Here is a 54621-nt window from a genome sequence, read left to right as displayed (position 1 = left end):
CAGAGGTCGATCACGTTGCCCTGCAGCTCCGAGGTCATCGCGCGTTCGAGATAGGTGGTGATCTCCGCATCCTCGCCGCGGCCGATCAGGCCGAGATCGCGCACGCCGGCGACTTCCGTGGTGAAGCGGACGCAGCGCGTGCAGTGGATGCAGCGGGTCATGATCGTCTTGACCAGCGGGCCGATGTACTTGTCCTCGACGGCGCGCTTGTTTTCCGCAAAGCGCGAGCCGGAGACGCCATAGGCCATCGCCTGGTCCTGCAGGTCGCACTCGCCGCCCTGGTCGCAGATCGGGCAGTCGAGCGGATGGTTGATCAGCAGGAATTCCATCACGCCCTCGCGGGCCTTCTTGACCATCGGGGTCTTGGTGAAGACCTCCGGCGGCTCGCCGTTCGGGCCGGGACGCAGGTCCTTGACCGCCATGGCGCAGGAGGCCGCGGGCTTGGGCGGGCCGCCCTTCACCTCGACGAGACACATGCGGCAGTTGCCGGCGACGGACAGCCGCTCATGGAAGCAGAACCGCGGCACCTCGCGCCCGCGGCCTCACAGGCCTGCAGCAGCGTCGAATCCGGCGCGACGTCCACCACGATCCCGTCGATACTGATCTTTGCCATGCCGTGTTACCCGCTTCCGAACCGTGTCGTGCCTTGCGCCCCTGCGGGCAGACTCAATGCGTATCCACCAGATCCCACCGGCGTTCGATCCGGTCGATCCGGACCTCCTGCCGGTCAAGGCGCCGGTGTATGCCGGCCGTATTCTCTTCAAGGCCGATGACGCGCACCTTGACCCTGGACATCGTCGATCAGGCGATCGACCTCCGTATCGATGCGGCGGAGCAACACGAGAAGGACATTGTCTGGATCATCAGCCATGTCCATCTCCTCATGCCGCGCCCGCCGGTGTCGCCCTACTCCGCCGCGACCGGGAACCGGCGGGCCCTGGAATCGATCCGCGCCTCGATCACGTCGCGGAAATTCTTGATCAGTCCCTGAATCGGCCAGGCCGCCGCATCGCCGAGCGCACAGATGGTGTGGCCCTCGATCTGCTTGGTGACCTGGAACAGCATGTCGATCTCGCGCTTTTCCGCCTCGCCGGTGACGAGACGTTCCATCACGCGCCACATCCAGCCCGTGCCCTCGCGGCAGGGGGTGCACTGACCGCAGCTCTCGTGCTTGTAGAAGTGCGCGAGCCGGGCGATCGCCTTGATGACGTCGGTTGACTTGTCCATGACGATCACCGCGGCGGTGCCAAGACCCGAGCCGAGGTTGCGCAGGCTGTCGAAGTCCATCGGACAGTCGATGATGCTCTCGGCCTTGATCATCGGCACCGACGAGCCACCTGGAATGACCGCAAGGAGATTGTCCCAGCCGCCGCGGATGCCACCGCAGTGCTTGTCGATCATCTCGCGGAAGGGCACGCCCATCTCTTCCTCGAAGGTCGCCGGCTTGTTCACGTGGCCGGAGACGCAGAAGAGCTTGGTGCCGGTGTTGTTCGGGCGGCCGAGGCCGGCGAACCAGCCGGCGCCGCGGCGCAGGATGGTCGGGGCGACGGCGATCGATTCGACGTTGTTGACCGTGGTCGGGCAGCCGTAGAGGCCGACGTTGGCCGGGAACGGCGGCTTGAGGCGCGGCTGGCCCTTCTTGCCCTCGAGGCTTTCCAGCAGCGCGGTCTCCTCGCCGCAGATGTAGGCGCCGGCGCGTGGTGGACGTAGAGATCGAAGTCCCAGCCCGAGCCACAGGCGTTCTTGCCGAGGAGACCGGCCTCGTAGGCCTGGTCGATCGCCGCCTGCACCCGCTCGCGTTCGCGCACGAACTCGCCGCGCACGTAGATGTAGCCGACGTGGGCGCTCATGGCGAAGCCGGCGACCAGGCACCCTTCCACGAGGGTGTGCGGGTCGTGGCGCAGGATCTCGCGGTCCTTGCAGGTGCCGGGCTCGGATTCGTCGGCGTTGACGACCAGGTAATGCGGACGGCCGTCGTTTTCCTTCGGCATGAAGGACCATTTCAGACCGGTCGGGAAGCCGGCGCCGCCGCGGCCGCGCAGGCCCGACGCCTTCATCTCGTTGATGATCCAGTCCCGGCCCTTCAGGATGATGTCCTTCGTGCCATCCCACTGGCCGCGCTGGCGCGCGCGTCGAGGCCCCAGTCGTGGAAGCCGTAGACGTTGGTGAAGATGCGGTCCTTATCGGTCAGCATGACATCGGATCCTGTGGATTTCAGAGGGGCCTGCCGCCGCTGCCGGTCGTGCCGGCCCCTTCTGACGATCATCTTCCGCGTTTCAGGTCATCATCCGGGCGGAACCGTTCCGTCCGGCCGTGTCGTTCCTCAGGCCGCTTTTCGCCGTCCTTGTCGGTCGGGCGCCAGCCGCCGGACAGCCGCCCGGCCTGCTCGATCCACTTGTCGCGCACCGCGCGGCCGCGGAAGGCACCGAGATGCTGGTCGATCCAGCGCAGGTTCATCTCGTTCCAGCCGGCGATCTGGTCGAAGTGGTAGACGCCGAGCTCGTGCAGCAGCGTTTCCAGCTTGGGGCCGACGCCCCAGATCAGCTTGAGATCGTCGCCGGTGCCCTCGCGCGGGGCGGACATGAGCGCGGGCTTGAACTCGTCCGGCACCGTCTCGTCGCCGCTGGCCAGATCGGCCCCCGCGGTGCGGGCGATCTCTTCCTCGGTCCGTTCCTCGCCGCCGGGCCGGCCGGCGTTCTGGGCGCGGGCCTCGGGCGTCGCCGGGTCGGTCGGGGTCTGGGTCGAGGCCGGGGGGGCCTCGGCCACCATCACGTCGTCATGGTGATCGTCCTGCGCGGGCGCGGGGCGGCGGCGATAGAGATCGGGGTCGGTCAGCGTCGTCGCGCCGCCCGCCGCCGCCGAGAAGTGGCGGCCGTTCTGCGGGCCCGGCGTCGGCATGTCGCCGGCAGCGATGGTGTCGAGGATCGCCTCGAAGCTCTCCGGCGTCAGGTCCTCGTAGGTGTCCTTGACGATCTGGATCATCGGCGCGTTCACGCAGGCGCCGAGGCATTCCACCTCTTCCCAGGAGAAGTCGCCGTCGGCGGACAGCTCGAAGGCATGGGGGGAGATGCGGCGCTTGCACACCGCCAGCAGGTCTTCCGACCCGCGCAGCATGCAGGGCGTGGTGCCGCAGACCTGGATATGGGCCTTGCGGCCCACCGGCGCCAGCTGGAACATCGTGTAGAAGGTCGCGACTTCCAGAACCCGGATGTAGGGCATGGCGAGATAGTCGGCGATCGCGCGGATCGCCGGCTCGCTGACCCAGCCTTCCTGAAGCTGGACCTGCCACAGCAGCGGGATCACCGCGGACGCCTGCCGGCCTTCCGGATATTTCTTCACGCAAGCCTCGGCGAAGGCCAGCGTCTCGTCGGAGAACGCGAAGCTTTCGGGCTGGACGTGGTGCAGACGACGGACGGCCATCAGCGGTCAACCTCTCCGAACACGATGTCGAGCGAGCCGAGGATCGCCGACACGTCGGCGAGCATGTGACCGCGACACATGAAGTCCATGGACTGAAGGTGGGCGAAGCCCGGAGCGCGGATCTTGCAGCGGTAGGGCTTGTTGGTGCCATCGGCGACGAGATAGACGCCGAACTCGCCCTTGGGCGCCTCGACGGCGGTGTAGACCTCGCCGGCCGGAACGTGGAAGCCCTCGGTGTAGAGCTTGAAGTGGTGGATGAGCGCTTCCATCGAGCGCTTCATCTCGCCGCGTTTCGGCGGGGCATACTTGCCGTTGACCGTGGTCACCGGGCCGCGCTCGACGCGCAGCTTCTGGATGCACTGCTTCATGATGCGGACCGACTGGCGCATCTCCTCGATGCGGATCAGGTAGCGGTCGTAGCAGTCGCCGTTCTTGCCGATCGGGATGTCGAAATCCATCTCGGCGTAGCACTCGTAGGGCTGCGACTTGCGCAGGTCCCAGAGCGCGCCGGAGCCGCGCACCATCACGCCCGAGAAGCCCCAGGCCCAGGCCTCCTCGAGGCTGACGATGCCGATGTCGACGTTGCGCTGCTTGAAGATGCGGTTGTCGGTGAGCAGGCCCTCGATGTCGTCGAGGGTGGTCAGGAACGGATCGCAGAACTCCCAGATGTCCTCGATCAGCGCGTCGGGCAGGTCCTGGTGGACGCCGCCCGGCCGGAAATAGGCCGCGTGCATGCGGCTGCCGGAGGCGCGCTCGTAGAAGACCATCAGCTCCTCGCGGGGCTCGAAGCCCCACAGCGGCGGCGTCAGCGCGCCGACGTCCATCGCCTGCGTGGTGACGTTGAGGAGATGGGAGAGGATGCGGCCGATCTCGGAGTAGAGCACACGGATCAGCTGGGCGCGGCGCGGCACCGGGATCTTCGCGAGCTTCTCGACCGCGAGGCAGAAGGCGTGTTCCTGGTTCATCGGCGCGACATAGTCGAGCCGGTCGAAATAGGGCACCGCCTGCAGGTAGGTCTTGGTCTCGATCAGCTTCTCCGTGCCGCGATGCAGCAGGCCGATATGCGGATCGACGCGGTCGACCACCTCACCGTCGAGTTCGAGCACGAGGCGCAGCACGCCGTGCGCCGCCGGGTGCTGCGGGCCGAAGTTGATGTTGAAGTTGCGGACTTCGCTTTCAGCCATCTTGAGCTTCCTGCCTCGCGGCGGAGGTTGTCTTGGTTCCGACCGGTCTCGGTTCGCTGTCCAGCGCCTTGACGAGCCTCTCGTTCGACGTCCCGCCGCGGCGCCCCTTCAGGGCGTTCGCGGCCGGATCCTGTTCAGTTCGCCTTCTCGTCGCCGGGCAGCACGTAATCGGTGCCTTCCCAAGGCGACAGGAAGTCGAAGTTGCGGAATTCCTGGTTGAGCCGGACCGGCTCGTAGACCACCCGCTTGGCCTCGTCTCGTAGCGCACTTCGACGAAACCGGTGGTCGGGAAATCCTTGCGCAGCGGATGCCCCTCGAAACCGTAGTCGGTGAGGAGGCGGCGCAGCTCCGGATGTCCGGTGAAGAGAATGCCGTAGAGGTCGTAGGCCTCGCGCTCGAACCAGTCGGCGCCCGGGAAGATCGGGGTGATCGAGGGCACCGGCGTGACCTCGTCGGTCTCGACCTTCACGCGCAGGCGCAGGTTCAGCGTCGGCGACAGGAGATGGGTGACGACGTCGAAGCGACGCTGGCGCGCCGGATAATCGACACCGCACAGGTCGACGAAGCTGAAGAAGCGGCACTGTGAATCGTCACGCAGGAAACGCAACACCGACAGCACGTCGGCCGCCGGCACCGTCAGGTTCAATTCTCCGTGCACGATCTCGACCGAAACGCGGGCCGGGCCCAACGCCTGCTCGATATAGCTGCCGAGTTCCTTCAGGCTCTCGTCCATGGAGTCTCGCGTCCTTGTCCAGTCGGTCCGGGTCCAGCCAGGCTGGGTCCTGTCGGTCGCGGCGGGCGCGGGATGCGCCGTGCCGCAGGGTCGTCAGCGTTCGATCGTGCCGGTGCGGCGGATCTTCTTCTGGAGCAGGAGCACGCCGTAGAGCAGCGCTTCCGCCGTGGGCGGGCAGCCGGGCACGTAGATGTCCACCGGCACGATGCGGTCGCAGCCGCGCACCACCGAATAGGAGAAGTGGTAGTAGCCGCCGCCGTTGGCACAGGAGCCCATCGAGATGACGTAGCGCGGCTCCGGCATCTGGTCGTAGACCTTGCGCAGGGCCGGGGCCATCTTGTTGGTCAGCGTCCCGGCGACGATCATCACGTCGGACTGGCGCGGCGAAGCGCGCGGGGCGAAGCCGAATCGTTCCGCGTCATAACGCGGCATCGACATCTGCATCATCTCGACGGCACAACATGCCAGACCGAAGGCATCCACATCAGCGAGCCGGTGCGCGCCCAGTTGATGAGATCGTCCGTCGCCGTGACGAGGAAGCCCTTGTCGGCGAGCTCGTCGTTGATCTGCAGGAAGAACGGATCGTTGGCGCCGACCGGCTTGCCGGTGGCGGGATCGATCACGCCCTTCGGAGCCGGGGCAATGAGGGTCGGCTGACCGGTCAATCCCATTCCAGTGCTCCCTTTTTCCATTCGTAGATGAAGCCGATCGTGAGCACGCCGAGGAAGACGATCATCGACCAGAAGCCGAACAGGCCGATGTCGCCGAAGGCACCGCCCACGGGAACAGGAAGGCCACCTCAAGGTCGAAGATGATGAACAGGATCGACACCAGATAGAAGCGCACGTCGAACTTCATGCGCGCATCGTCGAAGGCGTTGAAGCCGCATTCGTAGGCGGACAGCTTCTCCGGATCCGGATTCTGGAAGGCGAGCAGGAAGGGCGACACCAGGAGGGCGAGGCCGATCAGCAGTGCCACGCCCATGAAGACCACGATGGGAAGATATTCCCGAAGAAGCTCGTCCATTCTGCCCTGCCCTGGACTGGTACCGGATCGGAGGGGAGGACAGTGTGTCGCAGCCCGTCGATGCCAGACGACTATTCATCGGCTGGGCGCGACAGGTCAACATCACCGCCCCGGCGCACCCTCCCGCCTGTCGGCCGGATGCACGTCTCGTGGCCGACCACTATCTCACGCCCTGCGGTTTCGCAAGTGCGCAGACACGCTGCAATTCTTTCCCCGGCGACCATATCGGTTGAAGGCGGACAGGCCTTCTGCTACGCGCCGATCCCGCGATACGATACGGGTCGCGCAAGGTGTTTTTCCGTTCCGGGCAGACCGGCGTCCCCCCGCCGAATCCCCTGCTCCGGCCCCCTCCCCGCATGGCGCCGTCCGGGGTCCGGGATCTTACTCATGACGCCTGCCGGGAAACCGCTCATGCCCAGACTGCCGACCCTCGAAGACATTCGCGCCGCCGCCGCCGACATCGCCGGCCAGGTGATGCGCACCCCGCTGGTGGCGGCCCCGCGGCTGTCGCAGATCACCGGCTGCGAGATCTTCGTCAAATACGAGAACATGCAGGTCACCAACGCCTTCAAGGAGCGCGGGGCGCTGGTGAAGCTGCTGGCGCTGCCGGAGGCGGACCGTCGGCGCGGCGTGATCGCCATGTCGGCGGGCAACCACGCGCAGGCGGTCGCCTACCACGCGGCGGGGCTCGGCATCAGCGCCAAGATCGTGATGCCGGTGACGACGCCGCACGTGAAGGTGCAGGCAACCGAGGCCTTCGGGGCCGAGGTGGTGCTCGAGGGCGAACTCGTGTCCGACGCGCAGGTGGCCGCAGCCCGGATCGCCGTGGAGGAGGACCGGGTCTGGGTCCATCCCTATGACGACGTCGACGTGATCCGCGGCCAGGGCACGATCGCGCTGGAAATGCTGGAGGACCGGCCCGATCTCGACGCGATGGTCGTGCCGGTGGGCGGCGGCGGCATGATCGCCGGCATGGGGATCGCGGCCAAGGCGCTGCGTCCGGACATCGCCGTGATCGGCGCGGAAACGCGGCTCTATCCGGCGATGTGGGCGAGACTGCGTGATCTCGACCAGCCCTGCGGCGGCAACACGCTGGCCGAGGGCATCGCGGTTCGCAACGTCGGGGAGCTGACGCTGGAGGCGGCGCGGCAGGTGGTGGACGACATCATCCTCGTCGACGAACCGGCGATCGAGCGCGCCGTCAGCCTCTATCTCACCGCCCAGAAGACGATCGCGGAGGGGGCGGGTGCGGCCGGGCTGGCGGCCGTGCTGACGGAGCCCGAGCGCTTTGCCGGGCGCAAGGTCGGCCTCGTCCTGTGCGGCGGCAACATCGACCCGCGCCTGCTCGCCTCGGTGCTGATGCGCGAACTCGCCCGGGAGGAGCGGATCGTCGCGATCCGCATGAACCTGCCGGATCGTCCCGGCGTGCTCGGCGATCTCTCCACGCTGATCGGCGGGCGCGGCGGCAACATCCTCGAGGTCTCGCACCGGCGCACCGTGCTCGACATCCCCGCCAAGGGCGCCTCGCTGGACATCACCTTCGAGGCCCGCAACGGCCAGCACGCCGAGGAAGTCTGCGAGGCGCTGCGGGCGCGCGGCTACGAGGTGACGCGGCTGTGACGTCTGCCGCTTTCCGGCGGGAGAAGGCGTTTCTCCGCCTTGACGAAGGTTTGCCCCGCGTCAATGCCCCCGGATCCGGCATTGCGACCGTCCGATCCACGACCATATAGATCGGGAGGGGTGCCACCCGGCGGAAGTGCCGTCGGTGGCCTGCTCCGGAACATGAGGAAGGACGCATGAGCCACATCGCGCCGGATATCGACTATCAGCCGGATCCGCTGACCGACCACCGCCTCTACAGCGGCGTGCGGACCCGCCGGTTCATGGCGTTCCTGATCGATGTGACCATTGTCGCGGTCCTGACCTTCATGGCCGGGATCGTCGTTTTCTTCATCGGCCTTGCGACCCTGGGGCTGGGCTGGGCGATCTATGCGATCCTGTGGCCGCTGATGGCGCTGCTCTACTGCGCCTTCACGCTCGGCGGGCCGAAGTCCGCGACCGTGGGGATGCGCGCCTTCGGGCTGGAGATGCGCCAGGTCGATGGCGGGCGGATGTCGCCGGGGCTTGCCGCCGTGCATTCGGTGCTGTTCTACGCCTCGGTGTCGATCCTGACGCCGTTCATCGTTCTCGTCGCGCTGTTCACCGATCGCAAACGCCTGCTGCACGATCTTCTGCTGGGCACCGTGGTGATCAACCGGCGGTAAGTGAAATTGTCCCTGGCCGCGCGGCGCACAATCTTTGCTGTCGCGCGGCAGAACGGGTCATGTCAGGATCATGATCGGATGGCGCGTGCGTCCACCGCACTCGCCCTTCGTCTTGCGGGAACGGTTGCGCTCGTGGGATCGGACGACGAATGACGCATCATCCGACTGACGCTCCGCAGTTCTATCTGACGGCCCCCTCGCCGTGCCCGTATCTGCCGGGCCGATTCGAACGCAAGGTGTTCACGCATCTGGTCGGGGACAGGGCCGCCACGCTCAACGACGTGCTGACCCAGGGCGGCTTCCGGCGCAGCCAGAACATCGCCTATCGACCGGCCTGCGAGAGCTGCCGGGCCTGCGTGTCGGTGCGGATTCTCGTCGACGAGTTCCGGCCGTCCAAGCGCTTCCGGCGCAATCTGGCGCAGAATGACGATCTTGTCGGCTGCGAGGCGCCGTCCGCCCCCACATCCGAGCAATACAGCCTGTTCCGCCACTATCTCAACGCCCGCCACTCCGATGGCGGCATGGTCGACATGAGCATGCTCGACTACGCGATGATGGTGGAAGACACCCATGTGGAAACCCGGCTGATCGAGTATCGTCGCCGTGGTCCCGACACGATGATCACCGGACAGGGCGCCGGGGATCTGCTGGCGGTGTCGCTCACCGACGTGCTCTCCGACGGGCTGTCGATGGTCTACAGCTTCTATGATCCCGACATCGCCTGGCGGGGTCTCGGCACCTTCATGATTCTCGACCACATCCGCCGCGCCCGCAGCCGCGGCCTGCCCTACGTCTATCTCGGCTACTGGGTCGAAGGCTCGCCGAAGATGAACTACAAGGTCGATTACCGGCCGCAGGAGCAGTTGATGCCACGCGGATGGGAACGCCTCGACTGACGGGCCGGCCATTCTTCAGGCCGGGTGAACGCAAAAAAGGCGCCGTATCCGGCGCCTTTTTCATCATCAGGATGAAGGCTGAAGCCTCCACACTTCGGACAGGGTGTCAGTCGGGAGCGTAGTTGCTCGAAACGGCGGACGTGTGGGGCAGCGTGTGCGAAGACGTGCGCTCCATCAGGCGAACATCGCTGTCCGAGTAGCCAGGGGTGTAAACGCCCGAACTGGCGGAGGCCTGCGCCGCCGAGCCATGGGTTCCGACCGCAGTGGTCGAAACCGCGGCTTCCTTCTGCTGCAGACGGATGTCGCTGGTGGAATAGCCGGGATGATAGGGGGCGGCCAGCGCGGCGCCGGAGACGCCGAGGACGAGAGCCGAAGCGAGCGTGACAATCTTGAAGGACATGGTCCATCTCCCGAAAATATCGATCATGACGTAACAGGGGGTCTCGCTGATGCGCGGCCACTGCCCTTACGATGATCCAGAGATAGGCCAACCCGAGGCATACGATTAGCCCCATAAATGGAAACAGTGTGATAAATCAATGTTTTATCATATGTTCGTGATGAATACTCACGACAAAATCACGGCATTGTGACAGTCAGTTCACCTGATCATGTTCCTTGCCAGCATCCGATGAGAGCCGTGCCGCGGCTTCCGATTGCATCGGCTTCGCGGGTGGGACACGGCCCGATCAAGGCGGACAAGCCTGCGCTGCGCGATGCGGACAACGCACCGCAAGGTGGGCCCGTGACAGCGGTCAGCCTTGAGAGACGAACCTTGCCGCCGTGATCCGAATCGCTTGCTGTCCCTTGCGAGATGACAGGCTCTGTTCCGGCTCACGACCGTCAGGGACACTGCAGAGACCCTACAGGCGCGGGGCGGAAGCCGATTGCAGAACCCCGGGCAGACCCGGCACCTGTCAGTTGCGCTCCTTCAGAAGCCGCGACTTCTCGCGGTTCCAGTCGCGCTGCTTCTCGGTCTCGCGCTTGTCGTGGAGCTTCTTGCCCTTGCCGAGGGCGATCTCGATCTTCGCGCGGCCGCGATCGTTGAAATAGATCTTGAGCGGCACGATCGTCATGCCGTCGCGTTCGACGGCGCCGATCAGGCGGTTGATCTGCCGCTTGTTGAGCAGCAGCTTGCGCGGCCGCTTGGTCTCGTGGTTGAAGCGGTTCGCCTGCAGATATTCGGGAATGAAGGCGTTGTAGAGGAAGATCTCCTCGCCCTTGGCCGCCGCATAGGCATCACCCAGCGTGCTGCGCCCGGCACGAAGCGACTTCACCTCCGTGCCGGTCAGCATGATCCCCGCCTCGATGACCTCGCCGAGTTCGTAGTTGTAGCGGGCCCTGCGGTTGTCCGCCACGATCTTGGCAATGGTTGAAACCGGCTTCGGGTTGGCCATGGGGTCTGTCTTGTCAGTTCACGAGGCCGGCATGCACCATCGCAGCGCGGATCGTCGTCTCGGTCGGCGCCGAGACGGGCACCAGCGGCAGGCGAACCTCGTTGCGGATCTTGCCGAGCTCGGACAGGGCGAACTTCGGGCCCTGCGGATTGGGCTCGATGAACAGCGCCTGGTGCAGCGGGAACAGCTGGTCCTGGATCGCCAGCGCCGCGGCATAGTCGCCGGCAAGGCAGGCTTCCTGGAACTGCGAGCAGAGCCGCGGGGCGACGTTGCTGGTCACCGAGATGCAGCCGTGGCCGCCATGGGCCATGAAGGCGAGCGCCGTGCCGTCCTCGCCCGAAAGCTGGATGAACTCCGGGCCCATCGCTGCCCGCTGGGCGCTGACGCGGTCGAGCTTGGCCGTCGCATCCTTGACGCCGACGATGTTCTTCAGCTCGAACAATCGCGCCATCGTCTCCACCGACATGTCGATGATCGAGCGCGGCGGGATGTTGTAGATGATGATCGGAATGCCGACGCGTCGTTGATCGCCTTGTAATGGCGATAGAGACCTTCCTGACCCGGCTTGTTGTAATAAGGCGTCACGACCAGCAGCGCATTGGCCCCGGCCTTCTCGGCGAAGACGGCAAGATCGATCGCCTCGGCGGTGTTGTTCGAGCCGGCGCCGGCGATGACCGGGACCCGGCCGGCCGCGGTGCGGATGCAGCGCTCGACCACGCGCTTGTGCTCGGCGTGGGTCAGCGTCGGGCTTTCGCCGGTCGTGCCGACCGGAACGAGACCGTGGGTGCCCTCGGTGATCTGCCAGTCGACGAAGGCCTCGAAGGCGGCTTCGTCGAACGCACCGTCACGAAACGGCGTCACCAGCGCCGTGATCGAACCCTTGAACATGTCCAGCCGTCTTCCTCTTGCGGCGACGGCATCGATCGCCCCCGCCGGATATCGCCGGGACAATAATCGGATGCCTCCGGCAGAACAAGCCGGCCCCGGGGGGAATATCTCCCCCTGCCCGCGGCCCGAACTGGCGAAATCTGCGGTTGCCCCCATATGTGGAGTTTGAAGGCGAGGGTCGTGACAGGCAGTATGGAGAACAACACACGGGATCGCGTCGGTGCCCCGGCAGGCACGCCGGACCGGACGTCCCATGCCGCGGAGGAGGCCATGGTCGTGGCAACGAGGCGGTGCGGCAAGGCGGAGGGCCGGTCCTTCCGGAGCCTCTCCTTGCGCCCCGTGGTTTGCGTCCTGCTGGCCTCGACCGTCCTTGCGACGAGCCCGTCGCAGGCCACGGTGCCCCTTCCCGTGCCGGCCCCGGCACAACGGCAGGCTGTCACTGCCGAAAACGCGGAGACGGCCGCCCTGCGGGCCGCGTTCGCCGCCATCGGCCGCCGCGACAGCGCTGCCTATCGCGATCTCGCTCCGCGCCTTGCGCCGCTCGACCGCCGCATCGCCGACTGGATCGCGCTGCGGCGCGATCTGCCGGGTCTGACCGTCGACGAGATCCAGCGCTTCGGTCGCGAGGCGCCGGCCTGGCCGTCCGCCGATCTCGTGCGCAGGCGGGCCGAGGCGGTGCTGTTGCGATCCCGCCCTGGCGACGCCGCGCTGATCGACGCCTTTTCGCGCCAGCCTCCGCTCAGCGAAACGGGCCGGCTGGCGCTTGCCCGGGCCCATCTTGCGGCCGGCGACCGGGAGAAGGCGGCTGCCGCCTTCGCACCCCTGTGGCGAGGAGCGACGTTCAGTCTCGCGCAGGAGCCGGTTCTGGCGAAGGAATTTGCGGCGGTTCTCACGCGCGCCGACCATCTCGCGCGCTACCGGATGCTGGTCTACGAGGATCGCCTGCGGCAGGCGCGGATCGTCGCCACGCAGCTCGGAGCGGACTGGAGTGCCCTGACCGAGGCGCGCTCGTCCGTCGTGGGCCGCCTTCCGAATGGCCGAAGGCTGCTGGACGCCCTGCCCGTCTCGGTGCGCACCGACCCGATCGCCCAGATCAGCCGCGTCGATCTCGCCCGCAGGGCCGACGACGATGTGGCGGCCGGCCGCATCCTTGCCGCCACCGTTCTGACGCCGGAAGACGATCCCGACCGGTGGTGGATCCAGCGCCGCATCGTCTCCAGGAGCCTTCTGGAGGAGGGGAACGCGCGCCTTGCCTACGAGCTCGCCGCCGCCCAGCGGGGCGGCACGGCCTTGACGCGCACCGAGGCGGCCTTTCACGCCGGATGGTATGCCCTGCGGTTCCTCGAGGACCCGGCGCGTGCGCTCGGACATTTCCGGCAGCTTTCGGAGATCTCGACCCGGCCGATCAGCCGGTCGCGCGCGGCCTACTGGCTGGGGCGCACCCATGATGCCCTCGGCGACAAGGCGGAAGCCCGGCGCCATTACGAAAGGGCTGCGGAAGACGTCACCACCTTCTACGGGCAGATCGCCGCGACCGGCCTCGGACGCACCCGGCTTGACCTGCCCCCTGCCCCGGAGCCGACGGCGGCCGACCATGAGGCCTTTGCGGCGAATGAACTGGTGCGCGCCGCGCAGCGGCTGACGGCCCTCGGCCGCGGCAGCGACGCCGCGCTGCTCTTCACCGAGCTTGCCCGCACGCTGAAGAGCCCCGGTCAGATCGCCCTTCTCGCACGCCTTGCCGAGGAGGGTGGCGCGCATCGCATCGCCCTTCAGGTGGGCAAGCTTGCGCACGATACCCATCCCGAGGCCGTTCCCCTCGCCTTCCCGCTGGAAGCGATTCCCGAAAGCGCCCGAACGGGCGGTGCCGTCGAGCCGGCCGTGGTCTACGCCATCTCGCGTCAGGAAAGTGCGTTCGATCCGGCCGCCGTTTCGCCGGCCGGGGCGCTCGGCTTGATGCAGCTTCTTCCCGGCACTGCCCGCGCGACCGCCGGCAAGCTCGGCACGGGTTACGCCACGTCACGGCTCACCACCGATCCGGCCTACAATGCCCGGCTTGGTGCGGCCCATGTGCGCGAACTCGCCGACCGGTTCGACGGCTCCTATGTGCTGGCGTTTGCGGCCTACAACGCCGGCGCGGGCCGGGCACGGGAGTGGATTGCCCGCTTCGGCGATCCGCGTGATCCGGCCGTCGACACGGTCGACTGGATCGAGAAGATCCCCTTCGGCGAGACGCGCAACTACGTGCAGCGGGTGATGGAGAACCTGCAGGTCTATCGCGCCCGCCTCGCCGACGCCCCGCTACAGATCACCGAGGATCTCGCGCGCTGATCAGGCACGGGAGTGCGGACGTCCACCGATCACCGCATGAGTCGGTCATCATTCCCGCCCATCCGTTTGAGCCAGCCGTCCGGACCGCGATCTCACTCTTGCCAGCACCTTTCAATCCGCCGAACGGCAGGACACCACGGATGCGATCCCCGCATCATGCGGTGCTCGCGAATCAGAGGTGTCGCCTGCGGACGCAAAAAGAAAAGGCCCGGGAAATCCCGGGCCTTTCCGTTCCATCTCGTGAGAGACAGATATTACCAGGTGCGGATCAGGCCGAGGATGGCGTTGAAGTTGCCATCGTCTTCGCCTTCGTCGATGTACTTGACTTCACCGGCGAGGGTCAGGCCCTCGGAGATGGTGTAGCCGACGCCACCGTTAGCTTCCCAGAGATCTTCACCGTCGGAGAAGCCGTAGAAGCCACCAGCGAACACGTTGACGTCAGACGTAACGTCGTACGACAGAGCCGCGCCGACGTAGACGACGTCCTCGTTGTCGCTGTCGTTGCCGTCGATGCCGTAGTAGGCGGCGCTCAGACGGGCATCGAAGCCCTCGGAGATGACGAAGTTGCCGGTCGCTTGACCAGGAACTCTTCGGTGGTGTCGTCGTAGGCAGCCGACAGGTCAGCACCGCCCCAGGGCTGGTCACCGATGCCGATGATACCAGCGACAGCAACGCTGTTGCCGTCAGCGTTGAGGTCGGTGACGAAGCCACCGTCGCTTTCGGAACCGTCCATGACCTGCACGCCGGCATACATGCCACCGCCGAGGTCATCAGCGAAGACGTTCAGCTGAAGGCCGCCACCGAGGATGTTGATGCCGTCGTCGTAGAAGTTGCCGTAGAGGACGTCGTCGTTGAACAGCGTGTCGCCGTCTTCGTTGTAGCCGACCAGGAGGTAGCCAACCTGAACGAAGGCCATCGACACGACGGCGTTGCCCTCGATGCCGGTGCCGCTCGAAATCTCGTCTTCAGACACGATGCCGCTGACGCTGCCGTCGTAGCTGTCCTTGCCGTACTTCACGCGGAAGAACGAGCGGACCGGGCCGAAGTCCGAAGCGGTGCGGGCGTCGAAGTCGACGCGGCCGTTGGCGAACCAGTGTAGGCGTCTTCGCCGTCTTCGCCTTCGTCTTCGAGATACTCGATACCGGTACGAACACGACCGCCGATCTTGAGGCAGGTCTCCATGCCCGGCATGACGAAGAAGCCTTCGCCGTAGGCGTCGCAAACCTTGACGTAGTAACGCAACCGGAACAACGGCTTCGCCCATCGCGTCGGCGGCAAGAGCGCCCGACGTCATGACGAGGCTGGCGGCAGTGCCGAGCAGAATGCTCTTGAGTTTCATGTCCTGACCTCCAAAGTCAATCATCTAACCTGCCGACCACCCGATGTCAGTCCGATCATCTGAGGATCGGCCGGCTATGAAGTCTTGTCGCCTCGCCTGTTGCGAGCTGCCACCCCTGACAGCCAGCGTTGCGACAGGTGAGCCCGGTTGCCCGAACTCGTGTTTTCACCATACGCATCGGCCCGGCCCGTTCAACGAGGAAGATGGCCGAGGAACCGCCGGAAAGGCCTTTTGAAACCCGTTGTTGCAGATATGTCACGAGCATTCCGGGGCGGATCGGCAAGAAGTAAAAGCGAGGTTAACGATGATGGGATCAGGACGAATTTATTCTTGTCCATCAATCATTTGTTAACCGGCTTGGCGGGGCGCCGGCGGATCTGCGCGCTGTCCTGCGTCGGGCCGATTACCGCGCATCCGCGAGCGCGGGCACGGCCTTCAGGTAGGCCGCCACGGCGGCCCGGTCCCCGGCGCCGAGGGCCGCGAAGTTCTCCTGCACGGCCACCATCGATCCGCCGAAGGTGTCGAAGTCGGGGGTGAAGCCCGATTCGAGCGCATAGGCGATGTCCTCTTCCGCCCAGCCGCCGATTCCCTCGTCATGCGGCGTGATGTTCGGGATGCGGCCCTTGCCCTCCGGATCTGGTGCGCCGGCCAGCCAGCGGGTGCGGTCAGGCCCGCCGAAGGCATCCCGCGGCGTGTGGCACTCGCCGCAGTGGCCCGGCCCCTCGACCAGATAGCGACCACGCGCCAGCAGATCGTTGTCCGCGGCAATGGCGAGGACGGGCGACGGGTCGAGATAGCGCCGCTTCCAGAGGCCGATCCCGCGGCGCACCGAGAACGGAAAGGCAAGATCGTGACCGGGGACCGTGTTCGTCACCGGCGGAAGCGTGCGCAGATAGGCGCCGAGATCGAGGACGTCCGGCAGCGTCATCCGGGCATAGGAGGTGTAGGGAAACGCGGGATAGAGGTGCCGCCCGTCCGGGCCGACGCCGTGCAGCATCGCCGTGGCAAATTCCGCCGCCGTCCAGCGGCCGATCCCGGTGTCCGGATCGGGGGAGATGTTCGGGACCCGGAACAGGCCGAAGTCGGTCCGCAGGTCCAGTCCGCCCCCCAGCCGCGTCTTGTCGGCGCCGACGGCGCCCGGCGCCGCATGACACGAGGCGCAGCTCCCGGCATGGAACATGCGCTCGCCATTGGCGAGATCGGCGACATGGGCGGGAAGGTCGGACGCGGCAAGAACGACGGGCCGGGTCAGCAGCCAGAACCCGGCGCCTCCGGCAACCGTCAGGGCGATGGCGGCTGCGACGAGCTTCCTCCACATGGGCGCTGTTCCTCCGGCTGCGATGCGTGACGCGTCCCGGAAAGGATGCGGTCAATCCGCCTGCAGGGCCAGTCGCAGATCCGTGATCGGCGGCCCGGCCGGGATCAGCCGGCCAGAAAACGAAAAAAGCCATCCGGACCTTTCGGGTCCGGGTGGCTTTTTGCTCTGCAGCTCGTCTGTCTGGGGTCAGCCGACGTGGCGCCTCAGCTCACCTGACGCCAGGTGCCGTCCGGATTGCGGCAGGCGGTTCCGCGCGACACCTGCGGCTGGCCGTCGATGTAGATCGTGCTGGAATAGTCGCGGCACTGCGAGCTGTTCACCTGCTGCACCGGGCCGACGTTCACCGTGCCGTAGCGGCCGGAATCGGGATTCTGCCACTGCATCGGCGCGCCGGACTCCAGCGACTGGTACTGGGCATTGCCATAATACTGGCGATCCTGCGCGTCGAGCTGGGCGCCGATCTGATTGCCAAGGAAGCCGCCGATCAGCGCGCCGCCGGCGATCGCGGCCACCTTGCCGCTGCCGCTGCCGAAGGCGCTGCCGATCGCGCCGCCCGCGACCGCGCCGCCGAGCGTGCCGAGGACGGCCTTGTTGCCGCCGCCCGCATAGGGGTCGGACGCGCAGCCGGCGAGCACCGCTCCGACCAGGCCGACCATCACCAGTTTGTTCATCACCATGATTTCTCCCGCTCTCTACCGGCTGTCGCGAGCGTCTCCGGACAGCCCGCACCCATCTCTCGCAGGCGGACCGCACGGCCTCCGTGCCGGTCGCCTGAAATCCTGAATTGCTGCATGATCGAAGCGCGAGAACATGGCCGAAATACGAATGTCCTGCCCATCGACGGCCCTGCCGGCGCCGATCCTCAGCTTCTCGGCAGGATCAGCTCGACCGCGAGCCCACCTTTTGCCGATTTGTCGAGAATCAGCCGACCGCCATATACTTCGACCAATTCGTCGACGATGGAAAGTCCGAGTCCCGACCCCGGGATGCTCTCGTCGAGACGCCGGCCACGCTGGAGCACGATGCCGCGCTGTTGCGGCTCCAGCCCGGGGCCATTGTCCTCGACCCGGATCGCCACCATCGAACGCCCGCTGGCGTCGGCAGCCCCCGCACGTGCGGACACGACGACATGGCCGCGCCCGAACTTGCAGGCATTGTCCATGACGTTGCCGAGCATTTCCTCCAGGTCACGTTTCTCGACGCGCACGCGCATGTCCGGCGGGCAGGCGATGTCGATGCGGACGGGCGGCTCGGGATAGGCCCGGCGCAGCACCCGGGCCAGACCCTCGGCCGAAGGTGCCAGTTCGCTGGCGGCGCCGACGACGCGGCGCTCCGCGGCGATGCGGGCGCGGTCGAGGTCGCTCTCGATCCGGCTGCGCATCAGTCCGGCCTGTTCGCGCACCTTCGCCGCCAGCGGCCCGTTGTCGGCCCGCGTCTCGTTGAGAATCACGCTGAGCGGTGTCTTCAAGGCATGGGCAAGGTTGCCGGTGTTGGCGAGCGCCCGCTCCACCACCTTGCGATTGGCCTCGATCAGCGCGTTGAGCTCGGCCGCAAGTCCCTCGATCTCGCGGGGAAATTGCCCGACCAGCCGGTCGGCGGCGCCATTGCGGATCTCCGCCAGCGCCGCGCTCACTGCCGCCAGCGGCCGCAACCCGACCCGTACCTGGAAGATCGTGCCGATCACCAGTCCGGCGGCAAACACCGCGAGCGTGACGAAGACGCTGCGGCTGAAACTGGCGACGTCGCTGCGCAACTCGTCGGCGTTGCCGGCCACGACCACATCGTAGTTGCGGTCGCCGTCGAGATGGACGACCTGCGACACCACCCTGAGCTCGATGCCGCCCGGGCCTTCCAGATAGCCGGCCCGGCTCTCGCCGTCGGCAGGCGGCGGCTCGAGGTCGAGCACATCGCCGAACAGCGAGCGCGACATCGACAGCGTCTCGCCGCTGTCGGGATCGCGGATCAGCCAGTACCAGCCGGAAAGCGGCAGCAGGAAGCCCGGTTCGCCCATGCGGCCGTCATCCGGCGCGTCGGCGTCCGGGCTCGCAGCCAGCGATCCGGCCAGGGCCTTCTGATAGACGTTGAGGCGGGCATCGAAGCTGCGCTCCACGCTTGACCTGTAGAGCGCGGTCAGGACGATCCCGGCAACCACGAGCGAGATCACGCTCCACACCGCGGCGGCAAGCACCATGCGCGCGGACAGCGAATCGGAGGACAGCAGCGCCTTCAGTCGCCTGGCAGGCATCAAGGTCATCCCTCGCCCGCGCCGATGCGGTAGCCGAGCCCGCGCACGGTCTCGATCACGTCGACCGCCAGCTTCTTGCGCAGCCGGCCGACGAAGACCTCGATCGTGTTGGAGTCGCGGTCGAAGTCCTGATCGTAGAGATGCTCGATGAGTTCGGTACGCGAGACGATCTGGTTGCGGTGATGCATCAGATACTGCAGCAGGCGGAACTCGTGCGAGGTCAGCTTCACGAGCGCGCCGTCGACGGTGACGCGCCCGCTCCTGACGTCGAGCCGCAGAGGCCCGGCCTCGATTTCGTTGGAGGCATGGCCGGCGGCCCGGCGCACCAGCGCCCGAAGCCGCGCCAGCACCTCCTCCATGTGAAACGGCTTGGCGACATAGTCGTCGGCACCGGCGTCGATGCCCGCCACCTTGTCGCTCCAGCGGTCACGCGCGGTCAGAAGCAGCACCGGCATCAGCCGGCCGCCGCGGCGCCAGGCTTCCAGCACGCTGATGCCGTCCATCTTCGGCAGGCCGATATCGAGAATGACAGCGTCGTAAGGCTCCGTGTCGCCGAGAAAATGTCCTTCCTCGCCGTCACTCGCCAGATCGACCACGTAGCCCGCCTCCTTGCAGGCGCCCTCGAGCTGCCGCCGGAGGTCGGGGTCATCCTCGACGATCAGGATACGCATCGCCTTTCCGTCCTCTCCGACCAGATCGCCGATCACGTCAGCGGTTGAGCACTGCGCCGCTGCGGGCGTCGACCACCAGCGTCGCCACCCGTCCGCCCCGCCTCATCACCGCCAGGCGATAGACGAGCCCGCCCCGGGCCTCGCACAGCTGCGCGTTGACAATGTCGCCGCCGACCCGCCGGGCGATCGCGCTGAGGCGCATCGCCTCGCCGCTCGCCACGGCCTGTCGGGCCTCGCGCGGCGACAGGCAGGCGGCCTCGGCAGGCTGCGTTCCGGATGCAAGCACGAACGCCCCGAACAGGGCCGCCGCAAGTGCACCCGCAATCCGCCTGATCCCCCTGCCCGCTGGCTGCATCGATCCCGCGCTCCTTTGCCCCTTGCTACCGGAATGCCCCTGAACCGGCGATGAATAGGCGCCGGCTTCCCCGTCCGGCGACACGGGACGCGTCGCGAAACCTTAGAGCGCTTTGTGCCCGGGCGAAATCGCCCGACGAGCAGGAAATCGGTCGGTCCTCACGATCCTGATCCTCGTGTGCCGTCCGGATCCCTCCGAACCGACCCGAGGCTGCCCTGCCGCAGCCGCTTGGTCGCGGCGAGCCGCCCCCAAAGCGCAAGCGCGCCGCCGACCAAAGCCGCCGCCGCTTCCAGCAGACGAACCGCATCGGCCTGCATCGCCTCGTCGGCGACAAGGCCGAACAGAGCCGCCACACCCGCCAGAATGGCGATGAGGGCACCCCACACACCCCGCGAGGCGAGGACGGACTTTTCTTCGGTCATCGAACGTCTCCCATTGAAAAACATGAAACTCGCGTGCCGCGCGACATGTCGGCTGACCGGACCTCACCTCGCCGGATCGAGGCCGCAGATCGTCTCGAGGGCGCCAAGGCGCGCCTCCAGTCCGTCGGCGACCCGGCGCAGGAAGGCCGTCTCGAAGACGAGGCACTGGTCGTAGCGCAGGCCGAACCGCGTGCCGGCCGAGATCCGCTCGATCACCTCCACCTCCTCGTCCACGGTCTCGAACAATGGCACCGGGTGAAAGACGGGCTGGCCGTCGGCCGCGGTCACGGGCGCTCCGTCCTCAACGACCAGCGGCCGCATCTCGACCATCGGTTCCTCGGCGATCTCCTCGCGCATCACCCGCACCGGCACCTCGCCGCGGATCTCGACCGCCTCCACCTGCCGCGTCTCGCGCCGCATCTTCGGGCGCCGCACCGTGCGGGTCTCCGTCCGCCGCTGCTCGGTGGTGACCTCGTCGGCGCAGAACAGCCCGTACGCCCGGGGTCGAGACCGCAGGCCGCGAAGGCCTCGGCCACCTCCTGCGCGACATAGCCCGCATGCAGCCGCGCCCCGTCGTCGCCCTTGAGGGCAACCGCATCGAGCCAGCGGAACACCTGCGGCCGGACCAGGGCCCAGGCCGCGAGTTCCGCCTCCGAGAGGCGCCCGCGCACCTGCTTCTGGCGTGCGTCCGAGGTGTTGATCGTCCCGCTCGCCGCATGGACGGTGGACCAGCGCAAGGCGGCGCTGCCGAGCGTGCGGGCATTGTCGGTGGCGGGCGCCACATTGCCGGCCACCGTGAGTCTTTCGGTCGGCGTGGTGGTGCCGAGGCCGACGTGGCCGTTGTAGAGCACGCGGAACAGTTCGTTCAGCAGGTTGGACGACGTGGTGGTCGCGTTGCGGCCGAAGAACACCAGGCCGGCCTGATCGGCGTCGGGGCCCTCCACGGTCGTGATCGCCGCCCGCCGGCGGTTGGTGTTGATGCCCGCGAAGGCGATCGACCCGCCGAACTGGCCCTCGCCGGTCGTGCCGCCGCTCTCCATCGCGCTGAGGAGGATACCGCCCCGAAAGCCGTTGCCGACATCGGACGGGTCGAACTGGGCGCCGAGCCGAACCACTACATAGCCGTTGGAAAATTCCAGCGGGCCGGTCATCGTGCCGCCGGCCTTCGCTAGTCCGCCTAGGCCGGCCAGCGCGTCGGGGGCGGTGGTCGCGCCGGTCCCGCCCGAGCCGACGGGCAGCGCGACGCCGAGCGTGACCGCGCCGGTGGAGGGCGCAATGGCGAGCGCCTGCGTCCACGCGGCGCCATCGGCCGAGACCTTCACCGCGAACCCGTCGCTCCCCAGCAGACCGGCCTCGGCCCGGCCGGAATATCCGGTCTGGAAGATCAGGGAGGCGGTGTCGCCGGCGGTCTCCTTGTTGAACGTCAGCCGCAGATCGCCATCGCCGCCCTCGGCAACCGTCCGCGCGGCCAGAAGGGCGCTGTTGAGACGCGCCGAAAGCGGATTGTCCGTGTCGGCGGCGGTCCCGATGCCGATGGCCTCCAGATCGCCAAAGGCAACGATGGTGGTCACATCCGCCCAGTCCGCCGCGCGCCGGATCAGCAGCCGTGCCTCGTCGGCGACATAGGCGACGAGGCCGGGAAACGGAGAGAGGAACCGCCAGCCACCGTCGATGCGGCAGGCAATCTGCCCGTCCTCATCGGCCCAGTCGCCGGTGGCCCCGGCCGCGACCAGCCAGCATTCACCCTCCGCCGCCCCGGATGGCGGCTCGGTCAGATCCCGGTCGAGGATGCACAAGCCCGTCAAGGCATCGAGGACGACCAGCGCCTCGTTGTGGGTCACGTGTTTCTGCGCCTGCGCGGCGGCCAGCAGCGGCAGCCCGGCGCGAGGTGTCTGCGTCATGGATCGGAACCTTTCGAAGGGGGCGCACGGCCCGTTGCAGCCGTCCGGTCAGAGATCGCCAGGTCAGAACGAGAAGCTGGCGGTCGCCGGCAGGCCGCGGCCGTGAGTGGCCGAAAGCTGGTGGACGACGATCGTCAGGGAGGCCGGCGGCGCGCCGAAGTCGGTGCTCTGGGCGGCGGCCGTGTAGACGACGGAGGGACTGGCACTCGCGAGGGTCCGCACGACGTCCGCCCCGGCCATCACGTCGACCGCATAGGCCTCCGTATCCTCGCCGAGCGGCACCTCCACCTGTTCCCAGGCATCGCCGCCGACCCGCGTCTGGCGGATCCAGCCGATCGCGATGTCGCCGCCGGCAACCCGCCGCGCCGTGAGCCGCACCGGCGGCAGCGGCCGCAGCCCGCGCCCGCGCACCGTCGCCGTCACCTCGGCCATGCTCGCGTCGCCGACATCGCGGTCGAGCGGTCCCACCCGAAGCGTGAAGCCGCGTCCGATCGTGGAGAGGGCGACATCGAGCGGGGCAACGGCCGCATCGACCAGGACGAAGGTCGCCCCCTCCCCGTGTCCGCCGGCCGTGACGTCACCGGTGCCGAGCAGGCCGCGCAGGAGATGTGACAGGCGATAGGTCCGGGGACCAATCAGGTCGGCGTCCCGGAACTGGATGATCTCCCAGGCACCATCCGACGTGCCGATCGCTGCGGCGTTGCCACCGTCCAGCAGTTCGGCCTCGGTCACGCTCGCCAGCGTCCCGGACAGAAGCGCCACCTCGATGCTGCTCACGCGGTCGAAGCGCCACAGCGGACCGGGTCCCAGCGGCGCCGTCAGACGTCCCATCGTCGCCGGCCTGTCGAGGCTCTGCTGGTGAACGAAGCCGCCGCCCGCGGCCCGGTGAACGCCGAGCGTTCCGGGCCAGGGCCGCGCCGCCGCGGCAATGCGCGGCCGATGCGCAAGCCCCGGATCGCCGCCCGGCAGGTCGAGGATCGCCACCCGCGGCGGCCCGAACACACCCGCCGCCGCCGATGCTCTCGTGCGCACGGGTGCCGCCGCCGCATGGGGCGTGATCGACGGGTCGCAGGCCCGCGCCTCGATCCGGATCGCCTCGGCCTCCTCGATCCGGGCGACGACCACATGGTCCGGCAGGCCGGGAATTGCGAGCGACAGCCGGTCGCCGGGCTCGATCCCGACATGGGCCGGCGGCAGGGCGAACGTCACCCGCTCACGCGCAGCATCAAGATCCTTCAGGAGGGCCTCGGCATACCCGGCCATCGCGGCGGGTGCTGCCACCACCGGCAGCGACAGGTCGAGGGCTCTTGCCCCGTCACCGCCGGCGCGCCCGGCGGCGACGCTGGTCTGGAGATAGTCGGCACCCCCGTCGAGGAAGGCGACCGTCACCGCCGCCGGAACCTCGCCGTCGCCCGTGCGCGTCACCTCGAACAGCGGCTGGCGCTCCTCCTCGACAAGGTCGCCCTCGCCGACACCCGCGACCGCACGGCCGCCGCGGTCGCGGAACACCAGCGTTCCGCCCCGCTCGATCACGTCGAAGCGGAACAGGGTCGCCAGCGGCTCGAGGATCTCGCGGGCCGAGCTGCGTCCCGGCACGACGAGGCCATCGATGACGGCGCCAAGGCCGTCCGTCGTCGCGCCGGCAACGCCGTGGTCGGCGAGCACCGCGGCGACGAGATCGTCGAGCGGGGCGGCGCCCAGCCGTCCGTTCAGCCAGTGGCCGGTGTTCCAGTTGGCGCCGTCCGCCCAGACGTCGGCATGAACCGGAAACGCCGGATAGGGCCGCGCGTCCCAGGTCCAGACATGGGCGCCGCGCCAGTCGGCCATCCGGCGTCCGTCGAGCGGCGAGACCGGATTGGCTTCCTCCGTAAAATCCGGATGTCCGGGATCGAAATGCCCGAGCATCGCCTCCAGATAGCGGCGCTGCATCAGGTCGTCGCGCCGCCCGCGCGAAAAGCGCGGTGACCGGCCTTCAGAGGAGACGAGGTCGGGAAAGACATTCGGCTCGTTGGCGCCATTGTCCACCGCCGGGCAGCCCACCTCGGTGAAGCGGATGGGCTTCAGTCCCGGCACCCAGGCGGTCGGCACCGGGCTCTCGACGCCGCCCGGCCGGTCGTGATGGAGATTGCCCCACCAGCCGGCGAGATCCTTGACGCGGAAGGTCCATGGCTTGCCCGCCGCCCCATCGGTGATCGGCGTGCGCAACCCCGCGGCGCGGTCGGCCTCGCTGGCATAGAACCAGTCGAAATTCTCGCCGCCCGCGACGTTGCCCGCCAGATAGGCCCGGTCCGACGGCGCGTCGGCGATCGCCGCATCCGCATGGTCGCCCTCGCGCCAGTCGGCGAGCGGCAGATAGGCGTCGATGCCGACGAAATCGATGTCGGGGCTCGCCCAGAACGGGTCGAGATGGAAGGTCACGTCGCCGGAGCCATCCACCGGGCGATGGTTGGCCCACTCGGTCCAGTCGGCGGCATAGCTCACCTCGGTCGCGGGCCCGAGTACCGATTTGACGTCCCCGGCGAGAGCAACGAGATCGTCCACGAACGGGTGGCTGGCAAAGCCGTCCGACAGCGCGGTGAGCCCGCGCATCTCCGAGCCGACCAGAAAGCAGTCGACGCCGCCGGCCGCATCGCACAGCGTTGCATAGTGCAGGATCATCCGCCGGTAGGACCATTCCGAACCGCCGTAGGACACCGCCGTGCCGAAGGCAAAGAAGTCCTCCGGCACAGCGGCGCCGGTGAAGGCCGCCACCTGCGATGTGACCGCGGACGTACGGTCGGGCGAGCCGGGCCGGCCAGGTGCCGGATCGCAGGTGATGCGCCCGCGCCAGGGATAGCCGGCTGGCCATCCGCCGCGCCATAAGGGTCCGGCAGTCCGTTGCCGGCGGGAATGTCCATCATCACGAAGGGATAGAAGGTCACCTTCAGCCCGCGATCGCGGATCTCCTGGATCAGCGCAATGACGCTGGCGTCCGATGGCGTGCCGCCGAAGGCCGCACGCCCGTCGACGGTCGAGGTCGTCGCCGCGGTGGTCCGGGTCAGCCCGCTCACCCGCCAGGTGGCGCCGCGCGTCACCTTGTCATCGCTCTCCACCTTCGGCCGGATCTGGCAGGCGCCGCAGCGCAGGTCGTCGCCGAACCAGGCGACGACGATCGCCACGCTTTCGAGCGCCGGACAGAGCGCCTGCAACTCGTCGAGCGCGGCAACGACATCGCTGGGGGCCACGGAGGTGTGGACATTCTCGCGCTCGGTCACGCCGTCGTCCGGCGCCCGCGTCACCGGCGACGTGGCGTAGCCGAATTCGGTGGCGCCGGGAATCAGCGTCACCGCGCGGATCATCCGCTCCAGCCGCCCGACCGGGCGCATCACCTCGAAGGTCAGCTGCGGCAGGGCGTTGCCGAACTCCGCCAGCGGCAGGTTCTCAAACACTACATAGGCCAGACCGCGATAGGCCGGCGCCCGCTCGGGCCCCTGCATCGCCTCGATCAGGCTGTCCGGCATCTGGTCCTCGCTGCCGGCGTGCACCCGCATGGTCACGCGCGTCAGATCGAGCAGCGCGCCGTTGGCCCAGACCCGCCCGATCCTCGCGATCGGCCCGTCGCAGAGGCCGACCGCAAAGCTGGCGCTGTAATCGTAGGTCCGCACCCGCGTGCCGCCGCCGCCCTTGCCGCCGGCCGACTCCGTGGTCACCGTCTCGGTGAGCCGCGTCGCCCAGATGATCTGGCCGGCGATCCGCGCGCGGCCATAGCGCGCGGCACCGGCACCCCCTCGCTGGAGGCCTGCACGGAGAGGTCGGAGAGGCGCCCGCGCTCCACGGTCGAGGACGAGCCGAACAGGCTGCGATCAAGGGCGGCACCTGCCAGCGCGCCGAGCGCCCGGCCGGCGACAAGGCCGAAGAAGCCGAAGCTCTGGCCGAGAAAGGCGCCGGCCGCGGCCAGCACGAGGGTCGCCATCGGACATGTCTCCGGGATGGAAGAAGATCGGCGCCGCCCGGTCAGGCACCGGGAAAGGCAAAGGCCGCCACCAGCCGCCGCCGCCACCAGGGCGACAGCCAGGCCGACGCCACCGCCGCGCCATGCTGGGCATGCACGAAGCGTCCGGGGGCGACGAGGATCGCCGCATGCTTGGCCGGCAGATGCGCACGCCAGCGGAACAGCAGCAGGTCGCCCGGGGTGATGTCGTTCAGGTCCACCGGCGACAGATGGCGCAGCGCCGCCGCCTGCAGGCTGTCGGCCCCCGCCTCCGCCCAGTCGGGCGTGTAGGCCGGCGGCGTCTCCGGCTCGGGACCGATCGCCGCGCGCCAGACCCCGCGCACGAGGCCGAGGCAGTCGCAGCCGGCGCCCTTGAGCGAAGCCTGATGCCGGTAGGGCGTGCCGAGCCAGCTCAGGGTCTCGGCGACGATGGCGTCACGCAGGGTCATTCGAACAGCACGCCTCCGTCGTTGTCGCCGCCCGAACGGGCATAGGCAAAGGCAAAGTCGTTGCCAGGCATGTGCGGGAAGCCGCGGAAGTTGATCGCGTTGGCGAACCTGCCGGCGCAGGTCGCAAAGCGCTTGTCGCAACCGGCAACCAGCGACACCGCCGTGCCGTCGGCCACGGCCAGCGGCAGGCCGCGCCAGAGCGTGACCCGGGCATCTCCGTCCGTCGTCTCGTGGCGGTCGATCCCGGCAACAAGGCCGGTGAGCGGCCCGCCGAGAAAGCGCAGCTCGCCGCTCGTGAACCATCCGTCCGGATAGGTGTCGAGGGCGGACACGGAAAGCACCGCCCGCCCCGCCGTTGCCGTGACCACGCCGTCGCCGGTGTAGAGGTCGGACGCCGCGTCGATCCCGCAGCGCGCGTCGCCGAAGCGGGCATCGCAGCCGCGTCCGAACAGCCGCCCGCCGATCCGGTCGAGGGCATGGGCCGGGCCGCGCAGTTCGGCGCGGAAGGCGCCGTCGCGGCGCGTCACCTCGCCGATCGTCGCCGTGCGCAGAGGCAAGTGGTTTTCCGGCGCCGTCCAGTCGGCGAGCAGCACGTCGACACGCGCCCCATCCCAGCGCCCGGCCAGCAGATCCTCCTCGCTGAGGGCGGCCGCATCGATCACCCCGGCCACATCCTCGTCGCCCGGCGCGAAGTCGCTGCTCGCCGACGCAGCCGACCGATCGAAGCCGGTCGCCGCCGCAAAGGTCTCCTCGCCGATCACGATGTCGCGATCGTGATCGGTAAAGCCGAGCCGCGTGCCGTCACGGCGCGTCAGCCGCCACAGCGTCGCAAGGGTCGTCGCGCCCTGAGCCAGATGACTGGCCAGAGCGGGCGGAATCGCGCGCATGCCTGTTCGTCCTTCAGCTGAGATGGATCTCGACGAGCGGGATCGAGGGGATGTCGCCGGCGTCGAAGGCGGCCAGGTTCACGACAAGGCTGTCGCTGTCGAAGCGAACCGGCACATCGAAATGGAACCCGGCTGTCACTTCCGCGTTAGGGTCCGGTGCTAACGCCAGCGCGACGATGCCACCGGGGGAAATCTCGACAGCTTCCCCCTCGGCCTCGACTCCGCCGACGGCGATCCGGACGCTGCCTTCCACGGGGCATGTGATCGGCCGCGCGTAGGGCCGGAGCGTGCCGTAGGTCTTGAGGAGTTGAAAGTGCCGCGTTGCGCCGTCGCCCGTCCCGATGACCTGATCGAGAGGCGAAGCCGTCTGCCCGGGCGGGCACGACTTCCAGTCGCTGCGATCCCGAAAGCGGAAGCCGTGCAGCCGCCCGCGCCGTTCCTCGAAGAACGAGATCACCGCGTGAACATCGTCGAGCGACCGGATGCCCTGGCCGGCGTCGTAGCGGCGGCGGCCATGGGCCCAGCGGCTGTTGCGCACCTCCGCCCCCGAACCGAGCGTCACCACCTCGGTCCGTCGCTCCGGACCACCGCTGGCGCCGAAGGCAATCCGCATCGGAAACAGCACGTCATGGAATGGGCCTGATGACGACATTTTTCCCTGCCAGTTTGATTCACCTCAAGGCCGACCACGGGCCACGGAGGCATCCTTTGAAAAGAGAGGAGCGGGACATGGCTCTCTTCGCGGTGGAGACAGCAAACGACGGTTGCAATGGTCCGGCCTTTCCGGACCTCGCGCTCGTTGATGCCATCCGTCGGTTCGATGCCGATCTGGCCGAACTCTTTTCCGGCATTGTCGAGCGTATCGACAGTGTCGAACGCGAACGGGCCGGGATCTCGGAGCAGCTTCTCGCCGAACTCAAGACCCAGCGCGTCATGTTCCGGGAGGAGATCCTGGGGATGATCGACGCCCGCCGACGCGCCGCCTGACCCCCTCCTCGTCGGGCCGGTGCTATAGCCCGCGCTGTCCCCGTCCGGCGGCGCGGGCTAGCCCTTTCGGAACCCGCCGGCCCGACAAGCCAGATCGTCCCGTATTCACAGCCCCCGCCGTCCACGCTCCACCGCCCGCGCCAGCAGCGCCGTGATCTGCGCCTCCGATCGGCGAAAGCTCGCCGCATCCGGCGTCGTCACGTGGAAGGTCACGGCGACCTGGCCACCCGAGGCGCGCACGCCGAGCGTGCCGTCGGTGCCGCGCGCCAGCGGCAGGATCGCTTCGGCACCTGCCTCGCCGGCAAGGCCGGTCCGCCCGTCCGCCATCGGAAAATAGCTCGGCGACGCCACCACGCCGCCATCGGCAAAGGGCACCACGCCGCCGGACGTGCCGAGTAGGCCGCCGGCCAGGCTGGAAATCCCCGACACGATCGGCTGCAGCGCCCCGTTCAGCATCGACGCCGACAGGCTCAGTGCCAGTTGCCGCAACACGTCGTCGAGCGACCGGCCCTCCAGCGCCGCGGCGGCAAGCCCCCGGCTCAGCGAGGCCGAGAACCGGTTGGAAACCCGTTCGAGGTCGATGAGCCGCGCCTCGATCCGGTCGGCCTCCTCACCGAAGGCCGCCAGTTCATCGCCCGTCGTCGCCATCGCCCGCCCCCTGTCCGCTGTCACCACGTCGTGCCGACGCCCGGCACGCGCCCCCGTCCGCATCAGGAACCGTGTCCGGATATCGGCCCATCAGGTCGTCCAGCCGGCCGCGACGCATCGCGGCCCCCGCCGGTCCGCTAAAGGCAGCGGCCAGTTCGCGCGGCGTCGTCGCCCAGAACTCCCGCGGCGCGAGCCGCAGCCGGCCGAGGCCGGCCTGCATTGCCGCCGCCCAGGGAAAGGCCGCGCGCGCGCGCCGCTCAAGGGCGCGGGCCGCCCGCCTCGGCCACCTCCCCGCGCTCCGCTCCGCCGAAGGTGGCGACCAGAAGCTCGGCGACGATGCGGGCATAGCCCGCCGCCCCGCCCTCGGCCTGCATCGCCGCCACCTCGGCGTCTGAGATCGGCTCGCCTGCACCGCGCAATCCGGCGCCGATCACCTTCACCGCGTCGGCGGCCCGAAGCCGGCCGTGCGAGAAGCGCGCGGCGAGCGCCCCCATGTCCTCGGCCGCGAAGGCCGACTCCAGTTCGGCGAGCGCGCCGAGCGTGAGGCACAGCGTCCGCCGGCGGCCGCCGATCTCGGCGGCAATCTCGCCGCGCAGCCTGTTGACCATCTTCGCCTCCCGTTTCACGCCGCCGAAAAGCTGAGGGCCCCGGCCGATTCCAGACCCAGTTCGTAGGTCACCTCGCCGTCGTGGTTGCCGGCGTAGTCGAGCGCCGTCACCTGGAACAGTCCGGCGACGGTGCCGAAATCGGGGATCACCACCTGCCAGGGCCGGATCGATCGTCGAAGAAGATCTGCCGCACCGCCGCGTCCGAGGCCCCGTCGCGGAAGATGCCGCTGCCCGAAAGGCTCGCCCGGCGCACGCCGGCCCCCTCCAGCAGCTCCCGCCAGCGCCCCGCGCTGTCGGCGTCCGTCACGTCCACGGCGGCGGCGTGAAGGCGAGGCGCCGGGCGCGCAGCCCGGCCACCGTGGTGAAGCTGCCCGTGTTGGCCGGATCGACCTTCAGCAAGAGGTCGCGGCCGCGCTGTGCGCCCATGTCGGTCTCCTCGATCCATGAATTCGGGGGGGACGCGGCAGGCGCGTCAGCACTCGATCAGCGCCGTCAGCCGCAGACGGCAGCGCCAGGTCCGCCCGTCGCGCAGCCGCTCGGTGGTCGTCTCGCCGAACGTCAGCAGCACCAGCCGCCCGTCCTCCGGCACCAGCGCGGCAGCGCCGATCGCCTGTTCGGCGGCGGCGATGATGGAAAGCGCCTCGCCGCGTCCGCCCTGCCGCGACAAAGCCTCGAGATCGAGGCGCAGCCTCAGCCCGCCCGCCTCGTCGCTGCTCCAGTCCTCGGTGCGGGCCGCGCCGTGCACGAGGCAGGGAAAGACGGCGCCCGCCGGCGGCGGACCATCGAAGATCCGCCCGCCGAGCAGGCCGGCAAGGTCGGGATCGGCGCCGAGACGCCCGTGCAGCGCCTTCTGGAAGGCGCGCGCCACCCCGCTTCGGGAACCGGTCATCCGTTCTCCTCCTCGGCAAGGCAGGCGAGAAAACCCCAGTCGGGACCGGTGACGCCCAGCACCCGGTAACGCCGCCCGCCGCCCGCAAGGCTCCAGCCCGCCCGCAGCGTCACGTCGGCCCGCAGAAGGATGCGGTGGGTGGCGATCCCGCGGGCGCGAGCGGCCGGGTCCACCCGTTCGGCGAGCCCCACCGGCTCGATCGCCGCCCAGGTGTCGGCGGTGACCACGTCCACCGTGGTCGCCCCGCCGACATCATCGGCGATCACGACCGGCTCCTCGACGGACAGGCGGTGGCGCAGCGCGCCGATCGACGCGGTCGTCCTCATGCCGCAAGACCCGTCCGGCGAAACGGCGCGACGAGGCCGACCACGGCCTCCGGCAGCCCGGCCGCTCGCGCGTCGCCCCGGTTCTCGAACCAGTGGGCGACCAGCAGCCGCATTGCCTGGCGCAGCGGCTCGGGCACGTCGCCGGCCGTCGCTCCGAAGCCGGCCACATAGGTCACGGCGATCCCGCCGAAGCGCAGGCCGGGCGAGAGCGGCACCTTCACGTCGATCCGCGCCACTTCACCGACAAGATCCACCGCGTAGGCCGAGGGCACGATCGGCACGAGCTCGCCGTCAGGCCCCGCCACTTCGAGCGCGGCCACCTCGATCACCGGCCCGGCGGCGAGCCGCAGCGTCCGCGTGCGCGGCAGCCGGTCGAAGCGCGCCCGCAGCGTCTGGGCAATCAGCCGGCGCCGCGACAGCTGCTCCACGGCGAGCCGGGCGGCAAGGATCAGCGCCGTCACCAGCTCGTCCTCCGCATCGCCGCCAAGGCGCAGAAACGCCTTCGCCTCGGCCAGCGTCAGCGGCTCCGTCGCCGGCTGGATCATCAGTTCGACAGACATGGCGTCACCTGACTTGGGAATCGGATCCTGGGAATATTGTCCTGAGACGCACGCCTGCGGTCATCCGCAGGCGACGTCCGGAACGGCTGCGGCCCCGCCGCGGGAGATGCGACGGGGCCGCCTTCGGCAGGTCTGGCGCGGAGGGAGGCGCGCCGTGCTCAGGCCGTGCCGAACTTCAGGAGCTTGATCGCGTCATAGTCCTGGATGCCGCCGCCGACGCGCTTGGTCGTGTAGAAGAGCACGTAGGGCTTGGCGGAATAGGGATCGCGCAGCACCCGCACGCCGGTGCGGTCGACCACCAGATAGCCGCGGCGGAAGTCGCCGAAGGCGATCGCCGTCTCGTCGTCGTCGATGTCCGGCATCTCCTCGACCTCGGCGACCGGGAAGGACATCAGGCTCGCCCGCGCCCCGGCGGTCGCCGGCGGCTGCCAGAGATAGGCCCCGTCGGAGTCCTTGAGCTTGCGCACCGCCGCCTGGGTGCGGCGGTTCATCACGAAAGTCGCGTTCTGACGATAGCCGGCCTTCAGCGCATAGACGAGGTCGACCAGCGCGTCGCCCGGATCGCTCGCGGCAAAGGCGCCCTCCGCGCCGGTGGCGACATAGCCGAGCGTGCCCCAGCTCCAGCTCGCCTCGGCCGAAAGCGTCGCCGACAGGAACCCGGTCGGCTTGGAGACCCCGTTGCCGGACACGAAGGCCGCCCCCTCCTGCGCGGCGAAGGCCTGCTCCACCTCGTCGGCAAGCCAGGCGTCGACGTCCACCGCGGCGTCGTCCAGCAGCGTCTGCGTCGCCGCCGGCATGGCGTAGAGTTCCATGGTCGGATAGGTCAGCTCGGCCAGCGTTGGTGCCGCCGTCTGCGGCCGGGCGGCGGTCTCGCCCGCCCAGCCCACCGCCGGCCCGGCCACCGAGAAGGGCTTGCGGTAGGCGCCGACGACACGGTGCGAACCCCGGCGACGCCCGGATCGGCGACAGCGCGGCCAGCCGCCGGCCGATCTCGGCCTCGGTCTCCTCGGGCACCAGATAGCCGCCGTCCGGACCGGAGCCGACCGACAGCGCCCGGGTCTCGAGCCCCTTCAGCCCCGCATCCCCACCGCCGCGCACATAGGCGTGGAAGGCATCGCGGTGCTCGCCGACCTGCCGGTCGTCGCGGCCCTCGCGGCCGGCGATCGGCGGCCGCTGCGCCCGCAGCGCCAGCCGGTCGATCTCCGCCTTGCGGGCGTCGAGATCGCGGTCGATCCGCGTCAGCTTGTCGATCGTCAGCGGGTCGGGCGCCCGGCGCTCGATCTCGTCGAGCCGCGCGTCGTTGGTCTCCTTGAAGGCCTCGAAGGCGATCATGAACTCGCCGAAGGCCGCGGCGACATCGTCGCCCGCCTTGGTCTCGGGAGCAGGCTGCAGGTCCATCGTCATCGGGTGACATCCTCATGGTCAGGGAAGGAGGGTTTGTCGTCTGGCGGAGCAGGCCATGGCCCGGCCAGGCGCCGGGTCGTCGGATCGGGTGCCGACGGCAGGCTGCCCGCATCAGGCCGGGGCGATGCGGCGGGCGGCGCGGCGGATCGTTCCGGCAAGGCTGCCGGGGCGGCTCTGACCGGCACGCGGCAGAGAGGCCGACGCGCTCAGCCGCGCGCCCGGCTGCATCGGAAAGGTCACCAGCGAGATCTCCCAGAGGTCGATCTCGAGAAGCCGGCGCAGGCCGGTGCGCGGGTCCTTCTCGGCCCGCACCGCCCGGAATCCGATCGACAGTCCGTCGAGAATCCCGGCCCGGATCAGGCTGCTCACCTCGCGGCCGCGCACAATTCCCGCGTGTATTTCCCCCTCGGCACGCAGACCCGTCCCGTCCTCGAACAGGCTGAGCCAGCGGCCGATCGGCTCGCAGGGATCGTGCTGGTAGAGCAGCTTCACGCCGCCCGTCCCGCGTCGCTTCAGGCTCGCGGCGAAGGCCCCCGGCATCACCACGTCGCCTGCCAGGTCGGCCTTGCCGAACAGGCTGGCGTAGCCGCCGAAGCGGCCGGTCGCTCCCGTGCCGAGATCGCCGGCAAGGAGCGCCCGATGCTCCGGCGGCAAGGCGCGCGGGAGCATGAGGGAGAGGGAACGGCGTTTCATGCCCGGCTCCTGCCCCTCGCATCGGCAGAGCCACGGGCGCGGGGCCGGGCCTGCGAGAGGTGCGTTTTCAGCATGGCCGCAAAGGCGGCGAACACCTCGTGCGCCGCCGCCTCCACCTCGTGGCGGCCGCTCGGACGGGTCCGGCTCACGAGGTGAGTCAGGACGTTGACAAGTTGAGTCAGGCGAGTCACCTTCCCCTCCGTTTCCGCCGGCGCATCCAGCGCCTCCGGCTTGTCAATCCACCTGAAGTCGGGTGGATTTTCATTTGAATTCATCGACTTGCGGTGCATTGCCGATGCCGTGATTCAATGAAGGCGGCCAGCACCTCCAGTTGTACCCCTCGCGTGGAATCAGAGGTTGCATCCGCCCGCCGTTTCGCGAGTCTTTTCAGCACTCTGCGGCCCGTTGTTCATTCGCGGTCCCGCATGCTGAAATGCTGGTTGAGCCGGGCGATCTCCGCCACGAAGTCGTTGAACCGCCGGTGGGCCGCGGCCAGCTCGCGCAGCGTCACCGTCAAAAGCGCGCTCGCGCCCGACGCCCAGAGAAACAGCGCCAGATGCGCAAGGTCGCCGCGTTCGGCGAAGATGCCGCCGATCTCGGTCATTCGCGATCCCTCCCGTTGAGAGGCGGACCGGCCTCTGCCGTGCCGGGTCGCAGCAGATCGGCCGGCGGTGCATTGCCGCCCTCCACCGGCCCGTAGCCGAGTGCCGCCCGCCGTTCGTTGACGGTCAGGAACCCGGCGGTCGCCACCCGGTCCCACATCTCGCCGCGCTCGCCGGCCAGCGCCGAGACCTGGTCGGGGTCCGGCACAAGCTCCAGATCCTCGCCGAAGGCAGGACCAAGCCAGCCGCCGAGACGGGACGTCACCCGCCCGGCGAGCGGCAGGACGGTCTGGCGCCAGAAGGCCCGGGTCGCCTCCTGGTAGTTCGCATAGGTTGCATCGCCTGGAATGCCGAGCAGCATCGGCGGCACGCCGAAGGCGAGCGCGATGTCGCGGGCCGCCCCGTTGCGCGCCTCCATGAAGTCCATGTCCCGCGGCGACAGGCTCATCGATTTCCAGTCGAGCCCGCCCTCCAGCAGCAGCGGCCGGCCGGCGTTGACGGCGCCTGGTAGCCTTCCTCCAGCTCCTGCTTCAGCCGCTCGAACTGTCCCTCGCTGAGCCCCCCGGTGCCCTGGTAGACGAGCGCCCCGGAGGGCCGCGCCGCGTTGTCGAGCAGCGCCTTGTTCCAGCCGGCCGAGGCATTGTGGATGTCGAGGCTCACCTGCGCGGCCTCCAGCGGCGACAGGCCATAGTGGTCGTCGAGCGGATGGAACAGCTTCAGATGCAGCACCGGTTGGCGTCCGTCGCTCCGGCCATCGCCCTCGTCGCGAAAGCGCACCGTCCGTCCGCCCGCCGTGTAGTCGTAGCCCTCCGGCCAGCCGTCGCGCCCGGCCACCACCTTCATCCGGTCGGGCCGCAGCGCATGCAGTTCCGACGGCACGCCGCCGGTGCCCACCCGCTCGACATAGGCGTTGCCCGCCGTCAGCAGGTGGCCGTAGAGTGCCTCCAGAAAGTCGGCCCGCCCCTCGCCGGGGTTCGGCCGGGCCAGCAGATCCAGCAGCGGATGGGTCTCCTGCTCCCGCCCGCCGACCATCAGCAGCAGCGGCAGCGAGGCTGCCGCCTCGGCCACCATCCGCACGGCGCGATAGACCACCGGATTGCGCGCAAAGCCCTCGCGGGCCAGCGAGGCATAGTCGCGCGGCGTCCAGACCGGGCGGCCGGCGCGGGAGAAGGCAATGAGCGCCGCCGTCCGCGACGCCTTCGCCTCGCCCTCCGGCGGCGTCGGGCCCCCCGCCTGTGGAGCGGCCGCCTGTGGATCAGCCGTCTCCGGCCGCATCCGCCTGAAAAGCTGGAACACCATCGCCACCTCCGCCGTCGTCATCCGAGCTTGCGCACCCGTGGCCCCTCGCCGCCGAGCATCAGGGCGGTCAGCGCCCAGACCAGCGCGTCGAGCCGGTCCGGCGAGCGTCCGCCCGAAAGACCGCCGGGGCCGAAGTCGGCCATCTCGTCCTCGAGGTCGGGAAAGATGCCGGCATGGCGCACCCGGCCCTGCGCATAGAGCGCCGCCACCGGTTCGGCCCGCACCCACTTGCCGCGGGTCGCCCGCACCGGGCGCACCGGAATCTCGGGATCGACCTGCCGGATCACGGCCGACACCATGTCGCCGCCCTGGTTCACCTCCACCACCAGCGCATCGGCAGCCTCGGCGCGGTAGAGATCGATCGCCCGGCCCGCCCAGACCTCGGGGCGCACCCCGCGGATCGAGGCATCGGCCAGCACGAAGGCCGTCCCATCTGCGTCGAGGCCGGCGGCAATGATCCCGCAGGCGTCGGAGCGCGCGGTCGAGGTCGCGGGCGGATCCACCGCCACCACCACCCGGCAGAGCTCCGGCCGCCCGGCGATCCGCACCGCCTCGAACTGCTCGCGCCGCCACAGGGCGTCGGGCCGGTCCTCGATCAGTTCGCCGTCGAGTTCCTGGCGGCCAAGCCGGGTGCCGCGATAGCGGCCGGTGATCGCGGTCAGGAAGCCGGGCGCAGAAAGGCCGCGTTGGCGGCGGTCCGTGCCCGCGTCGTCGCCGTGTCCGGCATGGCCAGCAGCCGGCGCAGCAGCGGCACCGCCCGCGGCGTCGTCGTCACCACCTGCCGCGGCCGGTCGCCGAGGCGCAGCCCGAACTGCAGCATGTCGAAGGTCGCCTCCGCATGGCGCCATTTCGCCAGCTCGTCGGCCCAGGCCGCATCGAACTGCGGTCCGCGCAGCGCCTCGGGGTCTTCGGACGAAAATGCCTGCGCCTGCGCCCCGTTCGGCCATTCCAGAATGCGTCGGCTCGGGCTCCACAGCGGCCGCTCGGCCGCCGGATGCACGGCCAGCAGGCCGGACACGCCCTCGATCATCACGTCGCGCACATCCGAAAAGGTCTCGCCGACGAGCGCGATCCGCCCGGCGGCCCGGCCCGCAAACGGCGGCCGCCCGGCCGCCACCGCGCGCACCCATTCGGCGCCGGTGCGGGTCTTCCCGGCGCCGCGCCCGCCCAGCACCAGCCACACCGTCCAGTCGCCCTGCGGCGGCATCTGGTCGGGCCGGGCAAACAGCGGCCAGTCGGCGGAAAGTCGCTCCAGATCAGCACGGTCCAGCGTCGCCAGAAGCCGGCGGATCGCCGCCGGGTCCGAGCATCGCGACAAGGCGTGCCGCAAGCGCGTCACGGAAGCGATCGTCGTCGGCGCGGCTTGCCCCGGCGGCGGCGTCCTCGCGTCGGGCGTCGTCGTCACAGGCCCTCCGCGCGGTCGTTTCGAGATCGATCAGGTTTTCCAGCGTCTTGGTCAGGGTCGACAGCGTGCGCGCGCCCTTCTCGTCGATCACGATCGCCTCGGAAAAATGCGCCTCCACCCGCTCGATCTGCCGGGCCAGCGTGCTCCGCAACCGCTTGATCATCGCCTCGGACGACGCGCCGGCCGTGGCGGCGGTGGAGACTCTTTTGGGCTTGGCAGTCGGGATGGTTTGGCTCGTCCCGGCGGAGGGCGCGGCCTTCGCGGTCTTCACGGTCCGAGGGATCTTCGCATCCGGGGAGGCCCTGCTGGCCCGCACCGGTCTCGCGACCGCAAGGCCCTCGGCGCCCTCGACCGCCTCTCCCGCCCCCCGCCGGCCGGCTTCGTCGTCCCCGGCATCGCCCCTCCCCGCTCACGAAAAAGGGCCGTCCCTGCCCGGGCGGCCCGTCGTTCGCAACTTTCGGATCATGACGTGAACCTACCCGGACAGCGTCACGCTGTCAAGGACTATATTCCTATGCCAGGGGAGATAGGACTATTTTCCTTTACTCGCTCCACCCCGTCGCGCCGCCTGTTTCGGCACCCGCATCGGCCAGTCCACGATCCGCTGCTCCCAGTCGTCGATCTCCCACTCCTCCTCCGGCACCGTCCGGCCCTGCACGGAAATCCCTGCGGTGTGCACCGTCTCCGGGTCGCCGGACACCAATGGATGCCACCAGTAGAGATCGCGGCCCTCGGAGACGAGCCGGTAGCCGCAGGTCGGCGGCAGCCACGACAGCGAGCGCACGGTGTCGGGATCGAGCGGGATGCAGTCCGGCACCGTCGCGGCCCGGTTGGGATAGTCCTTGCAGCGGCAGGTATCGCCGTCGAGCAGCACGCAGGCGATGTCGGTCCAGGCGATCTCGCCGGTGTCCTCATCCTCCAGCTTGTTGAGACAGCAGCGCGCACAGCCGTCGCAGAGGCTCTCCCACTCCGGAAGCGTCATCTGATCCAGCGTCTTTTCCCGCCAGAACGGCCGTTCGTCCGCCGCCATTCCGCCCTTTCCGCCTGCCGTGGATCCCCCGTTAACCATCTTCGCTCCAAGCCTTTGCCACGGCATGCCGATAAGAATAATCTCGAATTGTAACTCCTGGCGACCGGCCGGGCCATATGCCCGTGCAGCAATCCCCGTGCAGCAATCACGGGGCCGCCAACGCGCAGCAACAGACGGACGGCGACCGTGACGGAACGCGAGGCTCGGAGCACCGGCGACGACGACCGCAAGCGGACCGCCCTTGCGCGCCGCCTGCTCGCGCTCGACGCGGCGATCGACACCGGCGCCTGGCGCGTCGGTCGCGCCCTCGGCCGCGTCTGGTCGTCCTATACCGATACCATGTCCCGGTTTCGCGTGCGCGGCGTGGCCCGGGCGGGCTCGGAGCTGGCCTCGGAAGCCGCCACCCTCGGCGTGGTCGGCGCGGTGGTGCTGCTTGCCTTCGCCCAGCCGGCGATGAAGGCCACCGAGGGCAACTGGCGGGCGTCCAGCGAATATGCCGTCACCTTCCTCGATCGCAACGGCCAGCCGATCGGCCGGCGCGGCCTGTTCCTCGACGACACCGTCCCGCTCGAGGCCTTCCCCGAATCCCTCGTCAAGGCGACCCTCGCCACCGAGGACCGGCGCTTCTTCGACCATTTCGGCATCGACGTCTTCGGCACGCTGCGCGCGCTGTCCGAGAACGTCCGCCGCGGCGGCGTGGTGCAGGGCGGCTCGTCGATCACCCAGCAGCTCGCCAAGAACCTGTTCCTGTCCAACGAGCGCACCATCCAGCGCAAGGTCAAGGAAGCCTACCTCGCCCTGTGGCTGGAGGCCAACCTCACCAAGCGCGAGATCCTCAAGCTCTACCTCGACCGCGCCTACATGGGCGGCGGCAGCTACGGCGCCGCAGCCGCCTCGCGCTTCTATTTCGACAAGTCGGTGCGCGAGCTGACGCTGGCCGAGTCGGCGATGCTCGCCGGCCTCTACAAGGCGCCGACCCGCTATGCGCCGCACATCGACCTTGCCGCCGCGCGGGCCCGGGCCAACCAGGTGCTGACCAACATGGTCGACGCCGGCTTCATGACCGAGGGCCAGGTCGCCCACGCCCGCCGCCATCCGGCCGGCGTCGTCGCCACCGAACAGGCCGCCGCTCCCGACTGGTTCCTCGACTGGGCCTTCGAGGAGGTCAAGCGCATCGGCCCGAAGGAGAGCCACACGCTCACGGTGCGCACCACGCTCGATCCCCGGGTCCAGAAGGCCGCCGAGGAGGCGATCGCAGTCAACCTGCGCCAGCATGGCCAGGACTACCGCGTCACCGAAGCCGCCACCGTGGTGCAGGACACCGGCGGCGCCGTCCGGGCGATGGTCGGCGGCCGCGACTACGGCACCAGCCAGTTCAACCGCGCCGTCGACGCGCTGCGCCAGCCGGGCTCGTCCTTCAAGCCCTTCGTCTATGCCGCGGCCTTCCTCAACGGCTACAAGTCCGCCAGCGTCGTCGCCGACGCGCCGATCACCATCGGCAACTGGAGCCCGCGCAACTACGGCCGCAGCTACGCCGGCAAGGTCACGCTCAAGACCGCGCTGACCAAGTCGATCAACACCGTGCCGGTGCGGCTCGCCCAAGCGCTCGGCCGCGACAAGATCGTCGACGTCGCCCATCGCCTCGGCCTGCGCTCGGAACTGAAGATCACCCGCGCCCTGCCGCTCGGCGTCGCGGAAGTCACCGTCCTCGACATGACCGGCGCCTATGCCGCGTTTGCCAGCGGCGGTTTGACCGCCACGCCGCACGCGATCGACCGCATCGCCACCTCCGACGGCCGGCTGCTCTGGCAGCATGCCGCCGACGCGCCGCCGCCGGTGCGGGTCCTGCCCGAGGAAACCGCGGCCGAGATGAACGACATCCTCGCCAACGTGGTCAACGCCGGCACCGGCCGGCGCGCGCTTCTCGACGGCGTTCCCGCCGCGGGCAAGACCGGCACCACGCAGGCCTACCGCGACGCCTGGTTCGTCGGCTACACCGGCAACTACGTCGCCGCCGTCTGGTACGGCAACGACGACTTCACCTCCACCAAGGACATGACCGGCGGCTCCCTGCCGGCGATGACCTGGCACGACATCATGGCGCCGATCCATGCCGGCATCGAGATCGCCGCCATCCCCGGCGTGGCCGCTCCCGAGACCGTCGTCGCGGCCGCCGCCCCCGGCGCGCCGGTGGAAGGTCTCGTCGGCGACCTGCGCACCGCGCGCCTCTCCGAAGGCAGCCTCACCGTGCTGGCCGACATCGGCTCGCTGATGGAAATCCGCCACAGCCATCTCGTCGCCGGACGGCTGATCGGCCCGGTCACCGCCGGCGCCGACCCGAACGGCTCCGGCACGCTCTCGGCCGGCACCGCCACACCTGGAACCCTCGCACCGGGCGCCGCTGTTGGCGGCCCCTTCGTTGCGCCGGACGCAGAACCCGCGGTTCCCTCCGCCCTCGATCCCGTCACCGTCGATCCGGACGCCAACGAGCCCTGAGCCCGGGTCGTTCCTCGATACGTTGACGCCTTGTCCGCGTTGCGCTTTCCCGCCGTCGCTTCTATTGCTGTTTCGTCCTTCCGGGCCCTCCCGCCCGGACCCGGAGAAGCCGTGCCGTTGATCCGCAACGTCCTCCTGATCGCCGTCGTCAGCGCCGTCCTCGGGCTCGGCTCCGTCCGCCACGCGCTGGACCTGACGGTGTTCGACGACGTCCGGGACTATGGCCCGTGGCGCGCCGTGCTTCCGGCCACGGCCGCGACCGCCAATCCCTATCTCGCGGCCCGTCTGGCGCGCAGCGGCGAGGTGCCGCTCGGGCCGGTGCTCGGCCTCGCGCTCACCGCCCGCAGCGACGACGACGGCGCGCCGCTCGATCCCGCCTGCCACTATGTGATCTCCGGCGATCTCGCCTTCGCCGATCTCTGGACGCTCACCGTCAGCGCCGGGGACGGCCGTCTTGCCCCGCCGCCCGCGCCGCGCTTCGCCTTCACCAGCCGCGATGTGCTGCGCTCGCCGCAGGGCTTCGACATCACCGTCGGCCCCACCGCCCGGCCCGGCAATTTCCTCTCCGACGCCGGCCTGGACGACATCGTGCTGACGCTGCGCATCTACGATCCGGCGCTTGTCGCCGCCCTTTACGAGACGCCGCCGCCCTTTCCGCGCATCCGCCTGCAAGGCTGCGCCTGATGTCGCCGCGCCGCGCCCTCACCATCGCCCTGCTGCTCGCCGGCATCGTCCACATCGTCGCCATCCTCGCGATCCCGGGGACGGCGTCGCGCAGCGCCTATGGCCGCGTCGCGTCGGTCACCGACCTCTTCGCCGTCACGCTGCTGCCGCCCGACGGGTCCCCTCTGCCCCGCCTCGACCCGTCCTTCGTCCACGCGGTCTGCCGCGCCGAGTTCGGACAGGGCGCGGCCATCCTCAGCGGCGACCTGCCGCCCGTGCCGTGGATGGTCTCGGTGGTCGACGAAACCGGCGCGCTCGGCGACAGCTTCTCCAGCGCGGGCGCGGCCCTGCCGGGTGTCGATTTCATCGCCGGCTCGGCCGCGGCGATCGACCGGATCCGCAGCGCCGTGCCGGTGCCGCCGGCGCACCGCTTCCATGCGCCGGTCGGGACGGACCATGGCTTCATCCTGCTGCGGGTGTTCGCGGGCACCGGAATCGAGCGTCCCGAGATCGAGGCGGCCGTGCGCCGCCTGCGCTGTGCGCGCTACGACGAGGCGGGCTGACGGTCAGGCCGCCCTGCATCCGGCCTCACTTCTGCGGAACCGGCCCGTCGAAGCCGTCGAGCAGCCGCCCCTTGCGCGGCCCGGCCCCGGGCACGACCGTCGCCCGCCCGGCCGCCGGACAGCCGATCACCGAATAGAGGGTATCGACGCCCGGTTGGCGGCAAACAGCTGGTTGGACGGGGTCTCGATCTCCAGCCGGTCGATCGCGTTGCGATAGGATTTCAGACGGTAGATCAGCGCCCGCCCGACCCAGGCGATCAGCGCCTCGTTCTCGGCCACGCGCGCGCCGGCATTTCGGATCCAGACTTCCTCGCCGGTCAGCTGCCGGCCGATCGCGGCGATGCGCTCGCCGTCGGCGCGGCGCACCTTCAGCACCGTCTCGCAGAAAGGCGGCACCAGGTCGGCGTCGGAATAAAGATCCGCGATCACCTTGCTCCAGCGCGCCTCGGACGAGCGGAACGGGGTTTCCTGCAGCCAGATGTAATAGCTGGCCGGATCGAAGCGGGCATCCACCGGCGGCAGGATGCGGATGCGCTGGCCCTCGACAAGCACCTTCGTCCACCACGCATCGGCGGCCGGCGGGCTGATCAGCGCCCAGGCCTGATCGGCCAGAAGCCGTTCGGTGTCGGTGCGGTTGAAGGACGAGACCGGCTCGCCGCGCTTGGCCGCGTTGAGCCGCCCCGCGGCCGGCATCAGTTCGTCATGCATCCATGAGGGATCGGCGCGCCCGAAGTCACCCTCGGGCCGCGCGCAGGCGGCGAGCCCGAAGGCAAGGACAAGACCTGCACCGGCCACAGCCATCCAGCGGGGTCCGCGCAGCAAGCGACGAAGGCGCGCACCCGTTCGGGCATGGTCTCGCAGGCCTGTCTCGCAGCGATGATCTTGAGGGCGCGTCAACCGGGGATCTCTCGACTGGCGCGTCGCGACCATCCGGAGCTCGGGGTTCACACCCCGGCGCCCTGGTCACGACTCGCGACCTCGGCACGCTAGTTGATTTCACGGCCGGACGGAATCGCTCCGCGACGTCACCCGCCGGCTCGGCCGGCCGGAACAGTGTTCCGCCGGACTGGATGACGGTGTTGCCCTCGATGGTGCATCTGAACCAGCACGCGCCGAAAAGTCGTCCTGCGCCGTCAGGAGGGCCGAAGCCGGCACGCGCGGCCGACCAGGTCGGAACCCCGTGATGGTCCAATGCTCCGGCCCATCACGACAGCAACGTCAGTCGTCCAGATCATTCCAGCGCGGGCGCTGCCAGCTGTCGGTGCGGCGCTTGCCGCCGTCGCTGCTGTCGCGCTCGCCGTGCCGTTCGACACGGACGCCGGGGAAGATCATGACCTCGCCAGGAAGCGCCGACTTGTGGCGCCGGGCGAGGCGGGGACTTGCTACGCCGAACTCGATCACGAGACCCATGATGACTCTCCATCATCTTGTCCGGCGCACCTTGCACGCCGGAACTATTTCCCGTTCAGCAGCCTCATCAAAGCACTTCTTTGGTTAACGGGACGTTTACAAATTCCGTTCAAATTCTACGGAACACCACCTATTCCGGGGAAATCCCGGTCCCGCCCCCACATCCCAGGAAGAGCCACGCGTCATGACGGGTCGCACATTCCCCAGGGACCTCTCCGATTTCGGCATCCAGTCCGAGAACGCACGGGGTCAGATTTTGCTCCAGGCCGCGACGGAGCTTTTCGTCTCCGAACCCGTCCATACCCGCGACGAGCTCCGCGTCTTCGAGGAACTCGCCCTCCAGCTCCTGCCCTCGACCCCGGTTGCCCAGAAGGCGGCGACCGCCCGGTTGCTGTCGCGCCACCCCGCGCCCCGCCCGCGGTCCTGCGCGCCCTGCTGTTTTCCGAACCGGAGATCGCCGCCATCGTTCTGGTCGGAGCGCCGGACCTGCCGGAAGCCGATCTGCTCGCCCTCGTCGCATCCGGCTCGCCGGCCCATCTCCACGTGCTCGCCGCCCGCCGCCGTCTATCGCCGCCGGTGGTCGATGCGCTCGCCGAACGGCTCGGCGCCGAAGGCGGCTGCTGCTCGCCCGCAACGAAAGCGTGCGCCTGACGCCGGAGGCGGCGCGGCGCCTTGTGGACGCCGCCCGCGGCGACCACGATCTCGCCAACGCCCTGGCCGCGCGCATCGACATCGACGACGTCGACCTCGTCGACCTGTTCCTCGATCTCGACGACAGGGGCCGGCGCCGGGTCACCCGCGCGCTCGAGGTGCTGGCGCTGCGCGATTTCGCCACCCGGCGCGCCACGCCCCGCGCCCAGATCATCGACCGCGAAGTCGGCCGCGACATCGCCCGCGCCGCGGCCGTGCGCGACGACGGCCGTCTCGCCATGCTGCTCGGCGACGCGATGCAGCTCGACGGCGGCTTCGTCCTCGACCTGCTCACCGACCGCGGCGGCGAACCGCTGGCGATCGCCCTCAAGGCCGCCGGCTTCGACGAGGCCGCCGCCACGCGGATCATCCTCTTCTCCGGCGCCCGCCATCACCGCAGCTATTTCGAGGTCCGCGCCCTTCTGGAGCTCTACCAGCAGGTCACCCTGCGCGCTGCGCGCCAGCTGGTCGCGCGCTGGCACGAGAGCGGGCTGAAGGCCACCGCCAGCGCCCGTGGCGGCGCCGGCCAGGCCCGCAGCGTCGACGCCGGCCCGATCGGCGAACGCGCCGATCCGCGCATGCCCGTGGCCCGCCCAGCGGACGCCGCACCGCTCTCCGGCACGACCACGGCGGCAACCGCCGACCGCCGGCGCGGCTGACCCGGCGCGCGGTCGCCCGCCGGCCGCGTTCGCCGTCTTCAGCAGGGCGCACCGCTGTCGTCCTGCCAAGCGTCGCCTGAATCGCGCCGCCCGAAGGCAAGGCCCAGCCGTGGCCGGGGCCGCGGTGTCACGCTGCCGCCCGCCGCCCGCTCGCGGTGCGTCGCCCCACTCCAGCGCGCAAGATTGCGCAATTCGGCGGCCAGCGCCCGGGCAAGGGCAAGATGCCGGTCCAGATCGTAGCCGCGTCGCCCGGCGCGTCCCCGCGCCCGCTCCTGACGCAGAGCCTTGCGCAGCATCGCGCAGACCCGGGCCGCCCGAGACGGGCTGTCGGGAAGCACCTCCGCGGCGAGCAGCGGCAGCAGGCAAGGCAATGTGGTTGCCCGGTCGTATCCCGACGGGCCGTCATGACCGGGCCGAGCCGACCTGGTCCCGTCGGCAAGCGCACGCGGAGGCGGCACCGGCCGCTCGGTCCGCTTCCTCGGACGGTCGTCGGCCTTGCCCTTCTTCCCCCTGTCCGTCCTTCCACACTCCACAGCCATGCCGGCCTCCCTCGTCGTGAATGAGGCTCGACTGTGCGGCAAGATTCGGTTGTGTGAATTAAATCCTATGACGTGGGACGTCGATGGCCGACAGCCATCGTCGCCAACCCCGCGAGACGGCTGCACGCCCGACCGGCGGTTGTCCGTGGCGGATCGCCGGCTGGCCCCCGTGTCGATCCGCGGCGTGAGCTCTCACGGCAGTCGCGGGGGGCGAATCAACGGACACAAGAGCTTGTCCATTGACCCCCGCAAGGATCGAGGCGCCTGATCCGCCGAACGTCCTCCATCACCCGCCGACGCGCTCCACCGCCCCCACCCGCCAGCGATCGGTCCGGTTTCCACAGCCAGCAAGATTTCGCTGGCTGATTGAGGATTATTTTCCTATTCTCTGCCATCGTAATGGCGGCACAGGGAGTCGCACGATGCTGGACCGACCGATCCTGAAACCTCCGGAGGCAGGCGTGCATCCTCCTCCACCCGGTTACCGGATCCTGCACGCCGAAGCGGAAGGTCTCGCCCGGCTCGTCGCCGCCGCGCATGGTGTCGCCCTGCATCACATGGCTGCGCCGGGCCGCGGACCGGCCGTGGTGGCCCGCGCCCGCCACATCGCGATCTATCTCGCCCACGTCCACCTCGGCCTTGCCCCGCCACAGGCCACCGCGCTCGTCCACCGGGACCGGACGCTGCTGGCCTACGCCTGCCGGCGCATCGAGGATTCCCGGGACGATCCGGTGATCGACCGCCGCCTCGACGCCCTCGCCGTCGCAGCCGACGCCCTTGCCGGGGTGCTCGCCGCGCTGGCCGCCTGCGACCTCGCCCCCCACCTCACCGTCGCTTGCTGCCCGGAGACCCCATGACCAAGCCCCGCAGGATCGTCCGCACCACCGTCGTCGGCCCCGATGGCCACAGCACCCTCGTGGAATTCGACCTTGCCGAAAGCCCGCTGGCCTGGCTGCACAGCCGGCGCGGCAAGGACGGGGCCGATCTGTTCGGCGACGACGCCTTTGCCGCCGGCGAGCGGCTGCGCCGGGATTTTACCCTCGGCGCGCTGGAGGCGCGCACCACCATGAACTGGTCCTCGTTTGCCAGCGGCAGCGAACGCCGGCGCGGGGCGGGCGGCACAGATTTCAGCGACGGCGTGATGGCCGCGCGGGCGCGCGTCAGCGCGGCGGTCCAGGCGGTGGGCCCGGAACTCGGCGGCATCCTCGTCGATGTCTGCTGTTTCCTGAAGGGCCTGCCGGAGGTGGAGCGCGAGCGCGGCTGGCCGGCGCGGTCGGGCAAGCTGCTTCTCGCCGCCGCCCTCGGTGCGCTCGCCCGCCATTATGGCTACGGGACGCCGTCCGGCGCCGCGCGGCGGGCCCTCCGCCACTGGGGCGCGCCCGACTACCGGCCTAAGCCGTGAGCTTCGCCGCATCCTCGCGGATGCGCCGGACCATCGAGGCAAGGCCGTTGGAACGCTGCGAGGACAGATGGGCCTTGAGGCCGAGCGTGTCGAACACCGCGTCGGTGTCGGTCGCGAGGATCTCCGCCGGGGTGCGCCCGTCGCTGGCCGCGAACAGGATCGCGATCAGGCCCTTGACGATATGGGCGTCGCTGTCACCGGTGAAATGCAGGCGGACGCCGTCGTCCCCCTGCTCGGTCCGAGTCACCAGCCACACCTGGCTCGCGCAGCCGCGCACCTTGTTGGCCTCGGTGCGCTCGGCATCGGGCAGCGGCGCCAGCGTCTTGCCGAGCTCGATGATGTAGCGATACCGATCCTCCCAGTCGTCGAGGAAGGCGAAGTTGTCCCTGATCTCGTCGAAGGTCATCGGCCGGTCCATGGTTGTCATGTCCGCCATATAGCGAGGATCGCGGCCGAATTGAACCTCGCATCGCGGTTTCGCTGATGCCGCCGCGAACAAAGTCCCGCTCAGGCTTCGCGCCCGTCCGCTGCCCCGCGCCAGCCGGGCAGGCGATCGGCCTCGGTCAGCGTGTCGCCGGTGGCCGCGCCGTCGCCCGTCTCCGTCTCCAGGTATTCGTAGACATAGCGCGCACCGGCCTTGGCCTTCAGCGCCATGGTCGAGGCGATCCGGCCTCCGATCTCGCACACGGAAGGATTGCGCTCGCAGAAGCCGCCGAGATCGCTGACGGCGGCCTGCGCCGCATAGACGGCCTGTCCGGCCTCGACCGGGCTGATCGCGGCGCTCGCCGCGACGTCCTGCTCGTTGACCGGGATCAGGGCGATGACGACCGTGAGCCAGAACAGCGTGCGGATCAGAAACATCACTTGAGCGTCCTTCCTGGCCTCGCCCGTCGCTGTCCCTGCAGCGGTCCGGACGGGGGTGGCGGCTGTCGCGCCGGGCGGATCCGGACGTCGACGACGCCAGAGTGCCATCGCCGACTTGAGATCGGTTTGAAGGGAGCGGGCGGATTTGATTCGAATTTTAGGCATCCCGGAAGCGGGCGGAGAATCAGTCGCTTCACCCCTTCAATCGCTCCGTCGTCCACAGTCTGACCCGTGTTAGGACCCCGTTCACCCTGTTTTCGATTGTCGCTGCGGATTACGCCAAACCCGCCATTTTCCGGGCTTTTTCAGGCTTCGCGTCCAGCGGGCGATTAGGCTTCCTTAAAGGCCGGGGTGGCATCCTGACACCAACGACGAGAGGCCGGACCGTATCCGGTCGCACTCAGTGGGGTGTGGTATTGCGTATCCACGAAATCTCGCGCTCGATCGGTGTGTCGCTTGACGGTCTCGTCCATGAGAGCGTCGCCGCGGACCCGCTCGAAGCCGCGCGTCATCGTTGCTTCATCGGTCCGCACCTCGTCGGCGGCCTCTGCGCGCTCGCCCTCATTCCGGTCACCTCGGTTCTTGCCGGCTCGCTGTCGCCCTTCGCCACCGTGGCACTGGCGGCGATCGGATTGGAGACGCTCGTCGCGGTCTTCGTCTCGCGCACCGGCCGGCTCGGTGCCGGCCATCTGCTCTCGGCCCTCTGCCTGACCACGCTGGTGGCGTGGGTTTCGCTCTGGACGGGTGGTCTTTCCTCCTTCGCTCTCGTCTGGCTCGCCTTCGCGCCGGTGGAAGCCGCGCTGTCGGGCGACCGGCGGACCGTGTCGCTCTCGGCAGTGGTAGCGGCGGCCGGTCTGGCCTGCGTGGCAATGGCCAGCCACTTCGGCCTCATGCCGCAGCCGCTGCCCCTGCCCGGACCGGAGGGGCTCCTGCCCGCGCTCGCCGCGCTGCTTGCCGTCGCCTATGCCGCCTTCGTCGCCATCCGCATCGATCGCTTCCACCGCGAGAGCGAGCAGCGCTTCCGCATCGGCGAGAGCCGCTACCAGCTCCTGGCCGACGTCATGAACGACGTCGTCACCTGCCACGCCCCGAACGGCGACGTCGCCTTCGCTTCGCCGGCCGCGGGCCGCCTGCTGGGCGTGCTGCCGTCGATGCTGATGGCCGACGGCCTGTTCCGCCGCGTCCATGTCGGCGACCGTCCCGCCTATCTCTCCGCCCTGTCCGACGCCATCCACGACGGCGCTTCCGAAGTCGAGTTCCGGCTGCGCAAGTCCGACGAGGACGGCGACGACGGCTTCCTTTGGGTGGAGGCGATCATCCGCCGCCAGGACGCCAGCGGCTCGGTCGCCGGCGCCACGGTCACCTCGGTGATCCGCGACATCGGCCGCCGCAAGGCGCAGGAAGCCGAGCTGATGCGCACCCGGGCCGAGGCCGAGGAGGCGAGCTTTGCCAAGACCCGCTTCCTGGCCAACGTCAGCCACGAGCTGCGCACGCCGCTGAACGCGATCATCGGCTTCTCCGACCTGCTGGGTCAGGAGATCTTCGGCCGCCTCGAATACGAGCGGCACCGCGAATACGTGCGCCTCATCCACGAATCCGGCGAGCACCTGCTGCAGGTCGTCAACGACATCCTCGACATGTCGAAGATCGAGGCCGGCAACTTCGACGTCACCCCGGAGCCCTTCGACGTCGCCTCCGTGATGGAGCGCTGCGTGCAGATGGTGAAGCCGCAGGCCGACGTGGCGAAACTCGATCTGATCTCCAGCGTGGAGGCCGGCCTGCCGGAGCTGGTGGCCGACCGGCGCGCCTTCCGCCAGATCATGCTCAACCTCCTCTCCAACGCCATCAAGTTCACCGACGCCAACGGCACGGTGGTCTGCGGCGCCCGGCGCACCGGCCGCTCGATCGCCATCTTCGTCAAGGACAACGGCATCGGCATCGCCGCCAAGGATCTGCCGCGGCTCGGCAACCCCTTCGTCCAGGCGGACAGCGGCTACGACCGCCGCCACGAGGGCACCGGCCTCGGCCTCTCGGTCGTCAAGGGCCTCGTCGCCCTGCACGGCGGCTCCATGAAGATCGACAGCGTGCTCGGATCGGGCACCACCGTCACGGTGACGCTGCCGATCCACCTTGAAACCGAGACGGCGCCGCGTGCCGTCTCCCGGGCCGCGGGTGCGGAGGGAGCCTCTCCCTCCTCCCCGACCCGAACCGCAATGAGGGCATGACGGATGGCTAGAGGACGGCCCGCAAGGCGCGGCATCTTCGCCCGTTCGATCGGCGGCCTGGTCGCGAACCCGACGACGACGGGGGGCGGCCTGGTCATGCTTGCTATGGCGGGCGCGATCATCACCAATGCCGTGGCGATGCAGCCCGGCCGACACCCGAGCCCGCTGTTCGACCTGCCGGTCGCCGGGACGGGCCTGACCGACACCGGCGGCGATCCCGCCGTCACCGACAGCATCCGGCCGGCGCGGCCCCTCACCGTCGAGGACCTGCGCCAGCGCGAGGTGGTCTCCGCCGTGCAGGAGGAACTGCGCGCCCGCGGCTATTACGACGGCCCGGTCGACGGCCTCAGCGGGCCGATGACCGCCGAGGCGGTGCTGAAATACGAACGCATCCACGGCATCTCGCCGAGCGGCGAGCCGACCGACGCCTTCCTCGCAAGACTGCGCGACGGACCGCCCGCCGGCACGATTCCGCTGCCGCCGTCGAAGCCCGCGGTCCCGACCCGGCAGGCGGCCTCCGCCGCCGATCTCGTGCCGACCGGGGCGTCCTCCGCCGCCCATGACGCCGCGTCCATCCTTGCCGGCTCCACGCCGATCAGCGGACCGCCGGCGGCCCCTCAGGAAAGGGACCCGGTCGCCGGGATCATCGCCGAGGCCGTGCTGCCGCCGCGCGCGCCGGCGGTCCCGACCGCCGCCGCAAAGCGCGAGCTTGACCCCGAGCCCGCGCAGGTAGCCTCCCTTGCCGCGCCGCCGCCCCCGCCGGTCGCCGTGGTGCGGACGCAGACCCCGCGGCCGGTGGTCGCCGACGCCCGCCGCCGTGCAGGTCGCCGCCGAGGCGCGTGAGGTCAAGACCGTGCGGATCGAGCCGATCCGCGTTGCCGCGCTGCCCGAAGAGACGGCGCCGACCTCGGATCCCGGGGCCGACCAGCGCATCGCCCGGATCCAGCGCTCGCTCAACCGGCTCGGCTTCGGCCCGCTTCCGGCCGACGGCGCGATGACGCCGGAGACCCGCGCCGCCATCGCCGACTTCGAGAGCTTCAGCGGCCTCAAGCGACCGGCACGATCAACGCCGACTTCCTGCGCGAACTCGTGGCCATGGGCGGCCTCGCCGAACAGTGATCCGGCCGGGGGGCGCGATCCGCCGCCCCACGGCCCGCCTTTACCGGCCCGGCCCTCGCCCTCCCGACTCGGCCCCTGCCCTCGCAGCGTCCCCCTTGCCCTCGCGGCGCGGGGCCGCTACGCCGCTCCGGACGCGATCGTCCGAAGAGGCGCGCGCCAGCGGCGAGGAGCTTCCATGCGCGTCACGTCCGATTTCTGGGTTGCCGCCTATCTGCGGCTGCGCAACGACACGGGATTCTTCACCGCCGTCGTGCGGCGCGGCTCGCCGGAAGCCGGGGCGATCTTCGTCAAGATCGCCCGGCTCGACGGCACCGCCGATCTCTATGCCCCCCTGCCCCAGTCCCTGTTCGAGGATGGCCGTACCGCCACGTCGGGCGGCCGCCTGTTCGAGCGCGTCGCCCTCAAGGCCGACGAGCGTACGATCGACGAGCGGCTGGCCCGCGAGCGCAATTTCGACCCCGACCTCTGGATCGTCGAGAGCGAGGCGCGCGGCGGCGAGCATGGCCTCGACGTCATCGATCCGGACGCAGGGTGACCGAGACAGCGGTTTCCGCAACGCGCCGCGCCTGCCGCAGGGCCCGAAGTCCGACGCCGGTTCAGACCTTCGCCCGATTGCCGCCGGCCCCGGCTCTGGATAGCGTCGATCCATGAATGCGTCCCCGTCCGCCTCGTTGCCCCGGCCCCACGATCTCTCGCGGCGGTTCGCGCTGACCGGCGGCGTCGTCATGGTCCTCGCCATGCTGGCGATCGGCTACTGGGTGTCCAGCCGCATCGAGCAGCGCGTCGTCGACAACACCGCCAGCGCAACGGCACTGTTCATGGACAGCTTCATCGCGCCGCTGGCCCAGGACCTCGACACGGCCGACACCCTGTCGATCGGCCCGATCCGGGCGATCGAGGAGATGCTGTCCGGCAGCGCGCTCGGGGAGCGGATCGTGGCCGTCAAGATCTGGACGCCGGACGGACGGGTTGCCTATTCCGACGAGCCCGCGCTGATCGGCCAGATCTTCGAACCCGGAGCCGCGCTCCGGGCCGCCCTGTCCGGCGAGGTGGTCGCGGAACTCGACGAGCTCGGCGACGAGGAGAACGCAACCGAACGGGCGCACGGGATTCCGCTTCTGGAGATCTACAGCCCGCTGCGCGAGGAATTCTCCGGCCGCATCCTCGGTGTTCTCGAATTCTACGAGAATGCCACCGCGCTCGAGGCGTCGCTGGCGCGCACCCGTCTCCAGTCCTGGCTGATCGTGGCCAGCGTCACGGCGGCCATCGGCACGGCGCTGTTCGGCATCGTTCACAGCGGCAGCCGCCTGATCGCCGCCCAGCAGGCGGCGCTGACCGAGCGCATGGCCGAAACCCGTCGCGTCTCGGACCAGAACCGGCAGTTGCGGCTCGACATCGAACGGGCGTCGCGCGGGGTCGCCGAGGTCAACGAACAACTGCTGCGCCGCGTCAGCGCCGATCTCCACGACGGCCCGGCGCAACTCGTCAGCTTCGCCGCCCTGCGGCTGGACGCCGCCGGCAAGATCGACGATCTCGCCGCCCGCCAGACGGAGCTTGCGACGGTCCGCGCCGTTCTCGACGAGGCGATGCGCGAGATCCGCAATCTCTGCGCCGACCTGTCGCTCCCCGAGATCGAGCAGATGCCGCTCGGCGACATCCTGCACCGCGTCGTCGCCGCGCACCGCTCGCGCACCGGCACCGCGGTGCGCCTCGACATCGTCGGGGGCCATGAGGTGCTGCCGCATTCGATCGGCATCTGCGCCTATCGCTTCGTTCAGGAAACGCTGACCAACGCCTGGCGTCATGCCGGAGGCGCGGACCAGTCCGTCGACTGCACCTGCGTTGACGGCCAGCTCGCCATCGTCGTCGCGAACGGTGCCGGCGCCGCGCTTCCCTTGCCCGAGACGACGGCTCCGACCGGCCTCGGCCTGCCGGGCCTTCGCCAGCGTGTCGCCAGCCTTGGCGGCACCTTCCGCTTCGAGCGCCTCGCCAGCGGCGCGGCGCGGGTCGACATGACCCTCAACCTGCAAGGTCCGGACATCGATGTCTGAGCGTATCAGCCTGGTCGTGGTCGACGACCATCCCCTCTACCGCAGCGGCGTGGTCCGCACGCTTGTGGAATCCGGGCGATTCGAGATCCTCGGCGAGGGGGCGAGCGCCGCCGAGGCCACCGAGCTCTGCGCCCGTCTTGCACCGTCCACCGTCCTGCTCGACATCTCCATGCCCGGCAACGGTGTCGCCGCGGCCCGCAAGATCCATGCGGCCAATCCGGCGACAGCGATCGTCATGCTGACCGTCTCCGAACAGGACGACGACGTGCTCGCCGCGCTCGCCGCCGGGGCGCGGGGTTATGTGCTGAAGGGCATCGGTGGCGACGAGCTGGTCGCCATGCTGGAGGGCATCGCCCGCGGCGAGACCTATGTGGCGCCCAGCCTTGCCGCCCGCCTGCTCGTGCTGCTGCAGGGCCAGCAGCAGGCCGGCCCGGCCCGCACGGCGCCGGTCGACACGCTGACCGCCCGCGAGGAGCAGATCCTCCGGCTCGTCGCCGCCGGCCTCAGCAACAAGGAAGTCGGCCGCAAGCTCGATCTGCAGGAGAAGACGGTCAAGCACTACATGACCAACATCCTGCAGAAGCTGCAGGCCCGCAACCGGGTCGAGGCGGCGCTGATCGCGCGCGATCGCTGGAAGTCCTGAAGGGCGACCGGCACCCTCGCGGCGCTCAGCGGCCGGCCTCTGCCGGTTCCGCCTCCGCGACAGCCTGGAGGCGGCGCAGATCCTTCGACCTTGCCGGCCGGTCGACGATGACCCGGCGCTTGCGGTCGGTGAGGCGATAGCGCCCGCCCGCCACGGATTCGGTCCAGCCGTCCGCATAGCGGACGGCCACTCCGTCCCTGCCGGCCCGGACATCCGCGACACCGCCGCGCTTGCGCAGCCCGTCGAGGAACCGCTCCACGTCGTCGGCGCGCCGCTCCTTGGGGTCGTCCTCCCGGTCCTTCCGGCCGTCGTCATCGTCGCGGCCACTGTCGTCGGCGCCGCCGGAGGAGCCACCGTCATCGTCGCCCTTGCCGCCGTCGCCCTTGCCGTCGTCACCCTTGCCCGAACTGCCTCTGCCCGAACTGCCGGAGGATCCGCCATCATCGGACCCGTGTCCGCCTCCGGATCGCCCTCCGGAGCCACGACCGCCTCCCCCCGAACCGCCACCACCACCATCGCCGTCCTTCGCCACGGCCGTCGTGACACCGAGCTCGAGCGTCCATCCGCGCCGGGCAGCCGATCGGGCGCGCCGAGCAGAAGGATCAACGTTGTGGTCGCGAGCAGGATGCCGCGCCGGACCGCCGGACCGAACAATGGGAAACTGGGGTGGGCGGGCATCGTGACATCCTCCGGAACGCCCAGCGGGACGCGGCTTTCCGACGACCCGGCAGCTCTGGGGGCGCGGCCGGTCCGTGAAGGCCGGTCCACGTCGGAAAACCAGGCACGCATCGTCCTGTAACGTGATCTAGATCCGAATGTCCGTCATGGCATCGGACCTTGGTCGGGCCGATCAAGCCACCGGCAGATCGCGGCCATCCGTCCGGCAGGACCCCGTCCGGACAGGTGTCCGGGCGGGGTCCTGCCCGCGGGCAGAGGTCTGCGATCCGGATCAGTCGTGATTGGCGCCGTCGTCCGTGCCGCGACCGCGGCGGGAGTGGCCGGCGCCGTCATCGGCACCCTTGCCGCCACGGACGTGGTCGGCGCCATCGTCGGCACCGCGACCGCGGCGGGTATGGCCGGCGCCGTCGTCGGCACCCTTGCCGCCGCGCACATGGCCCGGGGCGTCGTCGGCACCGCGGCCGCGGCGGGTATG

54 protein-coding genes and 11 pseudogenes (1 of these 65 only partly in view) are annotated in these 54621 nt (G+C 69.6%); 18 read left to right on the top strand and 47 right to left on the bottom strand.

The window, feature by feature from the left end; genetic code table 11:
- The 8 genes and pseudogenes from nuoG to A6302_RS00935 all read right to left on the bottom strand — a co-directional run.
- A pseudogene (nuoG, locus tag A6302_RS00970) lies at positions 1-613 on the bottom strand (NADH-quinone oxidoreductase subunit NuoG) (it extends 1473 nt beyond the left edge of the window).
- Between the two features lie 53 nt (positions 614-666).
- Positions 667-795, bottom strand: coding sequence for a hypothetical protein (locus A6302_RS25070; protein WP_280938798.1), 129 nt, complete (start codon positions 793-795; stop codon positions 667-669).
- 111 nt (positions 796-906) lie between these two features.
- Positions 907-2194: pseudogene (nuoF, locus tag A6302_RS00960) on the bottom strand (NADH-quinone oxidoreductase subunit NuoF).
- 68 nt (positions 2195-2262) lie between these two features.
- The gene (gene nuoE / locus A6302_RS00955; RefSeq protein WP_069305465.1) at positions 2263-3420 is read right to left on the bottom strand and encodes an NADH-quinone oxidoreductase subunit NuoE; all 1158 of its coding nucleotides are present in this window, start codon (positions 3418-3420) and stop codon (positions 2263-2265) included.
- Positions 3420-4604 (bottom strand): NADH-quinone oxidoreductase subunit D, encoded by a 1185-nt coding sequence (locus A6302_RS00950; RefSeq protein ID WP_069305464.1) that lies wholly within the window; start codon positions 4602-4604, stop codon positions 3420-3422. The genes nuoE and A6302_RS00950 overlap by 1 nt, the downstream gene beginning before the upstream one ends.
- 134 nt (positions 4605-4738) lie before the next feature.
- A pseudogene (locus A6302_RS00945) lies at positions 4739-5337 on the bottom strand (NADH-quinone oxidoreductase subunit C).
- 93 nt (positions 5338-5430) lie between these two features.
- Positions 5431-6008: pseudogene (locus tag A6302_RS00940) on the bottom strand (NuoB/complex I 20 kDa subunit family protein).
- Positions 5999-6363, bottom strand: a pseudogene (locus tag A6302_RS00935) (NADH-quinone oxidoreductase subunit A). Before A6302_RS00935 ends, A6302_RS00940 begins: the two co-directional pseudogenes overlap by 10 nt.
- A 411-nt stretch (positions 6364-6774) precedes the next feature.
- Between A6302_RS00935 and A6302_RS00930 the strand changes: the two are divergent.
- The 3 genes from A6302_RS00930 to A6302_RS00920 all read left to right on the top strand — a co-directional run bounded on the left by A6302_RS00930 (position 6775) and on the right by A6302_RS00920 (position 9523).
- Positions 6775-7983 carry a threonine ammonia-lyase gene (locus tag A6302_RS00930; RefSeq protein WP_141703351.1) on the top strand — a complete coding sequence of 403 codons (1209 nt, stop codon included), beginning with the start codon at positions 6775-6777 and terminating at the stop codon, positions 7981-7983.
- A gap of 176 nt (positions 7984-8159) precedes the next feature.
- Positions 8160-8627 carry an RDD family protein gene (locus A6302_RS00925; RefSeq protein ID WP_069305462.1) on the top strand — a complete coding sequence of 156 codons (468 nt, stop codon included), beginning with the start codon at positions 8160-8162 and terminating at the stop codon, positions 8625-8627.
- A gap of 149 nt (positions 8628-8776) precedes the next feature.
- Positions 8777-9523, top strand: a complete 747-nt coding sequence (locus tag A6302_RS00920) for an arginyltransferase (RefSeq protein WP_069305461.1) — start codon at positions 8777-8779, stop codon at positions 9521-9523.
- Between the two features lie 106 nt (positions 9524-9629).
- On the opposite strand, the gene A6302_RS00915 is transcribed toward A6302_RS00920, so the two are convergent.
- The 3 genes and pseudogenes from A6302_RS00915 to dapA all read right to left on the bottom strand — a co-directional run bounded on the left by A6302_RS00915 (position 9630) and on the right by dapA (position 11808).
- Positions 9630-9923, bottom strand: coding sequence for a hypothetical protein (locus A6302_RS00915; protein ID WP_069305460.1), 294 nt, complete (start codon positions 9921-9923; stop codon positions 9630-9632).
- A gap of 517 nt (positions 9924-10440) precedes the next feature.
- The gene (gene smpB / locus A6302_RS00910) at positions 10441-10920 is read right to left on the bottom strand and encodes an SsrA-binding protein SmpB (protein WP_069305459.1); all 480 of its coding nucleotides are present in this window, start codon (positions 10918-10920) and stop codon (positions 10441-10443) included.
- Positions 10921-10933: 13 nt separating this feature from the next.
- Positions 10934-11808, bottom strand: a pseudogene (gene dapA, locus A6302_RS00905) (4-hydroxy-tetrahydrodipicolinate synthase).
- Positions 11809-12147: 339 nt separating this feature from the next.
- Between dapA and A6302_RS00900 the strand changes: the two are divergent.
- Entirely contained in the window at positions 12148-14136 is a 1989-nt protein-coding gene (locus A6302_RS00900; RefSeq protein ID WP_245293846.1) for a lytic transglycosylase domain-containing protein, read from the top strand.
- Positions 14137-14390: 254 nt separating this feature from the next.
- On the opposite strand, the gene A6302_RS21850 is transcribed toward A6302_RS00900, so the two are convergent.
- The 15 genes from A6302_RS21850 to A6302_RS00835 form a co-directional block, all read right to left on the bottom strand.
- A complete protein-coding gene (locus tag A6302_RS21850; protein ID WP_342586181.1) occupies positions 14391-14567 on the bottom strand; it encodes a hypothetical protein in 177 nt (58 codons plus the stop codon).
- Positions 14568-14665: 98 nt separating this feature from the next.
- The gene (locus tag A6302_RS00895) at positions 14666-15475 is read right to left on the bottom strand and encodes a porin (protein ID WP_425349094.1); all 810 of its coding nucleotides are present in this window, start codon (positions 15473-15475) and stop codon (positions 14666-14668) included.
- A 403-nt stretch (positions 15476-15878) separates the two neighbouring features.
- On the bottom strand, positions 15879-16793 hold the full coding sequence (locus A6302_RS00890) for a cytochrome c (protein WP_069305457.1): 915 nt from the start codon (positions 16791-16793) through the stop codon (positions 15879-15881).
- 203 nt (positions 16794-16996) lie between these two features.
- On the bottom strand, positions 16997-17470 hold the full coding sequence (locus A6302_RS00885) for an RT0821/Lpp0805 family surface protein (protein WP_245293843.1): 474 nt from the start codon (positions 17468-17470) through the stop codon (positions 16997-16999).
- A gap of 185 nt (positions 17471-17655) precedes the next feature.
- Positions 17656-19038, bottom strand: coding sequence for a sensor histidine kinase (locus tag A6302_RS00880; protein WP_069305456.1), 1383 nt, complete (start codon positions 19036-19038; stop codon positions 17656-17658).
- Between the two features lie 5 nt (positions 19039-19043).
- Positions 19044-19709 (bottom strand): response regulator transcription factor, encoded by a 666-nt coding sequence (locus tag A6302_RS00875; protein ID WP_069305500.1) that lies wholly within the window; start codon positions 19707-19709, stop codon positions 19044-19046.
- Between the two features lie 37 nt (positions 19710-19746).
- Positions 19747-20064, bottom strand: a complete 318-nt coding sequence (locus tag A6302_RS00870; protein ID WP_210183233.1) for a PepSY domain-containing protein — start codon at positions 20062-20064, stop codon at positions 19747-19749.
- Positions 20065-20222: 158 nt separating this feature from the next.
- On the bottom strand, positions 20223-20486 hold the full coding sequence (locus A6302_RS00865) for a hypothetical protein (protein ID WP_069305455.1): 264 nt from the start codon (positions 20484-20486) through the stop codon (positions 20223-20225).
- A 63-nt stretch (positions 20487-20549) separates the two neighbouring features.
- The gene (locus A6302_RS00860) at positions 20550-20906 is read right to left on the bottom strand and encodes a tail fiber domain-containing protein (RefSeq protein WP_069305454.1); all 357 of its coding nucleotides are present in this window, start codon (positions 20904-20906) and stop codon (positions 20550-20552) included.
- Positions 20843-22387, bottom strand: coding sequence for a DUF2793 domain-containing protein (locus tag A6302_RS00855; protein WP_069305453.1), 1545 nt, complete (start codon positions 22385-22387; stop codon positions 20843-20845). Before A6302_RS00855 ends, A6302_RS00860 begins: the two co-directional genes overlap by 64 nt.
- Positions 22388-22450: 63 nt before the next feature.
- On the bottom strand, positions 22451-25204 hold the full coding sequence (locus A6302_RS00850) for a baseplate multidomain protein megatron (RefSeq protein ID WP_425349097.1): 2754 nt from the start codon (positions 25202-25204) through the stop codon (positions 22451-22453).
- A gap of 868 nt (positions 25205-26072) precedes the next feature.
- Positions 26073-26339, bottom strand: a complete 267-nt coding sequence (locus tag A6302_RS25495) for a hypothetical protein (RefSeq protein ID WP_342586178.1) — start codon at positions 26337-26339, stop codon at positions 26073-26075.
- 41 nt (positions 26340-26380) lie between these two features.
- On the bottom strand, positions 26381-26806 hold the full coding sequence (locus tag A6302_RS00845) for an NlpC/P60 family protein (protein ID WP_069305452.1): 426 nt from the start codon (positions 26804-26806) through the stop codon (positions 26381-26383).
- Complete coding sequence (locus A6302_RS00840; protein ID WP_069305451.1) at positions 26803-27693, bottom strand: DUF2163 domain-containing protein; 891 nt, start codon at positions 27691-27693, stop codon at positions 26803-26805. The genes A6302_RS00845 and A6302_RS00840 overlap by 4 nt, the downstream gene beginning before the upstream one ends.
- A 13-nt stretch (positions 27694-27706) precedes the next feature.
- A complete protein-coding gene (locus A6302_RS00835; protein WP_069305450.1) occupies positions 27707-28345 on the bottom strand; it encodes a DUF2460 domain-containing protein in 639 nt (212 codons plus the stop codon).
- Between the two features lie 77 nt (positions 28346-28422).
- Between A6302_RS00835 and A6302_RS00830 the strand changes: the two genes are divergently transcribed.
- Positions 28423-28680, top strand: coding sequence for a hypothetical protein (locus A6302_RS00830; protein ID WP_069305449.1), 258 nt, complete (start codon positions 28423-28425; stop codon positions 28678-28680).
- A 105-nt stretch (positions 28681-28785) separates the two neighbouring features.
- Here A6302_RS00830 and A6302_RS00825 read toward each other — a convergent pair whose 3' ends face one another.
- The 15 genes and pseudogenes from A6302_RS00825 to A6302_RS00750 form a co-directional block, all read right to left on the bottom strand.
- A complete protein-coding gene (locus A6302_RS00825) occupies positions 28786-29328 on the bottom strand; it encodes a phage tail tape measure protein (RefSeq protein ID WP_083255384.1) in 543 nt (180 codons plus the stop codon).
- Entirely contained in the window at positions 29309-29674 is a 366-nt protein-coding gene (locus A6302_RS25490; protein WP_083255383.1) for a rcc01693 family protein, read from the bottom strand. Before A6302_RS25490 ends, A6302_RS00825 begins: the two co-directional genes overlap by 20 nt.
- Positions 29586-29936 carry a gene transfer agent family protein gene (locus A6302_RS00820; protein ID WP_069305497.1) on the bottom strand — a complete coding sequence of 117 codons (351 nt, stop codon included), beginning with the start codon at positions 29934-29936 and terminating at the stop codon, positions 29586-29588. Before A6302_RS00820 ends, A6302_RS25490 begins: the two co-directional genes overlap by 89 nt.
- Positions 29937-29950: 14 nt before the next feature.
- A pseudogene (locus A6302_RS00815) lies at positions 29951-30362 on the bottom strand (phage major tail protein, TP901-1 family).
- A gap of 46 nt (positions 30363-30408) precedes the next feature.
- Positions 30409-30825 (bottom strand): DUF3168 domain-containing protein, encoded by a 417-nt coding sequence (locus A6302_RS00810; RefSeq protein WP_069305448.1) that lies wholly within the window; start codon positions 30823-30825, stop codon positions 30409-30411.
- Positions 30822-31151, bottom strand: coding sequence for a head-tail adaptor protein (locus A6302_RS00805; RefSeq protein WP_069305447.1), 330 nt, complete (start codon positions 31149-31151; stop codon positions 30822-30824). Before A6302_RS00805 ends, A6302_RS00810 begins: the two co-directional genes overlap by 4 nt.
- Entirely contained in the window at positions 31148-31711 is a 564-nt protein-coding gene (locus A6302_RS00800) for a head-tail connector protein (RefSeq protein ID WP_069305446.1), read from the bottom strand. Before A6302_RS00800 ends, A6302_RS00805 begins: the two co-directional genes overlap by 4 nt.
- A gap of 158 nt (positions 31712-31869) precedes the next feature.
- A pseudogene (locus A6302_RS00795) lies at positions 31870-33115 on the bottom strand (phage major capsid protein).
- 111 nt (positions 33116-33226) lie between these two features.
- Positions 33227-33808: an HK97 family phage prohead protease gene (locus A6302_RS00790; protein ID WP_069305445.1), complete on the bottom strand. Its 582-nt coding sequence runs from the start codon at positions 33806-33808 to the stop codon at positions 33227-33229.
- Positions 33805-34098 carry a hypothetical protein gene (locus A6302_RS00785; RefSeq protein WP_069305444.1) on the bottom strand — a complete coding sequence of 98 codons (294 nt, stop codon included), beginning with the start codon at positions 34096-34098 and terminating at the stop codon, positions 33805-33807. The genes A6302_RS00790 and A6302_RS00785 overlap by 4 nt, the downstream gene beginning before the upstream one ends.
- 119 nt (positions 34099-34217) lie before the next feature.
- Positions 34218-34412 (bottom strand): hypothetical protein, encoded by a 195-nt coding sequence (locus tag A6302_RS00780; RefSeq protein ID WP_069305443.1) that lies wholly within the window; start codon positions 34410-34412, stop codon positions 34218-34220.
- Positions 34409-35685: pseudogene (locus tag A6302_RS20865) on the bottom strand (phage portal protein). The gene A6302_RS00780 and the pseudogene A6302_RS20865 overlap by 4 nt, the downstream one beginning before the upstream one ends.
- Positions 35686-35726: 41 nt before the next feature.
- Positions 35727-37027 (bottom strand): annotated as a pseudogene (locus tag A6302_RS00765) (DNA-packaging protein).
- Positions 36966-37385 (bottom strand): hypothetical protein, encoded by a 420-nt coding sequence (locus tag A6302_RS00760; protein WP_141703348.1) that lies wholly within the window; start codon positions 37383-37385, stop codon positions 36966-36968. The pseudogene A6302_RS00765 and the gene A6302_RS00760 overlap by 62 nt, the downstream one beginning before the upstream one ends.
- 261 nt (positions 37386-37646) lie before the next feature.
- Positions 37647-38144 carry a YcgN family cysteine cluster protein gene (locus A6302_RS00750; RefSeq protein ID WP_069305438.1) on the bottom strand — a complete coding sequence of 166 codons (498 nt, stop codon included), beginning with the start codon at positions 38142-38144 and terminating at the stop codon, positions 37647-37649.
- Positions 38145-38330: 186 nt separating this feature from the next.
- Between A6302_RS00750 and A6302_RS00745 the strand changes: the two genes are divergently transcribed.
- The 3 genes from A6302_RS00745 (at position 38331) to A6302_RS00735 (ending at position 41866) form a co-directional block, all read left to right on the top strand.
- Positions 38331-40640: a transglycosylase domain-containing protein gene (locus tag A6302_RS00745; RefSeq protein WP_069305437.1), complete on the top strand. Its 2310-nt coding sequence runs from the start codon at positions 38331-38333 to the stop codon at positions 40638-40640.
- A 111-nt stretch (positions 40641-40751) separates the two neighbouring features.
- A complete protein-coding gene (locus A6302_RS00740; RefSeq protein ID WP_169833460.1) occupies positions 40752-41324 on the top strand; it encodes a DUF1214 domain-containing protein in 573 nt (190 codons plus the stop codon).
- The gene (locus tag A6302_RS00735; RefSeq protein WP_069305435.1) at positions 41324-41866 is read left to right on the top strand and encodes a hypothetical protein; all 543 of its coding nucleotides are present in this window, start codon (positions 41324-41326) and stop codon (positions 41864-41866) included. Before A6302_RS00740 ends, A6302_RS00735 begins: the two co-directional genes overlap by 1 nt.
- Positions 41867-41992: 126 nt before the next feature.
- Here the strand turns inward: A6302_RS00735 and A6302_RS00730 are convergent, their stop codons facing one another.
- The gene (locus A6302_RS00730; protein WP_069305434.1) at positions 41993-42667 is read right to left on the bottom strand and encodes a hypothetical protein; all 675 of its coding nucleotides are present in this window, start codon (positions 42665-42667) and stop codon (positions 41993-41995) included.
- Positions 42668-43084: 417 nt separating this feature from the next.
- Positions 43085-43276 carry a hypothetical protein gene (locus tag A6302_RS23855; protein ID WP_069305433.1) on the bottom strand — a complete coding sequence of 64 codons (192 nt, stop codon included), beginning with the start codon at positions 43274-43276 and terminating at the stop codon, positions 43085-43087.
- Between A6302_RS23855 and A6302_RS25955 the strand changes: the two genes are divergently transcribed.
- Together A6302_RS25955 and A6302_RS00715 are read left to right on the top strand one after the other, a co-directional pair.
- Positions 43223-43927, top strand: a complete 705-nt coding sequence (locus A6302_RS25955) for a DUF2336 domain-containing protein (protein ID WP_425349096.1) — start codon at positions 43223-43225, stop codon at positions 43925-43927. The genes A6302_RS23855 and A6302_RS25955 overlap by 54 nt on opposite strands.
- Positions 43843-44625: a DUF2336 domain-containing protein gene (locus A6302_RS00715; RefSeq protein ID WP_483428741.1), complete on the top strand. Its 783-nt coding sequence runs from the start codon at positions 43843-43845 to the stop codon at positions 44623-44625. Before A6302_RS25955 ends, A6302_RS00715 begins: the two co-directional genes overlap by 85 nt.
- Positions 44626-44663: 38 nt before the next feature.
- On the opposite strand, the gene A6302_RS23380 is transcribed toward A6302_RS00715, so the two are convergent.
- Positions 44664-44921 (bottom strand): hypothetical protein, encoded by a 258-nt coding sequence (locus A6302_RS23380; protein ID WP_210183232.1) that lies wholly within the window; start codon positions 44919-44921, stop codon positions 44664-44666.
- 665 nt (positions 44922-45586) lie between these two features.
- On the opposite strand from A6302_RS23380, the gene A6302_RS00710 reads away from it, so the two are divergent.
- Together A6302_RS00710 and A6302_RS00705 are read left to right on the top strand one after the other, a co-directional pair.
- Positions 45587-46021 (top strand): hypothetical protein, encoded by a 435-nt coding sequence (locus A6302_RS00710; protein WP_083255380.1) that lies wholly within the window; start codon positions 45587-45589, stop codon positions 46019-46021.
- Positions 46018-46566 carry a DUF6456 domain-containing protein gene (locus A6302_RS00705; protein WP_083255379.1) on the top strand — a complete coding sequence of 183 codons (549 nt, stop codon included), beginning with the start codon at positions 46018-46020 and terminating at the stop codon, positions 46564-46566. Before A6302_RS00710 ends, A6302_RS00705 begins: the two co-directional genes overlap by 4 nt.
- Here A6302_RS00705 and A6302_RS00700 read toward each other — a convergent pair.
- Together A6302_RS00700 and A6302_RS00695 are read right to left on the bottom strand one after the other, a co-directional pair.
- Positions 46556-46972 carry a SufE family protein gene (locus A6302_RS00700; RefSeq protein WP_069305495.1) on the bottom strand — a complete coding sequence of 139 codons (417 nt, stop codon included), beginning with the start codon at positions 46970-46972 and terminating at the stop codon, positions 46556-46558. The two genes, A6302_RS00705 and A6302_RS00700, sit on opposite strands and share 11 nt — an antisense overlap.
- Positions 46973-47073: 101 nt before the next feature.
- Positions 47074-47427, bottom strand: coding sequence for a DUF5330 domain-containing protein (locus tag A6302_RS00695; RefSeq protein ID WP_069305429.1), 354 nt, complete (start codon positions 47425-47427; stop codon positions 47074-47076).
- 419 nt (positions 47428-47846) lie between these two features.
- Here A6302_RS00695 and A6302_RS00690 point away from each other — a divergent pair, with 419 nt between their 5' ends.
- The 5 genes from A6302_RS00690 (at position 47847) to A6302_RS00670 (ending at position 53468) form a co-directional block, all read left to right on the top strand.
- Positions 47847-49655, top strand: coding sequence for a sensor histidine kinase (locus A6302_RS00690; RefSeq protein WP_141703346.1), 1809 nt, complete (start codon positions 47847-47849; stop codon positions 49653-49655).
- 96 nt (positions 49656-49751) lie between these two features.
- Entirely contained in the window at positions 49752-50498 is a 747-nt protein-coding gene (locus A6302_RS00685) for a peptidoglycan-binding domain-containing protein (protein ID WP_169833459.1), read from the top strand.
- Complete coding sequence (locus A6302_RS25485; protein ID WP_169833458.1) at positions 50473-51309, top strand: DUF1491 family protein; 837 nt, start codon at positions 50473-50475, stop codon at positions 51307-51309. The genes A6302_RS00685 and A6302_RS25485 overlap by 26 nt, the downstream gene beginning before the upstream one ends.
- A gap of 112 nt (positions 51310-51421) precedes the next feature.
- Positions 51422-52825 carry a sensor histidine kinase gene (locus tag A6302_RS00675; protein ID WP_069305427.1) on the top strand — a complete coding sequence of 468 codons (1404 nt, stop codon included), beginning with the start codon at positions 51422-51424 and terminating at the stop codon, positions 52823-52825.
- The gene (locus tag A6302_RS00670) at positions 52818-53468 is read left to right on the top strand and encodes a LuxR C-terminal-related transcriptional regulator (protein WP_069305426.1); all 651 of its coding nucleotides are present in this window, start codon (positions 52818-52820) and stop codon (positions 53466-53468) included. The genes A6302_RS00675 and A6302_RS00670 overlap by 8 nt, the downstream gene beginning before the upstream one ends.
- A 25-nt stretch (positions 53469-53493) precedes the next feature.
- On the opposite strand, the gene A6302_RS21845 is transcribed toward A6302_RS00670, so the two are convergent.
- Positions 53494-54000 carry a hypothetical protein gene (locus A6302_RS21845; protein ID WP_141703345.1) on the bottom strand — a complete coding sequence of 169 codons (507 nt, stop codon included), beginning with the start codon at positions 53998-54000 and terminating at the stop codon, positions 53494-53496.
- Between the two features lie 423 nt (positions 54001-54423).
- Here A6302_RS21845 and A6302_RS00660 point away from each other — a divergent pair.
- Positions 54424-54621: pseudogene (locus A6302_RS00660) on the top strand (hypothetical protein); the annotation flags it as partial.

The sequence above is a fragment of the Methylobrevis pamukkalensis genome (genome assembly GCF_001720135.1).
Classification (GTDB): Bacteria; Pseudomonadota; Alphaproteobacteria; order Rhizobiales; family Pleomorphomonadaceae; genus Methylobrevis; species Methylobrevis pamukkalensis.
Note: the sequence above shows the minus strand (reverse complement) of the source record. Positions and strands in the feature narration are given on the sequence as shown.

Excerpts from the sequence above, each read along its gene's own strand:
- A6302_RS00695 (WP_069305429.1), bottom strand. The coding sequence starts at position 47,427 with ATGTTTCTGATCCGCACGCTGTTCTGGCTCACGGTCGTCATCGCCCTG.
- A6302_RS00820 (WP_069305497.1), bottom strand. The coding sequence starts at position 29,936 with ATGGTCAACAGGCTGCGCGGCGAGATTGCCGCCGAGATCGGCGGCCGC.
- A6302_RS00675 (WP_069305427.1), top strand. The coding sequence starts at position 51,422 with ATGAATGCGTCCCCGTCCGCCTCGTTGCCCCGGCCCCACGATCTCTCG.
- A6302_RS00785 (WP_069305444.1), bottom strand. The coding sequence starts at position 34,098 with ATGCACCGCAAGTCGATGAATTCAAATGAAAATCCACCCGACTTCAGG.
- A6302_RS00920 (WP_069305461.1), top strand. The coding sequence starts at position 8,777 with ATGACGCATCATCCGACTGACGCTCCGCAGTTCTATCTGACGGCCCCC.
- smpB (WP_069305459.1), bottom strand. The coding sequence starts at position 10,920 with ATGGCCAACCCGAAGCCGGTTTCAACCATTGCCAAGATCGTGGCGGAC.
- A6302_RS00705 (WP_083255379.1), top strand. The coding sequence starts at position 46,018 with ATGACCAAGCCCCGCAGGATCGTCCGCACCACCGTCGTCGGCCCCGAT.
- A6302_RS25495 (WP_342586178.1), bottom strand. The coding sequence starts at position 26,339 with ATGGCGACCCTCGTGCTGGCCGCGGCCGGCGCCTTTCTCGGCCAGAGC.
- A6302_RS00845 (WP_069305452.1), bottom strand. The coding sequence starts at position 26,806 with ATGACCCTGCGTGACGCCATCGTCGCCGAGACCCTGAGCTGGCTCGGC.
- A6302_RS00750 (WP_069305438.1), bottom strand. The coding sequence starts at position 38,144 with ATGGCGGCGGACGAACGGCCGTTCTGGCGGGAAAAGACGCTGGATCAG.
- A6302_RS00805 (WP_069305447.1), bottom strand. The coding sequence starts at position 31,151 with ATGAGGACGACCGCGTCGATCGGCGCGCTGCGCCACCGCCTGTCCGTC.
- A6302_RS25490 (WP_083255383.1), bottom strand. The coding sequence starts at position 29,674 with ATGCCCGCATCGTCGCCGAGCTTCTGGTCGCCACCTTCGGCGGAGCGG.
- A6302_RS00700 (WP_069305495.1), bottom strand. The coding sequence starts at position 46,972 with ATGACCTTCGACGAGATCAGGGACAACTTCGCCTTCCTCGACGACTGG.
- A6302_RS00735 (WP_069305435.1), top strand. The coding sequence starts at position 41,324 with ATGTCGCCGCGCCGCGCCCTCACCATCGCCCTGCTGCTCGCCGGCATC.
- A6302_RS00830 (WP_069305449.1), top strand. The coding sequence starts at position 28,423 with ATGGCTCTCTTCGCGGTGGAGACAGCAAACGACGGTTGCAATGGTCCG.
- A6302_RS00925 (WP_069305462.1), top strand. The coding sequence starts at position 8,160 with ATGAGCCACATCGCGCCGGATATCGACTATCAGCCGGATCCGCTGACC.
- A6302_RS00870 (WP_210183233.1), bottom strand. The coding sequence starts at position 20,064 with ATGCAGCCAGCGGGCAGGGGGATCAGGCGGATTGCGGGTGCACTTGCG.
- A6302_RS23855 (WP_069305433.1), bottom strand. The coding sequence starts at position 43,276 with ATGGGTCTCGTGATCGAGTTCGGCGTAGCAAGTCCCCGCCTCGCCCGG.
- A6302_RS00885 (WP_245293843.1), bottom strand. The coding sequence starts at position 17,470 with ATGGTGATGAACAAACTGGTGATGGTCGGCCTGGTCGGAGCGGTGCTC.
- A6302_RS00780 (WP_069305443.1), bottom strand. The coding sequence starts at position 34,412 with ATGACCGAGATCGGCGGCATCTTCGCCGAACGCGGCGACCTTGCGCAT.
- A6302_RS00895 (WP_425349094.1), bottom strand. The coding sequence starts at position 15,475 with ATGAAACTCAAGAGCATTCTGCTCGGCACTGCCGCCAGCCTCGTCATG.
- A6302_RS00685 (WP_169833459.1), top strand. The coding sequence starts at position 49,752 with ATGCTTGCTATGGCGGGCGCGATCATCACCAATGCCGTGGCGATGCAG.
- A6302_RS00860 (WP_069305454.1), bottom strand. The coding sequence starts at position 20,906 with ATGCGGCGCGAGACGCGGCAGGTGGAGGCGGTCGAGATCCGCGGCGAG.
- A6302_RS00840 (WP_069305451.1), bottom strand. The coding sequence starts at position 27,693 with ATGCGCGCGATTCCGCCCGCTCTGGCCAGTCATCTGGCTCAGGGCGCG.
- A6302_RS00930 (WP_141703351.1), top strand. The coding sequence starts at position 6,775 with ATGCCCAGACTGCCGACCCTCGAAGACATTCGCGCCGCCGCCGCCGAC.
- A6302_RS00790 (WP_069305445.1), bottom strand. The coding sequence starts at position 33,808 with ATGAAACGCCGTTCCCTCTCCCTCATGCTCCCGCGCGCCTTGCCGCCG.
- A6302_RS00865 (WP_069305455.1), bottom strand. The coding sequence starts at position 20,486 with ATGACCGAAGAAAAGTCCGTCCTCGCCTCGCGGGGTGTGTGGGGTGCC.
- A6302_RS00880 (WP_069305456.1), bottom strand. The coding sequence starts at position 19,038 with ATGCCTGCCAGGCGACTGAAGGCGCTGCTGTCCTCCGATTCGCTGTCC.
- A6302_RS00730 (WP_069305434.1), bottom strand. The coding sequence starts at position 42,667 with ATGGCTGTGGCCGGTGCAGGTCTTGTCCTTGCCTTCGGGCTCGCCGCC.
- nuoE (WP_069305465.1), bottom strand. The coding sequence starts at position 3,420 with ATGGCCGTCCGTCGTCTGCACCACGTCCAGCCCGAAAGCTTCGCGTTC.
- A6302_RS00825 (WP_083255384.1), bottom strand. The coding sequence starts at position 29,328 with ATGGCGACGACGGGCGATGAACTGGCGGCCTTCGGTGAGGAGGCCGAC.
- A6302_RS00800 (WP_069305446.1), bottom strand. The coding sequence starts at position 31,711 with ATGTCTGTCGAACTGATGATCCAGCCGGCGACGGAGCCGCTGACGCTG.
- A6302_RS00810 (WP_069305448.1), bottom strand. The coding sequence starts at position 30,825 with ATGACCGGTTCCCGAAGCGGGGTGGCGCGCGCCTTCCAGAAGGCGCTG.
- A6302_RS00670 (WP_069305426.1), top strand. The coding sequence starts at position 52,818 with ATGTCTGAGCGTATCAGCCTGGTCGTGGTCGACGACCATCCCCTCTAC.
- A6302_RS00835 (WP_069305450.1), bottom strand. The coding sequence starts at position 28,345 with ATGTCGTCATCAGGCCCATTCCATGACGTGCTGTTTCCGATGCGGATT.
- A6302_RS25070 (WP_280938798.1), bottom strand. The coding sequence starts at position 795 with ATGTCCAGGGTCAAGGTGCGCGTCATCGGCCTTGAAGAGAATACGGCC.
- A6302_RS23380 (WP_210183232.1), bottom strand. The coding sequence starts at position 44,921 with ATGCTGCGCAAGGCTCTGCGTCAGGAGCGGGCGCGGGGACGCGCCGGG.
- A6302_RS00710 (WP_083255380.1), top strand. The coding sequence starts at position 45,587 with ATGCTGGACCGACCGATCCTGAAACCTCCGGAGGCAGGCGTGCATCCT.
- A6302_RS00855 (WP_069305453.1), bottom strand. The coding sequence starts at position 22,387 with ATGACGCAGACACCTCGCGCCGGGCTGCCGCTGCTGGCCGCCGCGCAG.
- A6302_RS00875 (WP_069305500.1), bottom strand. The coding sequence starts at position 19,709 with ATGCGTATCCTGATCGTCGAGGATGACCCCGACCTCCGGCGGCAGCTC.
- A6302_RS00950 (WP_069305464.1), bottom strand. The coding sequence starts at position 4,604 with ATGGCTGAAAGCGAAGTCCGCAACTTCAACATCAACTTCGGCCCGCAG.
- A6302_RS00915 (WP_069305460.1), bottom strand. The coding sequence starts at position 9,923 with ATGTCCTTCAAGATTGTCACGCTCGCTTCGGCTCTCGTCCTCGGCGTC.
- A6302_RS00890 (WP_069305457.1), bottom strand. The coding sequence starts at position 16,793 with ATGTGGAGGAAGCTCGTCGCAGCCGCCATCGCCCTGACGGTTGCCGGA.